This is a genomic window from Aeromonas sp. FDAARGOS 1419 (assembly GCF_019047045.1).
Classification (GTDB): domain Bacteria; phylum Pseudomonadota; class Gammaproteobacteria; order Enterobacterales; family Aeromonadaceae; genus Aeromonas; species Aeromonas veronii.
This window is the reverse complement of sequence record NZ_CP077209.1, coordinates 2,995,001-3,052,154: the sequence shown is the minus strand read 5'-3', so window position 1 is coordinate 3,052,154 and position 57,154 is coordinate 2,995,001. Positions and strand designations below refer to the sequence as shown.

Sequence of the window (57,154 nt, the reverse complement as noted above, 5' to 3'; positions counted from 1 at the left end):
AGCAGCGCGTCTTCGTCAAAAAATTCCTGAGTGTCGTTCATGGGATATCCGCAACAGTGAATGTGGCGGCCAGTATAGCCTGAATGGGGCTAACACCTTGAACAGCCTGCGAATAAACAATCCGATGGGGAGGCCATTTGTTACCCATAATTAGGAGGAGTTTGCCAAGGCAAACAGGTTGGAACACAGATAACATGGATGGACACGCCTATGCCCACGATAGATTCCCTGCTGGCCGAGCCCAAGCTACTGCCCCAGATCCCGGAAGTGATGCGCGATTTGATCCAGACCTTCAATGAAAAGGATCCGGATCTGCTCAAGATCAGCAAGTTGATCAACAAGGATCCTGTCATCTCCGCCAAGTTGCTGCGGCTGGCCAACTCGGCCAAGTTCGGCAGCAGTCGCCAGATCGGCACCGTCAATGAAGCCGCAGTGCGGCTGGGGTTGGCGATGGTGCGCAACATGGTGCTGGCCTGCGGGCTCACCGAATCGGTCACTGCGGTGCCCGGCATTGACCTCAAACATTTCTGGGGCTGCGTCTTCAACGTGGCGGAGCTGGCCCGTCGTCTGGCGGTGAAGAAGGGGATGAAGGGGGATGAGGTCTTTACCTGCGCCCTGCTCTACGATCTTGGCCGACTGGTGATGCATGTGGGCCTGCCGGAAAACACCGTCCATCACATCCACGATCTGGAGTTGCACAAGGGACGGGCCAAGGCGGAAGAGCTGGTGGTCGGCTTCAACTATGCCCAGGTCGGGGCGGCCATGGCACGCTACTGGAAGTTCCCCGAGACCATCAGCAATGCGGTGGAGTATCACTACAACCCCATGCTGGCCAAGGAGTTCTCCGCCGAGGCAGGGTTGATCCATCTGGCGATCGTGCTGGCTGCGCAATCTGATGTGGGGGAAGAGGCGCCGCCCGAGTGGCCCCACAAGGTGGCAGACGCGTTGGGGCTGAGCTGGGCCGATTGCGCCGCCCAGTTCACTGCACTGCGCGAGCAGGGTAATGGCTATGCCGGATTGCTGGCTGCCTGAGCCCGTTTATCCCATCTCATCAGGGGCCAACATGGCCCCTTTTTCATGGCTATGTCCCAATTACGTGTTGCATGGGGTGCCCCAGTGCCTCATGCAAACACGCTTTGATATTCACTCCCCTCCCGTAACGCTCCAGCATCCTGCGCCAACCCAGGTAGTTCTTCAGGTAGTGCGTCGCCACGCCATGGAAACGTACCATCCACTCTTTCAACCGATGGTGATACCCGTTCACGTGCTGAATGTGATACGCGCCGGCTACTCGCTCACCCTGACGATTGCGTACCACTTGATGCGTCACACCCTGTACTTTGCTGAAGCTGGCATACACACCCGCACCATCGCTACACAGCACGGCATCCGGCGAGACAAGGGGCTTCAACACCGCGATGACCGTCTCGGCATTCATCTCTTCCAACTGAAAATCTGCATGGTGACCTGCACGGTCCAGCACCACCATCACCGGTATATAATCCCGTCCGGTTCCCCGGGTTCGTCCCTTGCCACCACGATGCCGCGGCGGACGCGGCAATCCCCGCTGCCCCTTGAATGACTCGAGGAAGAAGGTCTCATCCACCTCAACGATGCCTTCTTCACGAGTGGCTTGATGAGTGGCCATCGCGCGCAAGAAACGGTGCCGCCAGAGGAACGCGGTGTTTTTGCTGACCCCGCAACGCATCGCTGCCTGGCGGACGGTCAGCCCTTCGATGAGGGCTTGCGCGTAGTCTTCCCAGCACTGGGCTTTACGCAACCGGGCCAGAGGCGTCCTGGTTAGCACCGAGCTGGTGCGCAGACACAGTTTGCAGCGGTAGCGACGTAGTCCACGACTCCAGCCCCAAGGTGCCAGCTGGGCGGCATCGGCGTGACAATGAGGACAACTGCGGCATGCCGGTAACTGGGTATTGAGCGAGGTAATGGCATGGGGTGCGGTGAGCTCCTGTTGAGCAACACGGCGCTGGCGCAGGGTTAACTGGGGAAAGAGGGATAACAGGTGTTGAAAGGCTGGGGTATCCATGATGGTAGCCCTCAAGGTGATGGCCTGTTTCAAGATTAGCCTTTCAACACGTAATTGGGACAGAGCCTTTTTCATGGCCGATGGTGCCACAGGCTTGCCAGCCCTGGAGTGACGGGGCACTCTTTGCCCTTCACTTTCCGTTTGAGAGCCCTTGCCATGATTGCCTCCTCCCGACTGATCCTGCGCGAAATGATCGCCACCGATGCCCCCTTCATCCTTGAGCTGCTCAATGACGGCGACTTTTATCGCTACATCGGCGATCGGGGCATTCGCACCCTGGAGCAGGCGCAGGAGTATATCCAGCAGGGGCCGGCGGTCAGCTATGCCCGCTATGGTCACGGACTCTATCTGGTGGAGCGCAAGGAGGACGGTGCCAGCCTCGGTATCTGCGGCCTGATCAAGCGCGACACACTGGAGCAGGTCGATATCGGTTATGCCTTCCTGCCGCAATATCGCGGTCAGGGCTACGCCATTGAAGCGGCGCAGGCCGCTCTTGCCGATGGCAAAAGCCGATTGGGGATCGGGCAGGTAGTTGCCATCGTCACCCCGGGCAACGAGCGATCCATCGGCCTGCTGGCCAAGCTGGGGCTGGTGCGCAGTCGACTGGTCAAATTGAGCGAAGATGCTGACGAATGCCTGCTGCTGGAGCAGTGATCAAGGTCAGAGAGCTGAAAAGCAAATGGCGAGGTAGCTGTCAGGCTGAGTGACAAGCAAGAGGCTGGATCTGGCTAAAGGCGTGAGAGAAGCAAAGAGGCCGCCGTGAGTTGCGGCCTGTCTGCATCGGGCGCTGCCGGAGGGCAGGCAGGATCAGTTGAGGTCTTCGATGGAGAACTCGCCAGCGATACCATCACAGGAGATGGCGAAACCGCCGCTGAAGCGGGTGCTGAACTGGATCAGAAACGCATCATTGTCGTGCTCTTGCACAGGCAGGTTGATGGGCTTGCTGCGACGCAGGGGCTTGTGTGTTTGTACTGCTTTCATCATGGTATTTCTCTATATAAATTAGGTGTTTGCTCCTTGTATTGGCAAATGTCAGGTCAATGGGCGCGGTCGATTGGGTGAACGACAAGCGCGCAGGAATACCCAGCCCGGTTAAGGGGCGTCTGCACTTTCAAGGAATATGCTGATGCATAAATCAAATTGGGTGGGCAGATCGGGTCTGCACCGTGAGAGCCGGGCAACGCAGGCAGACAGCCTGACGGTTCTCAAGGCGAGTAAATCAGAAGAAGGTTATGCGGGTACTGGCAGGATTCATCGTGAGGTGAAGCATTGCAGGGTAAACATAAACAGGGCTGATTAACTAGCCGACGCGCATTCTCTCCTCGAAATGAATAAAAAGCAAACAATAATTTGCCGATGTTGAAGTCAGTACGCTTTTCCTCTGTCTAATCAAGACGCTATCAGCAGCAAATATTCGCAACTATCCGCCATAACAAGAGGGCTCCCGACGGGAGCCCTCTCTCATTCTGCAATCAGCACAGTGGGCCGACTCAGTAGTCGCCACAGGCCTTTTTGGCTGCCGTGATCATCGGGGTGATGGTCATGCCTTGCACCACGATGGAGAACATCACCACCGAGTAGGTCATCACCAGGATGACCTGACGCAGATCGACGCCATGTTCCGGGATCATCATGACGCCGGAGGGGAGTGCCAGTGCCATCGCCATCGCCAGACCACCGCGCAGGCCACCCCAGGTGAGGATCCGCACCGAGAAGGTGTTGTAATTGCGGAATCGGCGGAAAGCCACATAGGGCAGCGACACGCTGATAAAACGGGCGCCCAGGCAGAGCGGCACCGCAATGACCAGCAGGATCCAGTCACGCCAGGCGAGATCCAGCAGTACCAGCGCCAGACCGATCAGCAGGAACAGCAGGGCGTTGAGGAACTGGTCCATCAACTCCCAGAAGTGATCCAGGTGATGGCTGCTCTGCTCGGAGAAGCCGGAGTGACGGGTCCAGTTGCCGATCATGATGCCGGTGACCACCATGGCCAGTGCGCCGGAGACGCCGATCATGTTGGCAAAAGCGAAGCCGGCGGTCGGGATGCAGAGGGTCAGCAGCAGCTCCAATGAACCATCGTCGGTGGCGCTGATCATCACGTGGGCAATGAGGCCCAGCACGGCACCGAACAGGATGCCGCCGAGGGCTTCGTGCAGGAACAGACCGGCCACGCTACCGAAGGTGGGCTCGACCCCGCCAAAGGCGACGGCAAACACGGTAGCGAAGATGACGAGGCCAACGCCGTCGTTGAACAGGGATTCCCCTTCGATCTGGATGGCGATCTGGGGTGGCGCTTTCATCTTCTTGACGATGGCCAGTACGGCAATCGGGTCAGTGGGGGAGATCAGCGCACCGAACAGCATGCAGTAGACCAGCGGCAACTCCCAGCCCAGCAGCTTGGCAATAAACCAGAAGCCGTAGCCGATGAGGAAGGTGGAGAGCAGGGTGGCAATGATGGCCAGAATGGTGATCTCCCACTTCTGGCTACGCAGCGCCTTGAGGTTGATGCCAAGGCCACCGGCGAACAGCAGGAAGCCCAGAATCCCCTTCAGCAGGAAGTTCTGGAAGTCGATGCTCTCCATGGTCTTGACGGCAAGAGGTTCCAGGTTGAACCAGCCCAGTTTGCCAAACAGCACCAGCAGTGCGGAGATCAGCATGGAGCCCGCAGTAATGGCGATGGTGGTCTGGATCTTCACAACATACTGGTTGGCAAAGGCGATAAAAATCGCCAACGCTGCCAGAAAACAGAGTGTGTAGTAGACGCTCATAGTTATTTTTTTCTCGTTGGTAGACAGCAAGCACGTATCCCTATGCAGGACGGGCATAGGTTACTCTCGGGCCCTATGTTACTCATTACCCATAAATGAGTATATGGTGGCGCATTTGGACTGATAGACGGCTAGATTTCCATTTTATTTGTTTGCTGTTAGGATGCTGTTTACGCAGTTGCATGGATGTAAGAGGAACACGCGGTGTCGAACGTAATGTCGAGCAGAGAGCCGAGCAAGCAGTCGGACGTAACAAAGAAGCTGGAAGCCTGCCTCAGGGAGCGGATCCTGATCATCGACGGGGCCATGGGCACCATGATCCAGGGCTACAAGCTGGGGGAAGCGGATTATCGGGGTGAGCGGTTTGCTGACTGGCATACCGACATCAAGGGCAACAACGACCTGCTGGTGCTGACTCGTCCGGCGGTGATCCGCGAGATCCACGAGCAGTATTGCGCTGCCGGGGCCGACATTCTCGAGACCAACACCTTCAACGCCACTCGCATCGCCATGGCCGATTACGAGATGGAAGAGTTCTCGGCCGAGATTAATCGTGAAGCTGCCCGTCTGGCCCGCGCCGTGGCCGACGAGTGGACGGCAAAAGATCCCGCCAAGCCGCGCTTCGTAGCAGGGGTGTTGGGCCCCACCAACCGTACCGCCTCCATCTCGCCTGACGTCAACGATCCCGGCAAGCGCAACGTCACCTATGACCAGCTGGTGGCCGCCTATACCGAATCGACCCACGCCCTGATCGAGGGCGGCGCTGACATCATCCTGATCGAGACCATCTTCGATACCCTCAACGCCAAGGCCGCCGCCTTCGCGGTGGAAGGGGTGTTCGAGGCGCTGGGCTACAGCCTGCCGGTGATGATCTCCGGCACCATTACCGATGCCTCCGGCCGTACCCTCTCCGGCCAGACCACCGAAGCCTTCTACCATTCGCTGCGCCACGTCAAACCGGTCTCGTTCGGTCTCAACTGTGCGCTCGGGCCAGACGAGCTGCGCCAGTATGTGGAGGAGCTGTCTCGCATCAGCGAATCCTGCGTCAGCGCCCACCCCAACGCCGGTCTGCCCAATGCGTTCGGCGAGTACGACCTCGATGCGGGTGAGATGGCAGAGCATATCCGCGAGTGGGCCCAAAGCGGCTTTCTCAACCTGGTCGGCGGTTGCTGCGGCACCACCCCGACCCATATTCGCGCCATGGCCGATGCCGTGGCGGGCATCAAGCCGCGTGTGCTGCCCGAGCTGCCGGTGGCCTGCCGCCTGTCGGGCCTCGAGCCCCTTATCATCACCCCTGAGTCCATGTTCGTGAACGTAGGGGAGCGCACCAACGTTACCGGTTCGGCCAAGTTCAAGCGGCTGATCAAGGAGGGGCTTTACGACGAGGCGCTCGATGTTGCCAAGCAGCAGGTAGAGAACGGCGCCCAGATCATCGACATCAACATGGATGAGGGGATGCTGGACGCCGAAGCGGCTATGGTGCGCTTCCTGAATCTTATCGCCGGTGAGCCTGATATCGCCCGGGTGCCGGTGATGATCGACTCCTCCAAGTGGGAGGTGCTGGAAGCGGGCCTCAAGTGCGTGCAGGGCAAGCCGGTGGTCAACTCCATCTCCATGAAAGAGGGGGAGGAGAAGTTCATTCAGCAGGCGAAACTGCTGCGCCGCTACGGCGCCGCCGTCATCGTGATGGCGTTCGATGAAGCGGGTCAGGCCGATACCCGCGCCCGTAAGTTCGAGATCTGCCAGCGTGCCTACCGGATCCTGGTGGATCAGGTCGGTTTCCCGCCGGAAGACATCATCTTCGACCCCAATATCTTCGCGGTGGCGACCGGCATCGATGAGCACAACAACTACGCGGTGGACTTCATCGAGGCGGTGAAGGACATCAAAACGCACCTGCCCCACGCCATGATCTCCGGCGGCGTCTCCAACGTCTCGTTTTCGTTTCGCGGCAACGAGCCGGTGCGGGAAGCGATTCACGCCGTCTTCCTCTACCACGCCATCAAGAACGGCATGGACATGGGGATCGTCAATGCCGGTCAGCTCGCCATCTATGAAGACATTCCGGCGGAGCTGAAAGAGAAGGTCGAGGCGGTGGTGCTCAACCTCAATGACAACGCCACCGAGGAGTTGCTGGCCATCGCCGAGAAGTATCGCGGTGCCGGTGCTCAGGCTGAGGATCCGCGGGATCAGGAGTGGCGCAGCTGGCCGGTGGGCAAGCGGCTGGAGCACGCGCTGGTCAAGGGGATCACCGACTTTATCGAAGAGGATACCGAAGAGGCACGCGCTGGCGCCGAGAAGCCGCTGCACGTCATCGAAGGGCCGTTGATGGATGGCATGAACGTGGTCGGCGACCTGTTCGGCGCGGGCAAGATGTTCCTGCCGCAGGTGGTGAAATCGGCGCGGGTGATGAAGCGGGCGGTGGCCTATCTGCAGCCCTATATCGAGGCGGAAAAGTCGGGTGGCTCCAGCAATGGCAAAATCGTGCTGGCCACCGTGAAAGGGGATGTGCACGACATCGGCAAGAACATCGTCGGGGTGGTGCTGCAGTGCAACAACTTCGAGATTGTCGACCTCGGGGTCATGGTCTCCTGCGAGACCATTCTCAAGACTGCGCGTGAGGTCGGCGCCGATATCATCGGGTTGTCGGGTCTCATCACTCCGTCGCTGGACGAGATGGTGCACGTGGCCAAGGAGATGGAGCGTCAGGGCTTCAAGCTGCCGCTCTTGATCGGCGGTGCCACCACCTCCAAGGCGCACACTGCGGTGAAGATCGAGCAGAACTACTCGGAGCCGGTGGTCTATGTCTCCAACGCGTCTCGTGCGGTGGGGGTGGCCCAGAGCCTGCTCAGCCCGGATCTCAAGGAGGCGTTTGTCGCCCGCATCGACAAGGAGTACGAGATCGCCCGGGATCAGCATGCCCGCAAGCAGCCGCGCTCCCGCCCGGTCAGTCTGGCTCATGCCCGCGCCAACCGGCACCAGCTGGACTGGGTTGGCTACCAGCCGCCGAAGCCCCGCGAGCTCGGGGTGCAGAAGTTCGAAGATGTACCCATTTCGGTGCTGCGCCCCTACATCGACTGGACGCCGTTCTTCCTCAGCTGGGAGCTGGCGGGCAAGTATCCGCGCATCCTTGAGGACGAGATCATCGGCGAGGAAGCGACCAAGCTGTTTGCCGACGCCAACGCCATGCTGGAGCAGCTGGAAAAGGATCAGAGCGTGCGCTGTGCCGGGGTGATCGGCCTGTTCCCGGCCAACGCGGTAGGGGATAGCATCGAGGTCTACAGCGACGAGTCGCGCACCGAGGTCATCAAGGTGCTGCATCACCTGCGCCAGCAGAGCGAGAAGCAGGGCTTCCCCAACTACTGTCTGGCGGACTATGTGGCGCCGAAAGAGAGCGGCAAGCCCGACTGGATCGGCGCCTTCGCGGTGACCGGCGGTATCGGTGAGGAGGCCATCGCCAAGGCCTACAAGGCGCAGCACGATGACTACAATGCCATCCTCATTCAGGCGGTGTGTGACCGTCTGGCCGAGGCGTTTGCCGAGTACCTGCACGAGCAGGTGCGCAAGGTGCATTGGGGTTATGCCCCGGACGAAGCCCTCAGCAACGAGGAGCTGATCCGCGAGAACTATCAGGGCATCCGCCCGGCCCCCGGTTATCCGGCCTGTCCGGAGCATACCGAGAAGGGAAGCATCTGGGAGCTGCTGGAGGTGGAGCAGGCTATCGGCATGCAGCTTACCGAATCCTACGCCATGTGGCCGGGGGCTGCGGTGTCGGGCTGGTACTTCTCTCATCCCGAGAGCAAATACTTCGCGGTGGCACAGATCCAGCAAGATCAGGCGGAGGATTACGCCGTTCGCAAGGGGATGACGCTGGCCGAGGCCGAGCGCTGGCTGGGGCCAAACCTGAACTGACTCCCGTGTGACATCGGTTGATCTTTAACGAGAAACGGCGGCATCCTTGCACGGGTTGAACAACCTGCGCAGAGCCGCCGTTTAACCTGTTGGTCACAGCGACAGGGTAGCGTGCGGTTTGGCGTGGTTTGTCTTGTTGTCAGGATAAACAATTGGCGTTGTCTTGGCGCTGTGGCACCTTATACTCTCCCGCCCCATCCTGCCCAGGCACAGCCTTCTAGCGGAATTGTCATGAAGATCGCCATTTTATCCCGTGAGCCGAAAAACTACTCCACCCGCCGTCTGGTCGAGGTGGCGCAGGCGCGCGGTCATCAGGTAGAGGTGCTCGACACCCTGCGCTGCTATATGAATATCGCTTCCCACAACCCCTCCATTCACTACGAGGGTGGGGAGCTGGGAAGCTATGACGCCGTGATCCCCCGGATCGGTGCCAGCATTACCGCCTACGGCACCGCCGTGCTGCGCCAGTTCGAGATGATGAACACCATGGCCCTCAACAGCTCGGTGGCCATCAGTCGTTCCCGCGACAAGCTGCGGGCGATGCAGCTGCTCTCCCGCCATGGCATCGGCCTGCCCATCACCGGCTATGCCCACAGCACCCACGACGTACCCGACCTCATCACCATGGTGGGCGGGGCGCCGCTGGTGGTGAAGCTGCTGGAGGGAACCCAGGGGATTGGCGTGGTGCTCTGCGAGACCCAGAAAGCCGCCGAGAGCGTGATCGAAGCCTTTATCCAGACCAACAACAACATTCTGGTGCAGGAGTATATCCGCGAGGCCAATGGTGCCGACATCCGCTGTCTGGTGGTCAACGGCAAGGTGGTTGCCGCCATGCGCCGTCAGGCCCAGCCGGGGGAGTTTCGCTCCAACCTGCACCGTGGCGGTACCGCCGAGACGATCAAGATCACCCCGGAAGAGCGTGCAACCGCCGTGCAGGCCGCCAAGATCATGGGGCTGGATGTAGCGGGGGTGGATATACTGCGCAGCGCCCGCGGCCCGCTGGTGCTGGAGGTCAACTCCTCCCCCGGCCTGCAAGGGGTGGAAGCCGCCTCCGGCAAGGATGTGGCCGGCAAGATCATCGAGTTCCTCGAACTCAAGGCAAGCCGCAAGAACAAACCGGCGGAGTGAGCCTCAGGCTTGCATCCGTCAGATAGAAACAGGGCGCCCTCGGGCGCCTTGTTGCTATCTGGCTGGTGGGTTGGCGGTGCCACTGCGCCCTCACCCTAACCCTCTCCCAAAGGGAGAGGGAACTGTTCGGCAGTGATCATCGCCAGCCGTGCGCTGAAAATTCCGTCCTTCAGCCGGGTATCGATCTTCCAACCGAGTTTCTCGCAGATGCGCTGAATGATGGTGAGGCCACAGCCGTAGCCGAGGATCTGATCCGGCGCCGCCGCCGTCGGGTTGCTGATGGTGAGCACCGGGCCATACAGCTCGATGTCGATATGTCCCTCGGCATAGCTCAGGGCATTTTTCAGCAGGTTGCCGAGGGCGATGGCGAGCAGGGAGAGGGGGGCATTTACTTCGCTGCTCTCGTCCAGATTAAGCCGGATATCGAGGGCCTCCCGCTGCAACAGTGGGGCGAGACGGGCCAGCTCCTGACGGATCAGCGGGGTGACCTGTTGCAGCGGTCGCTCCACAGCCTCCTTGCGGCCCAGCAGCAGGAAGGTCTCGGTGAGCAGCGCCATCTCGTCGGCGGCGGCGCGGATACGGGTGGTGGCGCGGGAGGCCGGTGCGGGCAGATCCGTCACCTTGCCAAGCAGCGCGGCCGAGCCCTGGATCACCATGTTGGGGGTGCGCAGCTCGTGGCTGGCGAAGCGACTGAACTCCTGCTCGCGGGCGAATACTGCGCTCACCTCCTGCTTGCCGGCCAGCAGCGCCAGCTCGATATCCCGCAGCTCCTGCCAGGGGGCATCGGGCTCGAAATCCGCCTGATCCGGGGTGAGGTGGGCGACCCTCTGTTGCAGCCGTTGCAGCGGCCCTGTGATATGGCGCACCAGCCAGATGCCGAAGCCGAGGCAGGCGAGTAGCAGGGTCACCCCGATCAGTCGGGTCGCCAGATGCAGCTTGTCTTCGTAGGGGTCTAGGTAGTCGTCGGCGTCGTCGTTGAACACCAGATAGAGCAGTCCCTCGCCGGAGGGGTGACGGGCCACCAGAAAGTGTTTGTCCTCCTTGCCCAGTTGGTGCTCGAAAAAGCCGGGAGTCTGGTAGGGCTTCAACCACTTGGGCAAGCGGCCCGCCTCGGTCCAGTAGCTGGAGAACTGTCTGGGACTCGGGGCAGCGGCGGCCGGGCCGAGTCGCAGCCAGTCATCGCTGTAGCGGGTCACTTCGGCTTCCAGCCAGTGGCGCAGGCTCAGCTCTTCCATCTTGTCCTCGGCCACCAGCATCAGGCCGGAGAGCAGGATCAGCAGCACCACCCCGGCGCCGCCGAGTGCCATGATCAGGCGGCGGCGCAGGCTCGGCAGGCTCATGCGCTCACCAGTCGGTAGCCCTGACCGTGCAGGGTCTCCAGCATGGGAGTGGGGAAGGGTTTGTCCAGCGCGTTGCGCAGGGCGTAGATGTGGCTGCGCAGGGCATCGGAGTCGGGCTCCTCATCGCCCCAGACGGTGTCGAGCACCTCCTGACGGCTGACGATGGCCGGGGCGCGGCGGGCCAGCAGGGCGAGGATCTGGAACGGGATCTTGCCGAGCTTGAGCTGTTCACCGGCGCGGGTGGCGCGGCCGCTGGTGACATCGACCGTCAGATCGCCAAAGCTGATTGCTCCCACATCGCCGCGCGGGCCGCGCAGGCTGAGGGCTTGCAGCCGCACCTCCAGCTCCTCCATGGCGAACGGCTTGACCAGATAGTCATCCCCTCCCGCCTTGAAGCCTGCCAGCTTGTCCTCCAGGCTGTCGCGGGCGGTGAGAAACAGCACAGGAGTGGCAATCCCCTGCTCGCGCAGGCGCGCCACCGTGCTGAGGCCATCGAGGCGCGGCATCATCACATCCATGATGATGACGTCGAAACGCTGATCCTCCAGCAGTTGCAGCGCCGCCTGACCGTGATAGGCGCAATCGAGGCGGTGACCGGCCAGCTCCAGATAATCCATGATGGTTTCCGCCACCTGAGGATTGTCTTCCACTACCAAAATCTTCATGCTTTGCTCTCCTGGTTGGCGAGCGTTTCACGCTCTTTTCACACCGGATTCGGCATCCTGTTTGCCAGTGTAACCCCGAGGATCCCTGATGAAGAAGTCTCTCTGCGCCCTTCTGTTGCTGATCTTGTTGCCACTTGGCACCGCACAGGCGACCGAATTCAAACTGACCGGCCGCACCACCTGGCAGCTTGGCCAGTTGATGGTCAACGGCATGCCGTTCGTGATCGACGACCAGACCCGCTTCAAGGATTGGCTCAACGAGGATGATCTCGGTGGTACCTGGGTCGAGATGAAAGGGGTGGTTGAGAACGGCGTGCGCTATGTACGCAAGGTCGAAGCCCTCGACGAAGATGACAAGGACGAGATGGATCTGGAGGGGCCGGTCGAAGGGGGGCGGATCTGGGGCTACACCACTTCGGATAACAGTCTGGCGCCGTTCGAAGGGCGCTGGCTGGAGCTGGAGTGCAAGTTTGACGGCATGCGCCTGAGCCGTTGCCGCGAGGATGACTGATCCGATCTCTGCGTTCCGATTAGAAATGCTCCCGAATGAAGCCCATGCTTGTCCAGCATGGGCTTTTTGTTCAGGGACGAACGAAGATGGAACAATCGAGAAAGTGGTGTGCATGGATGCTGGGTGTGCCGCTCTGGGCGGCGCAGGCGGGAGCCGACGAATTGTGGCTGGTGGAGCTGGAGCACAGCGACGGCATCCGCCTGCAATTTCAGGGGGCCGAGGTGGAGCAGGGCAGTGCCGCCGTCTGGCGGCAGGGGGAGATTTGGCCGCAGCCACTCAAACCCGGCGACCAGCTCGCCCTGCTGGTGGCAGATGGCGTTGCCACCCGGATTGAGCTGCTGGCCGCCAGAGCCCAGCTGGCCAATCAGCCCTGGCAGCGGGCGCAAGATCGCCTGCAATCCTTCGATGACCGGCAGCTCACGCTGGCAACCCTGGGCACAGTGCCACTCAATCCGCAGGTGCGCTGGGTCAACGGTTCCGCCGCCGATCTGCATGCCGGGAGCGAGCTGGTATTGATCCGTTCGGCGGATGGAATATTGCAGGGAATTGAAGTGATCAATCCGGAAGAGTAATTCAGCATCTTCTTATTTAATATAGCTTCACCATATTGTGGCAGCCATTAAATAATGGCTGCCACAATATTTATGATTTATCCCTCAATAAAGTCATCGCTCTAATTATTTTCTTATACCACCATTATTTTGTTTGTCATGGATGTTTTTTGGTGGTTTATTTTATTTGTGTCAGGTTTTGTCGGAGTCCATACCTGTCAAATGAAAAAGGATATTTCTACACAATAACAATTATCGTATGTCTGAAAGAGGGATAAATGATGAATAGAATAATTACCGCCAATCTGGCGTTTTTGGCGTCTTCATTGATGCTCGCTCAGGTGCAGGCGGCTGAACCTGTCTACCCTGATCAGGTCAAGTGGACGGGGCTTGGCACGGGCGTCTGTGCCAGTGGTTACCGTCCTCTGACCCGTGATGAAGCCATGAGTATCAAGGGTAATCTGGTCAGCCGCATGGGGCAGTGGCAGATCACCGGACTGGCGGATCGCTGGGTGATTATGGGGCCAGGATATAATGGCGAAATCAAACAGGGCACTGCCGGAGAAACCTGGTGCTATCCAAATTCACCGATTTCCGGAGAAATACCAACACTCTCTGACTGGAATATTCCGGCGGGTGATGAGGTCGATGTGCAATGGCGGCTTGTCCACGACAATGATTATTTTATCAAGCCGGTCAGTTATCTCGCCCATTATTTGGGATATGCCTGGGTGGGTGGAAATCATAGCCCCTATGTCGGGGAAGATATGGATGTTACCCGGGTTGGCGATGGCTGGCTGATAAAGGGAAATAATGACGGCGGCTGCTCCGGATATCGTTGCGGGGAGAAGAGCTCCATCAAGGTAAGCAACTTCTCATATACCCTGGAACCCGACTCCTTCAGCCATGGTCAGGTCACCGAGAGCGGCAAGCAGCTGGTCAAGACCATCACGGCCAATGCAACCAACTACACCGACCTGCCCCAGCAGGTGGTGGTGACCCTGAAGTACGACAAGGCCACCAACTGGTCGAAGACCGACACCTACAGCCTGAGCGAGAAGGTGACCACCAAGAACAAGTTTCAGTGGCCGTTGGTGGGGGAAACTGAACTAGCCATCGAGATCGCTGCGAGCCAGAGCTGGGCCTCCCAGAAAGGAGGCTCGACGACCGAGACCGTCTCGGTTGAAGCGCGCCCCACGGTGCCGCCTCACTCCAGCCTGCCGGTACGGGTTGCCCTCTACAAGTCCAACATCTCCTACCCCTACGAGTTCAAGGCCGAGGTCAATTATGACCTGACCATGAAGGGCTTCCTGCGTTGGGGCGGCAATGCCTGGTATACCCATCCGGAGAATCGTCCGACCTGGGAGCACACCTTTGCCGTCGGCCCGTTCCGCGACAAGGCAAGCAGCATCCGTTACCAGTGGGACAAGCGTTATATCCCGGGTGAAGTGAAGTGGTGGGACTGGAACTGGACCATCAGCGAGTATGGTTTGTCGACCATGCAGAATAACCTGGGTCGTGTGCTGCGCCCGATCCGTTCGGCAGTGACCGGTGATTTCTATGCCGAGAGCCAGTTTGCCGGCGATATCGAAATCGGTCAGCCCCAGACCCGTTCCGCGAAGGCTGCCCAGCTGCGCAGTGCCTCTGCCGAGGAGGTGGCGCTTACCGGTGTGGATCTGGACAGCGAGGCCCTTGCCAACGAAGGGTTTGGCAATGTATCCCTGACCATAGTTCCGGTTCAATAACCTCACTCGCAGGCCCCTTTCATAGGGGCCTGTTTCTGTTCTGCGCAAGACGATGCACTTGCCCTGCGCCCCTCGATTTTCCCTCTTTTTGTCCTCTTGTCCCTGAATGATCACAACAGAAAGCTATGGCGTGCCAAGTTGATGCCAACGCAGGTTTGACCTCTGTTTGGGGTGGCCCCGTGAGCGAGGCATTGTTCACTCATTTGTTGAAAGAGACGTGTTGGCCAGATTGTTAACGGCTTGTGCTTTAAATTTTCCCCCTTATACTGGCGCCATCTTGTCGGAGTGCTGACCGTTGAACGACGCGAAGCTGAGACCGTTAATTCGGGATCCGTGGAACCTGATCAGGTTAAAACCTGCGAAGGGAACAAGGGTAACTTGCGGGTTACCGCGCCGGGGGAGGAACAAGCCTCTTCCGCTCATCGAAGGGATCTCCCTTGATGGGTCAGGGCGCACAGGAGGGAGTCTGTCCCGTCCGGTTGTCCAGCACGTGGGGCGCCTTGCCCACAGCGTGTAGAGAGCGGGAAGTGGCAGAACAGCAGCGCGGAGATCCATCCCGCGCGCACTCCCTCCCGAGATAAACACCCCGCCGCAAGTTCATCTTCTCCTCGAACTCCAGACAAGCAAATACCCATAACTTCAACCAGTTAATGTGAGTTTTGCTATGTCTACTTCCGTATCTGATACCTCCAAATCCAGCCGCCGCGAGCAGCGCTCCAGCGCTCAGGCCTTTATCGACAGCCTCAAGGGGATGGCTCACCCCAACTCCCGCCGCATCTTTATCGAAGGCTCCCGCGCCGATATCCGGGTGCCCCTGCGGGAGATCCAGCTGGCCGACACCTTCGTTGGCGGCACCAAAGATAATCCCCAATTCGAGCCCAACGAGCCGGTGCCGGTCTACGACACCTCTGGCCGTTACGGGGAGGAGGGGGTCGCCATCGATGTGCGCCGCGGCCTGCCGCGCCAGCGGGAACACTGGGTGCTGGAGCGCAATGACACTGACGAACTGCCTGGGCTCAGCTCCACCTTCACTCAGGAGCGGCTGGCCGATGAGGGGCTGGATCACCTGCGCTTCGAGCACTTGCCAAAGCCGCGCCGCGCCAAGCCGGGTCGCCGGGTCACCCAGCTCCACTACGCCCGTGCCGGTATCGTCACTCCCGAGATGGAATTTATCGCCATTCGCGAGAACATGGGTCGCGAGCGGGTGCGCTCTGAACTGTTGCGCACCCAGCATCCGGGCCGCGATTTTGGTGCCCGCCTGCCCCAGAACATCACCCCCGAATTTGTGCGCGATGAGGTGGCCGCCGGTCGCGCCATCATCCCCAGCAATATCAACCACCCGGAAGCGGAGCCGATGATCATCGGCCGCAATTTTCTGGTGAAGATCAACGCCAACATTGGCAACTCGGCGGTCACCTCCAGCATCGAAGAGGAGGTGGAGAAGCTGGTCTGGTCCACCCGCTGGGGCGCCGACACCGTGATGGATCTCTCCACCGGCCGTTATATCCACGAGACCCGCGAGTGGATCCTGCGCAACAGCCCGGTGCCCATCGGTACCGTGCCCATCTATCAGGCGCTGGAGAAGACCAACGGCATCGCCGAAGACCTCACTTGGGAGCTGTTCCGCGACACCCTGCTGGAGCAGGCCGAGCAGGGGGTGGACTACTTCACCATCCACGCCGGCGTCTTGCTGCGCTTCGTGCCGATGACCGCCAAGCGCCTCACCGGCATCGTGTCGCGCGGCGGCAGCATCATGGCCAAGTGGTGCCTCTCCCACCACAAGGAGAACTTCCTCTACCAGCACTTTCGCGAGATCTGCGAGATCTGCGCCGCCTATGACGTGGCCCTGTCGCTGGGCGACGGTCTGCGTCCGGGCTCCGTCTATGACGCCAACGACGAGGCCCAGTTCGCCGAGCTGCGCACCCTGGGCGAGCTCACCAAAATTGCGTGGGAGTACGACGTGCAGGTGATGATCGAGGGGCCGGGCCACGTGCCGATGCACATGATCGAGCGCAACATGACCGAGCAGCTGGAGCACTGTCACGAGGCGCCGTTCTATACCCTGGGCCCGCTCACCACCGACATCGCGCCGGGTTACGATCACTTCACCTCCGGTATCGGTGCGGCCATGATCGGCTGGTATGGCTGCGCCATGCTCTGCTATGTGACCCCCAAGGAGCATCTGGGGCTGCCCAACAAGGAGGATGTGAAGCAGGGGCTGATTACCTACAAGATCGCCGCTCACGCCGCCGATCTGGCCAAGGGGCACCCGGGCGCCCAGATCCGCGACAACGCCATGTCCAAGGCGCGTTTCGAGTTCCGCTGGGAGGATCAGTTCAATCTGGCGCTGGATCCCGATACCGCCCGCGCCTATCACGACGAGACACTGCCGCAGGAGTCCGGCAAGGTGGCCCACTTCTGCTCCATGTGCGGGCCCAAGTTCTGCTCTATGAAGATCACTCAGGACGTGCGTGACTACGCGGCGAAGCTGGAAGCCGTGGAGATCAAGCTGGTCGGCATGGATGGCCAGCAGGAGCAGGTGGTGGCTCAGGTGGAGAGCGGCATGGCCCGCATGGCCGAGACCTTCAAGGAGACTGGCGGCGAGATCTACCATCAGGCGGCGGCACTGAAACAGGCCGCAGGGGAGGAGGCGTGAGCAGCGCAAGCGGGGCTGTCAGCCCCGCCGACCTGTCGCCAGTGACGGACTTGCTACCTGTAGTCTGGACCATCGCCGGTTCCGACTCCGGCGGCGGCGCCGGCATTCAGGCCGACTTGCACACATTGCACGATCTCGGTGTGCACGGCTGTTCGGTCATCTCCGCCATCACCGCCCAGAACTCGGTGGCGGTGAAGATGGTCGACCCCGTGTTGATGCAGACCTTCACCGCCCAGATCGACGCCCTCGGCGTCGATCTGCCGCCCGCCGCCATCAAGATTGGCCTGTTGCCGACCCGGCTGCATGTGGAGGTGCTGGCCCGCCGCCTGGCTGCCACCCCGGCCCCCTTTGTGGTCTACGACCCTGTGGCCATCGCCAGCACCGGCACCCCGATGGCGGAGCCCAATATGCTGGCGGCGGTGCGCGAACAGCTGCTGCCACGTCTGTCGCTCATCACCCCCAACGGCCCCGAGCTGGAGGCCCTGACCGGCATTCCCGCGACCAGCCCTGTATTGGTGCGCTTCGCCGCCCAGCGGCTGCGCGAACTCGGCGCCCGCGCCGTGCTGGTCAAGGGCGGCCATCTGGGCTGGAGCGGCGATCTCTGCCTCGACTACTACCAGGATGAGACCCGCGAATTCTGGTTGGCGGCGCCGCGCCTCGACACCCGCCATGGCCACGGCACCGGTTGCTGCTACGCCAGCGCCATCGCCGCCGTGGTGGCGCAGGATTATCCGGTGGAGGACGCCATCACCCTGGCGCGTGCCTACCTGCAACAGGGCTTGGCGGCGGCGCAAGGAGTGGGCGCAGGCCCGGGGCCTATCGCCCATCTTGGCTGGCCAGCCGATCTTGCTTACTTCCCCCGTGCCGTACTGGCAGGGTCTGCCCTCGACCGTCGTTTCGGACTTTATGAGACAAGCAGCGCCCGCCTGCCGGATGGCCCCTTCGCGCCGACCGAACCCAACCTCGGCCTCTATCCGGTGGTGGATTCGGTCAAGTGGCTGCGCCGCCTGCTGGGGTCAGGGGTCAAGACCATCCAGCTGCGGATCAAGAATCTGCCTGCCGCAGAGGTGGTACCGGCCATTCGCGATGCGGTAGCGCTCGGTCGCCGCCATGGGGCGCGGCTCTTTATCAACGACTACTGGCAGCAGGCCATCGAGGCGGGTGCCTGGGGCGTGCATCTGGGGCAGGAGGATATGGAGACCGCCGATCTCGCCGCCATTCAGGCCGCCGGGCTGCGCCTTGGCATCTCCACCCACGGCTACTTCGAGCTGATGCGGGCCCGCGAGCTGGCCCCCTCCTATATGGCGCTGGGTCATATCTTCCCGACCAATACCAAGGCGATGCCCTCACGCCCGCAGGGGCTGGTGCGGCTGCATCGCTACCGCGCCCTGATGTGCGACTGGCCGACGGTCGCCATCGGTGGCATCAGCGAGGAGCGGGTGGCGGTGGTCAAGGCAAGCGGGGTCGGCAGCATCGCGCTGGTTTCGGCCATCACCGCCAGCGACGACTGGCAGGGGGCGACCGAGCGGCTGCTCGCCGCCGTGGGAGCGGGGGATGAGCCGCGTTCAGCACAGCTCATTACCGACATGCAGGAGGCGGCCCATGCGCTCTGATGAGGCGTCTCTTAGTGACAAAGAGTATCTGAGATATGGCCGCCAGCTGATGCTGGCGGAAGTGGGGGAGGCGGGTCAGGCACGGCTGAAAGATAAGTCCGTGCTGATCGTGGGCTTGGGCGGGCTCGGCTCGCCGCTCGCCCTCTATCTGGCCGGGGCCGGGGTGGGCACCTTGTGGCTGGCCGATGGCGATACGGTGGATTCCAGCAATCTGCCGCGCCAGATCCTGTTCGATAGCGAGGCGGTCAACCACTCCAAGGCGGAGCTGGCCCGCGAGCGCTTGGCCGCCCACAACCCGCTGGTGGAGCTGATCGCCATCAACCAGCGACTCGATGCCGCCAGCCTGCCGGAGTTTGTGGCCGAGGTGGATCTGGTGATCGACTGCTGCGACAACCTCGCCACCCGCCATGCCATCAACGCCGCCTGCGTGGCTCAGGGCAAGCCCTGGATCTCCGCCGCCGCAGTGGGTTGGCAGGGGCAGCTGATGGCGCGCACCAGCAGCGATCACGCCTGCTACGCCTGCCTCTATCCGCTGGATACCAAGGTGAGCCAGAGCTGCGAGACCAGCGGCGTCACCGGCCCGCTGGTGGGGGTGATGGGCTCTTTGCAGGCGCTGGAGGCACTGAAACTGCTGCTCGGGATGCCGAGCCCGGTCGCCGGCACACTGCGCCGCTTCGATGCTTTGACCCATCAGTGGCAGACCCTCACTCTGGCTCCCGACCCCGATTGCCCGGTTTGCGGGCAGCGCCGATGCCCGACACACGATAAGGAGATCACCCCATGACCCTCACCATTCGACTCAACGATAAAGCCCAGCCTCTGACGGCAGGGCAGAGCGTGGCCGACCTGCTGGCGGCGCAAGGGGTCAATCCCCAAGGGGTGGCGGTGGCCCTTAATGGCGCCGTGCTGCCCCGTGGCCGCTGGGCCGAGACCCGTCTCAATGACGGGGATGAACTTCACCTCTTCACCGCCATTGCGGGAGGCTGACCCATGATGCTCGCAGTCCCATATTCGAGCGTTCTGCCTTGCGGCGGGGCCTCACCTCTTCTTACCGCAGTGGCCGGAGGCTGACATGCTGACAATTGCCGATCACACCTTCTCATCGCGCCTCTTTACCGGCACCGGCAAGTTTGCCCGCCCTGAACTGATGGCCGCCGCCATCGAGGCGAGCGGCTCCCGGCTGGTCACCATGGCCATCAAGCGGCTCGAACCGGGCAAGGCCCACGACGATATCCTGAGCCCCTTGTTGCAACTCGGAGTCAAGCTGCTGCCCAACACATCAGGTGCCAAGACCGCCGCCGAGGCGGTATTTGCCGCTCACCTCGCCCGCGAGGCGCTGGGGACGAACTGGCTGAAGCTGGAGATCCACCCCGATCCGCGCTATCTGCTGCCCGATCCCATCGAGACGCTGAAAGCCGCCGAGCAGCTGGTGAAAGAGGGCTTTGTGGTGCTGCCCTACTGTGGCGCCGACCCCGTGCTCTGCAAGCGGCTGGAAGAGGTGGGCTGCGCCGCCGTGATGCCGCTTGGCGCGCCCATCGGCTCCAATCAGGGGCTGGTGACCCGGGAGTTTCTCTCCATCATCGTCGAGCAGGCCAATGTGCCGGTAGTGGTGGATGCAGGCATCGGTGCGCCGAGCCACGCCGCCGCCGCCTTTGAGCTGGGCGCCGATGCCGTGCTGGTCAACACCGCCATTGCCGTCAGCGGCGACCCGGTCGCCATGGGCCGCGCCTTTGCACTGGCCTGCACTGCCGGTCGCAGCGCTTATGAAGCAGGCCTCGGCGCCCGCGCCCTGCAGGCCCAAGCCTCCAGCCCGCTCACCGATTTTCTGGGGGCGTTATGAGTCATGAAACAGGGGCGACTATGAACATCTCCCCCTTGCCCCAAGGGCAGCCAGAGGTTTGCCCCCCTCTCGGCTCTTCACAAAATAAGGGAGAGGGGCTGGGGGTGAGGGCCCAGGGGGAAATAGGATCAAAGATCGCCCCCTCCTTTCTCGACCGCTGGCAGGAGCTGGATTGGGACGATATCGGCATGCAGATCCGTGCCAAGACGGCCGCCGATGTGGCACGCGCCCTGAGCGCCCCCCGCCGCACCCTGGCCGATTTTATGGCGCTGATCTCCCCTGCCGCCGAGGCGTTTTTGCCGCAGATGGCGGCCGAGGCCGAGCGGCTCACTCGTCAGCGTTTTGGCAACACCATCGGCTTCTATGTGCCGCTCTATCTGTCGAACCTCTGCGCCAACGACTGCACCTACTGCGGCTTCTCCATGAGCAACCGTCTCAAGCGCAAGACCTTGAATGCAGAGGAGATAGAGCGCGAGTGTCTGGCTATCAAGGCGCGCGGTTTCGACAGCGTGCTGCTGGTGACCGGCGAGCACGAGCACAAGGTGGGGCTCGCCTATTTTCGCGAGGTGATGCCCATCATCCGCCGCCACTTCAGCACGGTGGGGATGGAGGTGCAGCCTCTCTCGCAGGCCGAATATGCCGAGCTGAAAACCCTCGGCCTCGATGCCGTTATGGTCTATCAGGAGACCTACCACGCACCCACCTACGCGCGCCATCACCTGCGCGGCAACAAGCGGGACATCGCATGGCGCCTCGCCACGCCGGATCGACTTGGCCGCGCCGGTATCGACAAAATCGGACTGGGGACACTCATCGGCCTCTCCTCGGACTGGCGTGCCGACAGCTACTTTGTCGCCGAGCATCTGAGCTGGCTTGAGCGCCACCACTGGCAGAGCCGCTACTCGCTCTCCTTCCCGCGCCTGCGCCCCTGCACCGGCGGGCTGGAACCTGCCGTGGTTATGTCGGATCGCCAGCTGGCCCAGCTGATCTGCGCCTGGCGCCTCTTCTCGCCCACGCTGGACTTGTCCCTCTCGACCCGCGAGTCGGCCACCTTTCGCAACGGCGCGGTGCGCCTTGGCATCACCCAGATGTCGGCCGAGTCGCGCACCCAGCCGGGTGGCTATGCCGAAGGGGATGCCGAGGAGCTGGAGCAGTTCGCCATCCACGACGATCGCCCGGTGGGGGAAGTGGCGGCTGCCGTGCGGCAGGCCGGGTTGCAGCCAGTGTTCAAGGATTGGGAACCCTTCTTGGGTCGATAGGGGCGGCCACGCCCCCCCTTTGCCGGTGGCATCCCGGCGTCCAGCCAGACTCCGTGCCAGTGGTGAACAGGCACGGCCGCGTCGTGCAATCGTAGGGTCGATTAGCCGATAGGCGTAATCGTCCGTTCCGAGGTATGGCGTTGGCGGCAGAGGCTGTTGTGTGGTGGCACGGCTTTGCCGTGCAGGATGCGAGGCCGCTGGCCTCGAAGGGGTTTCGCCCGCCCTTCGGGCTTGGGCGAGTAACTTTTCTTTGCGTGGCCAAAGAAAAGTCACCAAAAGAAAGGCCACCCCCGCTTATTCGCCCGACTTCGTCGGGTTCCTTCGGCTCACCCGCTTGTCCGACGGCACGCGCCGACGGGCCATCCATGGCCCGGCGCCGCTCGCTCGACATCCTGTCTCGCGGCCTGGACAAGCGGGCTCGCCTCAGCAAATAAGAGGGGGAACCAAAACCGTGCCCACCATAACCTCAGGGGTAGTCGTAGGGTGAAAAAGCGGAGCGCATTGCACCGCTAATGTTTTGTGGATGTGTGTGCGAGGTGCAATTCATTTCGTTCACGGCATTCTACGGATCTATTCATTTACGTAATTAATGAGCGTTGAAATTGGTATGAAACCATGAAGTTTTGTTGATTGATCATGTCGAGCAGAACCTATAGAAGCAATGCCTATTACTTCAAGCTTGTCATTTAATACTGGACCGCCGCTATTGCCATGGATTACGGGTATGTCAACTAGCCATACGTTGTTTTCAAACAATTTTTTTGACTGAACTATTTTTCCGCTATTAATATACGGCGTCTCTCCCGGTGAATATTGAGGGAAACCCATAACAGTTACTTTTGAACCAATTTTTAAAATTGAGTCATCCCCAACTTTTAATCTTTTTATCCCGTTAAATTCTGTTGTTGGTTTTAGAATGGCCAAGTCCCTTGCACGACATGCCTTCTCAAAATTTGATTTTCGCTTTTTGTCCTGTTCATAATAGCGATAAATTTCCAACAGTTCGCTGTTTTCTTTTTCAATGCCATCAACTACATGCTGATTTGTTATTAGCCCAACACCATCAAGTAAAAATCCAGTTCCTTGAGAGTCATCTAATAGATTGTCAATGATAAAAATGGATTCACCAATTTTGTCTAATGGTGTGTTAATTAATGCTCTATTGGGTTTTCCTATGCATTCAGTATATGAGTATAAAATTTCTCTAAAGAGGCGATCGCTTTTACCTCGAACCATGCCAATGAAATAAATTCTTCCTAAAACAATCTTGCTAAAGAAAACTCCCTTGTCTTTATTCTTTTTTATAAAGAACTCATGCTTTTCCAAAATAGATTTATCGTGATATTTTGAGAGGTACTCTAGTGCCGCATTAACGAGTCCAAACTTCTTCCATGCGTATATCATAGACCTTGTCTGGCGGATGAAATTTCTAGAAACATTGGCTCTTTCATTGACAACCAAACCAGTTACAACTTGTCTGAAATTTTGTGAAAAACACCTAGTTTTGTCAGTGTTAATTTTAAATCCATTCTTTTCAATGATAGAAGTAATTTTTTCGCCTAGTTTTAAGTTATTCCCTTTTAATACCGTAACGATATCTCTGGGGAGTCTACGTCTAGATTGGGTGAATGAAAAAGTAATATCATCTACATATCTTGTATATGTAGAGCGATTAGCTAACGCTAGCTGATGAAGATCCTTATCAAGCTTATAGGCAATCATGTTGGAAATTATAGGAGATGTTGGAGCGCCTTGAGGTAATTTCCCGTTCAAACAACATATATGGGCTAAAACTGTTGCCACAGATGGTGTAAGATTTAATGGGTAAGATTGAAATAAATTTCGCACTCGACCAAAATGCAAACAGTCAAAAAAACCAAGCAGATCAATATTTAAAACAAATTTTTTGTCCACATGCATGGATGCATTTGTTAATATGCTTTTTCCTTGGATGAATCCATGTGCTGATTTTCTTGGGGAATAAACATTGCTGAGCGACTGAGATATTATTCTCTGAATAGATTTTAACTTTTTCTTAGGTGCTGAAATCAGCCTTTTATCTCCATTTTTCTTGTCTATATAAAAAGCTCTATATAGATTTTTTACTGATGGATAAATTAGCTTCTGGAGTTCATTATAATTCTGAAACCCCAAGAATAAGGCTAAGGAATCGGTAGAATGGCAACCAGTAATACAGGTGGGTTTAGTGGGGTTAAGTTGAAGTTTCGCAGTTTTGAGTGAAAGTAAAATTGTATTTGGTAGCGTCATTGCAAGACCCAGAATGATGAAGGGGCGAATATGCTTTCTCTTTTACCATCGACCGGTGACAACTGTGACAAGCGCAACCGGGAAAAAGAAACATGAAAATGACCACCGCAGATTAACGGCAGAAAGTTAAACTCTCGCCCCTTCTCATAGGAAAGTAAACAAAAAAACCAAACTAATCAATAAGCCAGTGATGATTATGTTATTTTCATCACACTATGAAATCAGAAATGTAGAGGTCATATCAATAAAATAAGGTGATGGATCTTATCTAAAGAGAGTTATTTGTGGAAAAAAGATAGCATCATGACCCACCCATTGGTTGGAACAAGTGAGTAAATATGTGCATCGAGTGGCTGGCCATCAAGGAAGATATGATTTCTTGCCCGGCACTCAAAGGTAGCCCCGGCAGCGATGGCAACCAGCTTCGCTGGCGTTGTTGCCAACCCCCATCACGATCTCCAGCCGAAATAGTCCCAACTGCTGAAAGCCAAAGTCACGGGGCAGGGCGACCGCCTGACGGGCGATGCCGCAGCCTTGGCGAGATTGGCGTACCCAGTAACCGATATTGCCGTAGCGATGATGGGGCGACAGCAGGTTGATACCGGCGCCACCCAGCAGTTGGCCGGTGGTGGCGCAGAAGATACCCATGTCAAAGGCGCGTCCCGCCGCACAATCTGATCGCAGCTGGCAAACCACTCCAGTGCGCTTTCCCGGTTAAATGAAGGGGAGCTCCAGCTCATCCATTTGCCGACCGTCTCGATGGATTCGTGGGCTGCGCGGACAAACTCGTCGGCATCGCCCGGTTCGAACGGGCGGATCACGAGTCTGGTGTTGGCAAGGCGCGGGAGTGTCATCACTTGTCCTGCTTTTTCAGGAAGTAACTGATATGCCCCGGCGGCATATCGGGCAGCTGGCCAAAGACCTCGTAACCCTGCTTCTGATAGAAGGGGAGGGCCTGAAAACTGGTGGTTTCCAGATGGTAGTTGGTGATGCCTTTGCTTTGGGCGTACTGCTCCATGGCGCCAAGCAGGCGGCCGCCCCAGCCGTCGCGGCGGATGCTTTCGTCGATCCAGAGCCAGTCGACATGCAGCCAGCCCCACTTGATGTCGGCGATGATGCCGCCGTGTACCTTGCCCTCTTTATCCTTGATAAAGCTGGCGATCCGCTCGCGCCGAAGTTCGAACAGTTGAGGGCCTGCCTGGCTTACGTTGTAGCCCGTCAGGCCAATGCGCAGCGCTTCAACATCATCGTCCTGAGGCGGTTGGGGTGGGGTGAGTTGCATATGGGCTCCTGCGGTATGGGTTGTGGCGGCAAAGGGTTAAAGCAATACCCGTTTGGACTCTGTCTGGTCAAGTGCTCTGGTCGCTCGCCACCAAGCGTGCATGGTATGGCGGCCAGTCAATGGCCCTTGCAACTTCCATCCCCCTTGCATCACCCCAGAGTGAGGCGCAGACTGTTTGGCCTTGTTTTTATGCGATTCGATTCAAGGCAACCATCATGACTCCTGCCATCAACCTGCTGAAGAAGCTCAAAATCCCCCACAAGCTCTACCCCTATGAGTGCGAAGCCCACGATGATTTCGGCAAGCATGCCGCGACCCAGCTCGGGTTGCCGGAGGCGCAGGTGTTCAAGACTCTGGTTGTCCATCACGACAAGCAGGCGGTGGTGGCCATCGTTCCCTCATCCGGCATGTGCAGTCTGAAGCAGCTGGCCAAGGCGACTGGTCTCAAGAAGGTGGAGATGATGAAACCGGCGGAAGCGGAGAAGCTGACTGGCTACAAGGTGGGCGGCATCAGCCCGCTGGCCCAGAAGAAACTGCTGCCCACTGTGCTCGACGAGTCGGCGCTGCAGTTTGACGAGATCCTGGTGAGCGGCGGCAAGCGCGGTCTCTCGGTAGGGGTGGCGCCGCAGGATATGCTGACGTTGATGAAGTGGATCGCTGCTCCCATCGGCGAAGAGTAGTGCCGGGCACGGTGTGAACCTGCCTTCCGGGCCTGTGGTGGCCCGGAGGCGATGTGACTCGTGAGGATATCTGCCCGCGTCCCCCTGTTTGTCATGTTGCTTATCCTCGCACAGGCCGCGCCAAGGTGGGGCGGCCACGATCAGGGGCTACACTGAAAGAACCCCTTCAGCCAAGGCGCGGTTTATGTCACCCCTGCATCTGCTGGCCGTCGCTCTGCTCTGCATGTTGTCGCTGACCGGACAGGCGGCCACCCGGTTTACCTATATCAGCCCGGAGAGCGAGCGGGATCCGCGCACCACTTATGATCGGGAGCTGCTGCGGCTCGCCCTCGACAAGACCCGCGACCAGTTTGGCGACTATCTGCTGGAGCCTGCACCGCCCATGACCAAGGCGCGTGAGCGGCTCAGCATGCAGCTCGACAGCTATCCCAACCTCTTTGTAATGGACAGCTACAGCAGCACCCGCGAGGATCTGGGGCTCGCCTATGTCCGTTTTCCCATCCATCTGGGCATCGTCAGCTACCGCATCTGTTTTGTCAGCCCGCAGCAAAAGGCGGCGGTGAGCAAAGTGACCGACCTCAAGGGGCTGCGCCAGTTCACCTTCGGTCAGGGCAAGGGGTGGCTGGATGTGGATATCCTGCGTTACGCCGGGATGGAGGTGGTGGAAGTGGAGGGGTACGAAAAGCTGTTCAAAATGGTGGCGCGGGGCCGCTTCGATCTCTTCTGCCGCGGGGTGAGCGAGCTGCGCAGCGAGCAGCTGACCCACAAGGAGATGACGGACCTGCTGGTGGATGATGCATTGTTGATCTACTACCCGCTGCCCCGGGTTTTCTACACCAATCCCAACAATCGCGAGGCGCTGCAGCGGGTCGAGCGGGGGTTGCAGCTGGCGTGGCAGGATGGCTCGCTACAGGCGCTGTGGCGCAAGAGCTTTGGCCCGGCCATCGCCTTTGCCAAGCTCTCCCAGCGCCGACTGCTGCGACTGGATAACCCCTTCCTCGACGGGATCAGCTTCGATTTCCGCCCCTACTTCTACAATCCGCAGACCGATCGCTTCGGCGATTACTGAGGTGCCTGCCGCTGGCGGCAGAGGGCCAACCAGGCCTCGGCGGTGCGGGAGAGATAGCGCTCGCTCGGCCAGATCACCCCGAGTCGCCAGCTCAATTCGGGCTCCAGCGGCCGCAGCACCAGACCATCCGGGGTCAGCCGGTGGCAGACCGGCTCCGGTAAGAAGGCGACCCCCATGCCGCTGCGTACCATGGCGGTGAGAAAATCCCACTGGCTGCTGCGCGCTGCCACCTGCGGCACAAAGCCAGCTTCCTGACACGCCTGCTCCAGCCGCTCGCTCAGGGTAAACGCCTGAGTATAGAGCAGGAAGGGCTCCTCCTGCAGAGACTCCAGCCGCAGCGGCGCCTCGCCATGCCAGCGGGGTTGATCAGGCAGCACTACCCGGATCGGGTATTGATCCAGCTCCAGCGCGCTGAGGGCGCCCCCCTCTTTGGTCGGCAGCATGGTGATGGCGAGATCCAGCTCTCCTTCCAGCACCGCCTGTTCGATGCGGCGACCGCCGTACTCCACCAGGGTCAGTTCCACCTTGGGATAGCGGGTGCGGTAGGCGCGGATCAGATCCGCATAGACGTGACCTACCATGGGGGGAATACCAAGGGTGAGGCGACCGTGTTGCAGGCTCTGCAGATCCGCCAGTTCGGCCTCCAGCTGCTGCATCTCCGCCAAGATAGTTTGGGCACGGTTGAACAGCACCTGGCCGCTGTCGGTCAGGGTGAAGCGGCGTCCTTCCCGGCTGAGCAGGGGTTGGCCCAGCTCCTCTTCGATATTGCGGATCATCTTGCTGATGGTGGGCTGGGTGACGAACAGCTTTTCAGAGGCGCGGGTGAAGCTTTTTTCCCGCACCAGTTCGACAAAATAGCGCAGGGCGCGAATATCCATGGACTCTCTCGACTCGTGTTGGCGGGTGCGGGATGAAGTATGCCTATGCGGCATGAATTTGATAATTTTAATTCATTTCTGGCAGGTTTTGCTCAACTCTATACTGTGAGCCGGTTCACAGAAAGACGATGATCATGAAAGCCCTCTGCTTGCGCTGGTTACAGACTCCCTTCCAGATTGTGTTGCTGGCAGCCATCTGGCTGCTGGCCGATACCGCGGTGCGTACCCTCCATCTGCCGCTGCCCGCCAACCTCACCGGCATGCTGTTGCTGCTGGCATGCATCCTGCTCGGGGTGGTAAAGGCCGAGTGGTTCAGCGCGGGGGCTCGCTGGCTGCTGGCGGAGATGCTGCTCTTCTTCGTGCCCGCCGTAGTCGCGGTGGTCAACTATCAGGAACTGCTGCTGCAAGAGGGGTGGCGCATCATGGTGGTGCTGCTGGTGAGCACCACGCTGGTGCTCGGCAGCACGGCGCTGGTGGTGGATCGGGTTTACCGCCTCGAACTGAAACTGGCCCGCCGGAGTCGCCGTCATGTCTGATACCCTGCTCGGGCTGATCTGTTTCGCCCTCACCCTGCTCTTCTACTACGCCAGCAAATGGCTCTATGGCAAGAAACGCATTCTGCCGCTGATGCCGCTGCTGCTGGCGCCGACCCTGCTGGTGGCCGTGGTGCTGCTGTTCCACATCCCCTATCAGGATTACATGGCGGAATCCCACTGGCTGCTCTGGCTGCTGGGCCCGGCCACCGTCGCCTTCGCGGTGCCGGTCTACGAGAACCGCCAGCTCATTCGTCGCCACTGGCTGTCGTTGTCGGTAGGGGTGGTCGCCTCGGTCATCATGGCGGTGGGGAGTACAGTGCTGCTGGCCCGCTGGCTGGATCTCTCCGACATGTTGCAACGCAGTCTGGCGATGCGATCCATCACTACGCCGTTTGCGGTGGAGGCGACCCGCGCCATCGGCGGTCAGAGCGACCTCACCGCGCTGTTTGTGGTGCTCACCGGTGTCATCGGCATGGCGGTGGGGGAGAGCGTGCTCACCGTGCTGGCCATTCGCAGCCGTCTCGGCAAGGGGGCGGGGTTTGGCGCCTCGGCCCACGGCGCTGGAACTGCCAGGGCTTATCAGATGGGTAATGAGGAGGGAGTGGTCTCCAGCATGGTGATGATGATCGCAGGTATGGTGACCGTGCTGCTGGCACCCCTGCTGGGCCGGATGTTCTGGTAGGCCTGGCTTCCCTTTAGAAGACGGCTCGTCCCGGCGCTACACTCTAGTGAGCCTGTATTTCCGGGATGAGCAGTATGACCTTTCATCGCCTCGCTTCCTGCTTGCTGCTGTGCAGCCTCTCACTTCTTGCCACTCCCCTTCGGGCGAGCGATGTCATCACTCATATCAGCCCCGAGAGCGATCGGGACTTGCGTACCCTCTATTTTCGCGATCTGTTGCAGCTGGCGCTGGAGAAGACCCGCGACAGCTTCGGTGACTACGAGCTGCGAACCGCGCCGCCGATGAACCGTATCCGGATGCGACAGATTGTGCAGACTCAGCAATACCCCAATCTGTTTGTGGCCGACAGTCTGCGTCCGGCCGCAGAGAGCGGAGCGCTGGATTACGTCCGTTTTCCGGTGGAGCTGGGCATCCTCGGTTATCGCATCTGCTTTGTCAGTCCGCAGCAGGCCGATGCGGTGGCAAGGGTCAATACCCTGGCCGAGCTGCAGCAATTTCTGCACGGGCAGGGGCGTGGCTGGCAGGATGCGGAGATCCTGCGTCAGGCCGGTTTCAAGGTGCAGGAGATCGATGGTTACGAGCGGCTGTTCAAGCTGGTGGCTCGCGGTCGCATCGACCTCTTCTGCCGCGGTGCCAACGAGCTCTTTATCGAGCAGGAGCAGCACAGTGATCTGCCCGGTCTCACCGTGGATCGGCGAGTGGCGCTGCACTATCCCTTCCTCCACCTCTTCTACACCCACAAGGATAATCAGGCCGCCATCCGCCGCCTCTCGGTCGGCCTCAAGCTGGCGTGGCGGGATGGCTCGCTGCAACAGCTCTGGCTGCGCCACTTCAAACCTTCCCTCGAGCAGGCGCAGCTCCCCAGGCGCCTGTTGTTCGAGTTGGCCAATCCGCGCCTTGATCAGGTGGACTTTGATTATCGGGCCTACCACTACAACCCCGTCGACGGGACGTTCGGGCCCGGGCTGCCTTGATCCTGATGGTGTTGTTAGCGGATAAAGGGCCGTCTCTACCGATGCGCTTAATCATGCCAAAAAGGCATGTTTTTTATTATTTAAATTCATTTTTTGAAGGTTGGTGCGCTGCATATACTGGTGGTCGCTTCACGGTTCAGGTTTGCCCTTGCACTGCTTCTGGCTTGTGCGAGTGAGCTTGAATCGTCCTGCTGCGGCGTCTTGATGTTCTGCATGAAGGCGTCCATCACTGGGCCGGGATCGATCCCGGCAGGTATTACAGCTGACGGAGCCTTGTTATGTTTAATCCCCACTCTTGTGCCCTGATTGTCGAAGGGGGCGCGATGCGCGGCATCTTTGCCAGCGGCGTGCTCGATGCCTTCGTGGAAAGCCATCACTATCCGTTCGATTTCGTCATGGGCGTCTCGGCCGGTGCCACCAATCTGGTCTCTTATCTGAGCGAGCAGCCGCGCCGCAGCCACCACATCATCACCGAGCTGGCTTGCAGCTCCCGGTTTCTCGATCCCCTGCGTTTCGTCAAAGGGGGCGATCTGGTGGATATCGGCTGGCTGTGGCAGGCCAGTCGCCATCGCTTCCCGCTCGATCTCGACACCTTCTGCGCCCGCGACATTCCCTTCTACGCGGTGGCGACCGATGTGGCGAGCGGCAAGGCCATCTATCTGCCGGTGCGGCCCGACAACATGGATGAGGTGCTGACCGCCACCTGCGCCCTGCCGGTGGTGCAGCACGATACCCCCTGCGTCGATGGTCGCCCGATGGCCGATGGCGGCATCAGCGACTCCATTCCGGTGATCGAGGCCTATCGGCGCGGGGCGCGGCGGATGACGGTGGTGCTGTCGGAACCCTGGGGATATCGCAAGAAGCCGGCCCGTTTCTGCTGGATGGTCAAAGCCTTGCTGAAAACCCAGCCTGCACTGGCACAAGCCATGCTTGAGCGGGATCGCGCCTACAACCGGGCACTCGATTTCATCGCCAATCCCCCTGCCGATTGCGACATCGAGGTGATCGCGCCACCGGCCGATTTCATGGTTTCCCGTTTTACCCAGGATCCGGTCAAGCTGGAGTCCGGCTATCTGCAGGGTTACTGGCAGGGGCGCCAGAGCCTGCTGCGGGCCCGTGGAGAGGCGCGAGCGGTGGCCTGACTGCTTTGCCGGGTGCTGAATATAGAAAGGGGAACCTCGCGGTTCCCCTTTTGCGTGCTTGTGCGGCAGCCAGTGCTTACAGCATCTGCTTGAGGCGATAGAGCAGGTCGAGGGCCTGACGGGGGGTCAATTCGTCCGGGCGCACTGCTTCCAGCTCTTCCACCACCGGATGAGGCTGCGGGGCGAGAGTCGCCGGAGCCGGGCGACTTTCACCTGCGGCCACCGGAGTGGCGCTCTCCAGCTCATGCAGTTTGTGACGGGCCTGCTGGATCACCGATTTCGGCACCCCTGCCAACGCTGCCACTTGCAGACCGTAAGAGCGGCTGGCCGCCCCCTCCTGTACCGCGTGCATAAAGGCGATGGTGTCGCCGTGCTCCACCGCATCCAGGTGGACGTTGGCCAGCCCGCTCATCAGCTCGGGCAGGCGGGTCAGCTCGAAGTAGTGGGTAGCGAACAGGGTGTAGGCACCAATCTTGCTCGCCAGCTGTTCGGCACAGGCCCACGCCAGCGAGAGGCCGTCGTAGGTGCTGGTGCCGCGGCCAATTTCGTCCATCAGCACCAGACTGCGGGCGGTGGCGTTGTTGAGGATGTTGGCGGTCTCGGTCATCTCCACCATAAAGGTGGAGCGGCCGGAGGCGAGATCGTCCGATGCCCCGATGCGGGTGAAGATGCGGTCGATGGGGCCGATGCGGGCGCTGTCGGCCGGCACGAAGGCGCCGATATGGGCCAGTAGCACGATCAGCGCGGTCTGGCGCATGTAGGTCGATTTACCGCCCATGTTGGGACCCGTGATGATCAGCATCCGCCGCTCCCGCTCCAGCCGGATGGGGTTGGCGATAAAGGGATCTGTCATTACCTGCTCAACCACCGGATGGCGGCCCGACTCGATCAGGATCTGATCCTCATCGATGAGGGTCGGGCAGCGATAGTCGAGGGTCTCGGCCCGCTCGGCCAGGTTGGCCAGTACGTCCAGCTCCGCCAGTGCGGCGGCGGAATCCTGCAGATCGCCGAGGTGGGGCAGCAGGGCATCGAGCAGCTCTTCGTAGAGCCGTTTCTCCAGCGCCAGCGCCTGGGACTGGGCGGTGAGTACCTTGTCCTCGTACTTCTTCAGCTCATCGATGATGTAGCGTTCGTTGTTCTTGAGGGTTTGACGGCGGATGTAGTGGGCCGGCACCAGATGGCTGTTGGCGCGGCTCACCTCGATATAGAAGCCGTGCACCTTGTTGTAACCCACCTTGAGGGTGTTGATGCCGGTCAGCAGCTTCTCCCGCTCCTCGATGCGGGCGAGGCTGGCGGTGGCGCCGTTGGCGAGATCCCGCAGCTCGTCCAGCTCCTGATTGAAGCCGTCACGGATGACGCCACCATCGCGGATCAGTACCGGCGGCACCTCCATCACCGCACGTTCCAGCAGGTCGAGCAGCTCGGGGAAGGTGCTGGCACGCTCGGCCAGTTGTTGCACCGCTTCGTGCTCGTTGTCCGCCAGCAGGCGCTGCAACTCGGGCAGCTGGGCGAAGGCCTGACGCAGCCGGGTGAGGTCGCGCGGACGGGCCGAGCGCAGGGCGAGGCGCGCCAGTACCCGCTCCACATCCCCCACCTGACGCAGCAGGTTACCCAGCTCGTCGTAGAGGTTCTGCTCGATGATCTCCTTGATGGTGCTCTGGCGACCTTTGAGGATCACCCGATCGCGGATCGGCTGATGGATCCAGCGCTTGAGCAAACGGCTGCCCATGGGGGTGGCGGTGCGATCCAGCACCTCGGCCAGGGTATTTTCATAGCCACCGGCCAGATTCTGGGTCAGTTCCAGATTGCGGCGGGTGGCGGCATCCATGATGACGGCGTGATCCGGCTGCTCGAGGCGCACATTGCGGATGTGGGGCAGGGCGGTGCGCTGGGTGTCCTTGACGTACTGCATCAGACAACCGGCGGCGCAGAGGGCGGTCTCGCTCTTGTCGACGCCAAAGCCCACCAGATCCTGGGTGCCGAACTGCTGGCAGAGCAGCTTGCGGGCGGTGCCGAGCTCGAACTCCCACTCCGGGCGGCGACGCAGGCCGCGGCGACCCTCGATATGGTGCAGGAATTCGAACGATTCCGGGTAGAGCAGTTCGGCCGGATTGGTGCGCTGCAGCTCAGCCAGCAGGGTCTCTTCTTTCTCGAACTGGTTGATGAAGAAGCGGCCGGAGCCGATGTCCATGGTGCCGTAACCGAAGCGGCGGCCATCGTGATAGACGGCGGCGATCAGGTTGTCCTGTCGCTCGCTGAGCAAAGCCTCGTCGGAGACGGTACCCGGGGTGATGATGCGAATGACCTTGCGCTCCACAGGCCCCTTGCTGGTGGCGGGATCCCCCACCTGTTCGCAGATGGCGGCCGACTCGCCGAGCTGCACCAACTTGGCCAGATACCCTTCGATAGCGTGATAGGGCACCCCCGCCATCGGGATGGGGCTGCCCGCCGACTGGCCGCGCTTGGTCAGGGAGATGTCGAGCAGTTGGGAGGCCTTGCGGGCATCGTCATAGAACAGCTCGTAGAAGTCGCCCATCCGGTAGAACAGCAGGATCTCCGGGTTCTCGGCCTTGAGGCCAAGGTACTGCTGCATCATGGGCGTGTGGGCGCTCAGATTTGCGCCGGGAGCGGAGCTTGTGGCGCCGCTGGCTTGGTGTTGTGCGGTCATGTTCTGTTCCAGAAGGGGCCTCTGTGGGCCAGTGTCTGCGGTGATGAGCCTTGAGCTTGATGGTGCCATTCTACACATAAGCGCCGCGCCGGGGGAGCGGGTGTTCCTGGCGCGGTTGCTCTGCACTATTGAAGGCATGACACAGGTGCGGCACCTCACATTGCGGCAGGCAAGGGCGGTCTGCCGTGGTTGCGGGCGGCGCTAGCGGGATCGCATAATGTGCCTCTTGAGCGGATCAGAAGGAGTCGTGATGAAACTGGATGCAGAGATAGAGCACCTTGCCATCGAGCTGGGACGGGCCCTCGGTCAACGGGGCTGGCTGGCGGCGACCGCCGAATCCTGTACCGGCGGTGGGGTGGCTACGGCCATCACCGACATCGCGGGTAGCTCCGGCTGGTTCGATCGCGGCTTTGTCACCTACACCAACGAGGCCAAACAGCAGATGTTGGGGGTGAGCAGCGAGAGCCTTGAGCGGCACGGCGCGGTGAGCGAGGCGGTGGTGCTGGAGATGGCCCGCGGCGCGCTGGCGCACTCGTCTGCCTCCATCAGCGTTGCCATCAGCGGCATCGCCGGCCCCGGCGGCGCCACCGAAGGCAAGCCGGTCGGCACCGTCTGGTTCGCCTGGGCCGACCGCAATGGCCGTCACCACTCCCTGCTGGCCCGCTTCGACGGAGATCGCCGACAGGTACGCCAGCAGGCGGTGAGACAGGCCTTGTCGGGTCTGTTGGCCCTGCTCAGATAAATTGGGCTTGATACTGTATGAATAGACAGTATACTTAGCCCAACTTCACTTCTTACTCACGATTTCCAGCGGAGATTGGCATGGATCAGAACAAACAGAAGGCACTGGCGGCTGCGCTGGGTCAGATTGAAAAGCAGTTCGGCAAAGGTTCCATCATGCGTCTGGGCGACAGCAAGACCATGGATATCGAAGCCATCTCTACCGGTTCCCTCTCGCTGGACGTGGCTCTGGGGATCGGCGGTCTGCCGTGTGGCCGTATCGTCGAAATCTACGGCCCGGAATCTTCCGGTAAAACCACCCTTACCCTGCAGGTGATCGCGGAAGCCCAGAAGAAAGGCAAAACCTGTGCCTTCGTCGATGCGGAACACGCCCTCGACCCTATCTATGCTGCCAAGCTGGGCGTCAACGTCGACGACCTGCTGATCTCTCAGCCGGATACCGGTGAACAGGCGCTGGAGATCTGCGACATGCTGGTTCGCTCCAACGCGGTTGACGTCATCATCGTCGACTCCGTGGCAGCCCTGACGCCGAAAGCGGAAATCGAAGGGGAGATGGGTGATTCCCACGTTGGTCTGCAGGCCCGTCTGATGTCCCAGGCGCTGCGCAAGCTGACTGCCAACATCAAGAACGCTAACTGCCTGTGCATCTTCATCAACCAGATCCGGATGAAGATCGGCGTTATGTTCGGTAGCCCGGAGACCACTACCGGTGGTAACGCGCTCAAGTTCTACGCCTCCGTGCGTCTGGATATCCGCCGTATCGGTGCCATCAAGGAAGGCGACGAAGTGGTCGGTAACGAGACCCGCGTCAAAGTGGTCAAGAACAAGGTGGCCCCGCCCTTCAAGCAGGCTGAATTCCAGATCTTCTACGGTGCCGGTATCTCCAAAGAGGGCGAGCTGGTGGATCTCGGCGTCAAGCACAAGCTGATCGACAAGGCCGGTGCCTGGTACAGCTACAACGGCGAGAAGATCGGCCAGGGCAAGGCCAACGTGATGAAGCTGTTCGCCGAGAACAAAGTAATGGCTGGCGAAGTGGAAGCCCGCCTGCGCGAGCTGCTGCTCTCCGGCGCAGTGCCTGTCGATGACAAGGCTGCACCGGTTGAGGCAGACGAGTTCGATGCCGAAAGCGAACAAGAGTTCGAATAAGGAACAAAGGAAGGCCGGGTAGATACCCGGCCTTGTTATTTATGATGGTTGATGAATCCGTTACCGAACCGGTCGAGCCTGCCGAACCGACCTTTGCAGAGCAGCTTACCGCAGCCCGCGCCTTTGCCATGCGCAGTCTGGCCCGTCGCGAGAGTGCCGAGTCGGAGCTGGCCAACCGGCTGCGTCAGCAGGGCTTCAATGAAGAGGTGATCGAGGCGGTGGTCGACTACTGCCGCGGTTACAACTGGGTCAATGACGAACGTTACGGTGGTATGGCTGTACGGGCCAGTGCCGCCAAGGGCCATGGCCCCATCAAGATCCGCTTCGATCTGCGCCGCAAGGGGCTCGACGATATGCAGATTGATGCCGCATTCGATCAGCCGGAGCTGGACTGGTTCGAACTGGCGTTTGCCCTGCTCGAACGGCGCGCCCGGGTGGCCGATCTGGCGGATTTCAAGCTGCGGATGAAGTGGCTCAAGTATCTGCTGGGGCGCGGCTTTACCCAGGATCAGGCCCGTTACGCCATCTCTGCTCTGCAGGAGCAGGAAGAGTAACGCCACTGCGTGGCAAACGTCGTTTCACCTCTCCTTGTGGCAGGTTTTTCCTGTCCGTACAGTAGCTTGCGCGCACAATCCCGAAAAAGCGGCCTTTTGTTCATCTCATCTCTCTTTATGCGCTGCTTTTTTGCCTCTCGACAGTGGAAAAAGCCACTGTAGGCGGTGCCGCTCTTTTCTGGCCCGTTTATGTGCGCTTTTTCGCCCGTGGCGGCCCTGTCCGTTTTACTTTACCCCGCAGAAAACTTACATTAATGCGGTTAAAAGTCCGTATTCGAATCAAGCAGGATTTTCCATGTATATGTCCACGTCAGAGATTCGCGCTGCGTTTCTCGAGTATTTCCGTTCCCAGGGGCACCAGGTTGTCTCCTCCAGCTCGCTGGTACCGCATAACGACCCTACCCTGTTGTTTACCAACGCGGGTATGAACCAGTTCAAGGACGTGTTCCTTGGCGCAGACAAGCGTGCCTACAATCGCGCGACGACTTCCCAGCGTTGCGTGCGTGCCGGTGGTAAGCACAACGATCTGGAAAACGTCGGCTATACCGCTCGTCACCACACCTTCTTTGAAATGCTGGGCAACTTCAGCTTCGGTGACTACTTCAAACAGGATGCCATCAAGTTTGCATGGGGCTTCCTGACCGAGGTGCTGCAGCTGCCGAAAGATCGCCTGCTGGTGACCGTCTACGCGACTGACGATGAAGCTTTCGATATCTGGGAAAAAGAGGTTGGTGTCCCGGCCGATCGCATCGTGCGCATCGGTGACAACAAGGGTGCCCCTTACGCTTCCGACAACTTCTGGGCGATGGGCGATACCGGCCCGTGCGGTCCCTGCACCGAGATCTTCTATGACCACGGCGATCACATCTGGGGCGGCCGTCCCGGCTCACCGGAAGAGGATGGCGACCGTTTCATCGAGATCTGGAACGTGGTCTTCATGCAGTTCAACCGTCAGGTTGACGGCACCATGGAGCCGCTGCCACGTCCGTCCGTGGATACCGGCATGGGTCTGGAGCGTATCTCCGCCATCATGCAGGGTGTGCACTCCAACTACGAAATCGACATCTTCCAGGCGCTGATCAAGAAAGCGGCCGAGATTGTCGGTACTACCGATCTGAGCAACCAGTCCCTGCGCGTCATCGCTGACCACATCCGCTCCTGCGCCTTCCTGGTGGCAGATGGCGTGATGCCGTCCAACGAAGGCCGTGGCTATGTGCTGCGCCGCATCATCCGCCGCGCCGTGCGTCACGGTCGCAAGCTGGGCGCGACCGATGTCTTCTTCTACAAACTGGCTGCCGAGCTTGCAGTGCAGATGAAGGATGTCGCTGCCGAGCTGATCGCCCAGCTGCCGCTGGTCGAGCGCGTGCTGCGCATTGAAGAGGAGCAGTTCGTCCGCACTCTGGATCGCGGTCTGCTGCTGCTGGAAGACGCTCTGGCCAACCTGGGCGATGCCAAGGTTATTCCGGGCGAGGTGGTGTTCAAGCTCTATGACACTTACGGCTTCCCGGCCGACCTGACTGCCGACGTGGTGCGCGAGCGCGAGATCGGCATCGACGAAGAGGGCTTCAAGGCCGAGATGGAAAAGCAGCGTGCTCGTGCCAAAGAGGCCTCCAGCTTCGGCGTGAACTACAACGAGATGCTCAAGCTCGACTTCGAGACCCCCTTCACCGGTTACAAGACCCTGACCGAGCGCACTCGCGTTGTCGGTATCTACAAGGGTGTGGAAGAGGTGAGCGGTCTCATCGCTGGTGACGAAGCTGTCATCGTGCTGGAAGAGACCCCCTTCTACGCCGAATCTGGCGGCCAGATTGGCGACAGCGGTACCCTGAAAGTGGACGACGGCATCTTTGCCGTGACCGACACCCTGAAAGCGGGCAAGGCGATCATCCACAAGGGTTACATGGAGCTGGGCACCCTGGAGAAGGGCGCCGAAGTGGAAGCCGTGGTTGACGCTGACCGTCGTCAGGCCATCGCTCTGAACCACTCCGTGACTCACCTGCTGCACGCTGCCCTGCGTCAGGCTCTGGGCGAGCATGTCACCCAGAAAGGTTCTCTGGTTGGGGCCGAGCGCATGCGTTTCGACTTCTCCCACTTCGAGGGGCTGACCATGGCGACCATTCGCCGGGTCGAGGAGCTGGTCAACAACCAGATCCGCGCCAACCACGAAATCACCACCCAGCTGATGGATCTGGAAGCGGCCAAGTCCGCCGGTGCCATGGCGCTGTTTGGTGAAAAATATGAAGACGACGTGCGCGTGGTGCGCATGGGCGACTACTCCACCGAACTGTGCGGCGGTACTCACGCCAAGCGCACCGGTGATATCGGCTTCTTCAAGATCATCGCCGAGAGCGGTATCGCTGCTGGCGTGCGCCGTATCGAAGCGGTGACCGGCAAAGCCGCCATCGACTTCATGCATCAGGTTGGCGAGCAGATCGAAGAGGCTGCTGCACTGGTGAAAGGTGACCAGTTCTGCATCGCCGACAAGGTTCGCCAGATGCTGGACAAGGCCAAGATGATGGAGCGCGAGCTGGAGCAGCTCAAGGCCAAGCTGGCTGCTCAGGCCGGTAACGACCTGCTGGGTCAGGTGATCGAGATCAACGGTCAGAAGGTGCTGGTTGCAGCGCTGGAAGGGGCCGATCCGAAATCCTTGCGCGGCATGCTGGACGAACTGAAGAACCAGATGAAGTCCGGTGTCGTGCTGCTGGCCACCTGTTCCGACGGCAAGGTCAACCTGATCGCCGGTGTCACCAACGACCTGACCGGCAAGGTCAAGGCCGGTGAGCTGGTCAATCTGGTTGCCCAGCAGGTGGGTGGCAAGGGCGGTGGCCGTCCGGACATGGCACAGGCGGGTGGTACCCAGCCTGAGGCGGTGCCGGCAGCGCTGCAATCCGTTCACTCCTGGCTGGAAGAGCGCCTGTAATCGGGCGAGGTGATCTGTGGCACTCTATGTACAGAAGTACGGCGGCACCTCGGTCGGCACACTGGAGCGGATCGAGGCGGTAGCTGAGCGGGTCGAGCAGACCCGCGCCCAGGGACACGACGTGGTGGTGGTTGTCTCCGCCATGTCAGGCGAAACCAACCGGCTGCTGGGCATGGCCCAGCAGCTGGATCCTGATGCCAACCGGCGGGAGATGGATGTACTGGTCTCCACCGGTGAGCAGGTCACCATAGCGCTGCTGGCGATCGCGTTGAACAAACGCGGTTGTCCTGCGGTCTCAATGACCGGTGATCAGGTTCGGATTCATACCGATTCCGCCTATGGCAAGGCGCGCATCACCCACATCGACACCGAACTGGTTCATGCCGAACTGGCTGCGGGCAAGGTGGTGGTGATCGCCGGTTTCCAGGGCCGTGACGAGCATAACGCCATCACGACGCTGGGCCGCGGCGGTTCGGATACCACGGCGGTTGCCGTGGCGGCGGCCATCAAGGCCGATGAGTGCCAGATCTTTACCGATGTGGATGGGGTATACACCACGGATCCGCGCATCGAGCCCAAGGCGCGTCGTCTCGACACCATCACCTTCGAGGAGATGCTGGAGATGGCCAGTCTCGGCGCCAAGGTGTTGCAGATCCGCTCGGTGGAGTTTGCGGGCAAGTACCGCGTCCCGCTGCGGGTGCTGTCGAGCTTTATCGATGGAGAGGGAACCTTAATCACATATGGAGGTGATAGGATGGAAGCTCCCCTGGTATCCGGGATCGCTTTTAACCGCAACGAGGCCAGCCTGACCATTCTGGGCGTGCCGGACAGACCAACCGTTGCCGCGCAGATCCTGAATCCGATCAGCGACGCCAACATTGATGTCGACATGATTGTGCAGAACACCCTGGGAGATGGCACCGCCGACTTCACCTTCACGGTGAATCGTGATGACTATCGCCGCGCCCGGGCACTGCTGGAGGAGACCGCCACCGAACTTGGCGCCTCCTGCGTGCAGGGAAATGGCGAAATTGCCAAGGTTTCCATTGTCGGTGTCGGCATGTGGAACCATCCCGGTGTTGCGCGCACCATGTTCAAGGTATTGGGCGAGGAGGGGATCAACATGCAGTTGATCTCGACCTCTGAAATCAAAATCTCTGTGGTGATTGACGAGAAGTATCTGGAGCTGGCGGTGCGAGCCCTGCACGCGGCTTTCGGGTTGGATCAGGCACCGCAAGAGCAGCCCTTGGGCTAACAATCTCTGATTGATTTAGTTTCAACCATTTACCATATCGGTATCTTTGTTAGATAATGTCGCATATCGATATAAAAACAAAACAGGATACAGGAGCAAGCGAATGCTTATTTTGACTCGTCGTGTTGGGGAAACCCTGATGATTGGTGATGAAGTGACTGTCACCGTACTGGGCGTTAAAGGCAACCAGGTCCGTATCGGTGTTAACGCGCCGAAAGAGGTCTCCGTACACCGCGAAGAGATCTACCAGCGCATCCAGGCCGAGAAAGTTCCGGGCCAACCGGGCTTCTAAGCCACTTTCATGGCTGTGACAAGGCGACACCTCATGTGTCGCCTTTTGTTTTTCCGGCCCTCTGAAATCGCCCTGCAGGGCGCGAAACTGCGGGATAAGTGCCGATATTGTTTGAATATTCCACGCTTTGGCCAAATGCTGAGCGAACGCACTTTTTTCTCCAAAAAAGTGTTTGACTAAAAATCCCTGTGAAGTATTATCAGCCCCGCAAACGGAGAGGTGGCCGAGAGGCTGAAGGCGCTCCCCTGCTAAGGGAGTATGCGGCTTATACCCGCATCGGGGGTTCGAATCCCCCCTTCTCCGCCATTTGCGCCCGTAGCTCAGCTGGATAGAGTACCTGGCTACGAACCAGGTGGTCAGAGGTTCGAATCCTCTCGGGCGCACCATATTACGACTCAAGCAAGAGTCATGTGTTGACCATCAGCAAGTCGACACTTTGGAAAAGGCTTACTGATAAGTAAGCTTTTTTTATCGTTTTAAAGCAGGGCGCCCGTAGCTCAGCTGGATAGAGTACCTGGCTACGAACCAGGTGGTCAGAGGTTCGAATCCTCTCGGGCGCACCATTTAAAACGACACAACGATTTATGAGCGCCCGTAGCTCAGCTGGATAGAGTACCTGGCTACGAACCAGGTGGTCAGAGGTTCGAATCCTCTCGGGCGCACCATTTAAAACGACACAACGATTTATGAGCGCCCGTAGCTCAGCTGGATAGAGTACCTGGCTACGAACCAGGTGGTCAGAGGTTCGAATCCTCTCGGGCGCACCATATTTCAAGCAGTACCAAAAGTTTATGAGCGCCCGTAGCTCAGCTGGATAGAGTACCTGGCTACGAACCAGGTGGTCAGAGGTTCGAATCCTCTCGGGCGCACCATACAGACAGCCTCGACTTCGGTCGGGGCTGTTTTTTTATGGGCGACATTTAACTCTTTGGTGCGGATCCCCGTGCGCTGTTGCGGGTGGATCGCCCGTTTACCTGGCTGTTCTTGTCCTTATTTCTTCCCCTGTCTGTGATTGCTCACAGTTCTTCTGAACGGTGCAACCCCTCACCACCCTTTGCCTCATCTATAGGCGCCTTGTATACCTGCTGTTGCAACGGCAGATGCCGGGCCACTCATCACTAAAGGTTCGCTCATCAACATCCTGCAAGGCCTGCTGAAGCGTTCTGCATGCAATAAAAAAGGATGCCGCAGCATCCTTTTGTGTTGAGATATTTACTCAGCTTTTCAGCCATTTGCGAATGCGGTTGGCATCGCCGATGGGGGTGCGTTTGCCCACCGAGTTGAGCAGCACGATGGCGAGCTCGCGGCTGTCCGGTTTGGCGCGCATCACCAGACAGCGACCCGCTTCGTCAGTGAAGCCGGTCTTGGAGAGGCGCACGTCCCAATCCGGGTTTTTCACCAGCGGGTTGGTGTTGTTGAACATCAGGCTGTAGGCGGGGGCGCTGAAGCGCATCTCCCGGTTCTCATCCTGAGTGAACTGACGGATCAGCGGCTGACGATAGGCGGCGGCGGCCAGCTTGCCGAGATCCAGGGCGGTAGAGACGTTGCGGGTGGAGAGGCCGGTGGAGTCGTAGAAGTGGGTATTACGCATACCCAGCTGTCTGGCCTTGTTGTTCATGGCCCGCACGAAGGCGCTGCGACCGCCCGGATAGTGACGCGCCAGTGCCGAGGCCATCCGGTTTTCGGAGGACATCAGCGCCAGATGCAGGGCGTCGCGGCGGGTCACCTTGGTGCCCATGCGGATGCGGGAGTGGGTGTGTTTGACCCGATCCAGATCGTTCTTGTCGACCGTAATGGTCTGGTTGAGATTCTGCTTGGCATCCAGCACCACCAGCGCTGTCATCAGCTTGGTGAGGGAGGCGATGGGACGCACCTTGGTGGCATTCTTCTGGTAGAGCGTCTTGCCCGTTTTTACATCCACGACCAGGGCGCTGCTCGAGCGTACTTCCAGTTTGGCAGGGTTGGGTGCCGCGCTGACCGCAGGCAATACCAACATTCCCATCAACCCGACAACCAGCGCTGCTGCGCGAATCCGACACCACATACAACCGACTCCATTCCCATCCAAAAAAAGGCGCTAGATTCACTCATTTTTACCCCGGCTTTACAAGGGCCGAGCGGGACTATTTCTGCTATTTGCGCAAAATTGGCGATCAAAAAAGCCCTCTGGCGAGGGCTTTCGGGTCGGGCGTTGGGCGAGGGGTCAATCCCGCGGCTGCGCGGCCCTGCGTTTGCTGATCCAGCGCCAGACCAGTGCCACCATGCCACCCACCAGCAGGGCCACCGGCAGATAGATGATGATGTTGAAGAACTGGGTCTGGTATTCGGCGGCTAGCTTGGTGTGGCTCAGGTAGTAGCCAAACCCGACCAGCGGGCAGATCCACATGATGGAGCTGATCAGATTGACGATGAGAAAGCGCCCCTGGGGCAGCTCGGTGGCACCGACGATGTAGGGGTAGGCGGTGCGTACGAAGGCGATATAGCGCGCGGTGATCAGGGTGATGATCCCGTACTTGTCCAGCAGGTGGTAGACCTTCTGTTGGTGCCGCTCTTCCACGTGGGACATCAGCCGATGGTAGAGCTGGGTGTGGCCGAGAAAGCGCCCCTGCATGTAACCGAGCCAGGTGCCGACAAAGGTAGCCATGATCAACAGCGGGATCACCCCGAGAGACAACACATCCTGATAGATGAGTACGCCGGTGAGGATCAGCAGGCTGTCACCGGGCAGAAAGGCGGTAGGGATGAATCCGTTTTCCAGTACCAGAAACGTCAGAATAACACCACAGATCATGAAGGCCATCTTGGGATCGGAAAGTGTGTTCAGATCGTGATTCATAAAGGCGTGAGCCAGTTGGTAAAACTGCTCCATACTTGCAAACTCCGCAGGTTAGCTGGGTTGATCGGTCAAGGGCATGGCGAGCACCTTGTCGATGCGCAGGCCATCCATGTCAACAATTTCCAGTTGCCACTGTTCCAGTGTCACCAGGTCTCCGGTTTGTGGAACACGACCAAGGAGCAGCATGATAAGCCCTCCGAGGGTGTGATAGTGATGTTTTTCTTCTTCTGGCAGACGAACCAGCTCCAGACAATCCTTCAACTCCGGCAACGGGATCAGGCCATCGAGCAGCCAGCTGCCGTCGGCGCGCCGGAAGGCCCAGTTGTCCTCGCCATCCTCCTGCTGGAAATCCCCCGCCAGCGCCTCCAGCAGATCCTGCTGGGTGACCAGCCCCTGTAGCTCGCCATATTCATCCACCACCAGCGCCATCTGTTCGCTGTGGGTGCGGAAGTGGTTGAGCAGCTCGACGCCGTTGAGGGTCTCGGGCAGCAGGCTGCCCTCCTGGGTCAGGGCAACCAGATCGATGGGCTCCCCCTTGATATAGGCGTGCAGCACCTTGCTGACATTGATGATACCCACCAATTCTGACAGGTTGCCGTCGCAGACCGGAAAATAGCTGTGGCGATACTCCACCAGCCGCTGCAGGTTGGTCTCCAGCGGCAGCGCCAGATCCAGATAGCGGATATCGCTGCGCGGCACCATCAGGGAGGAGAGGCTGCGCTCGTCGAGACGGAAGACGTTGCGCAGCATGGTGTGCTCATGATCCTCGATCACCCCGGCTTCCGATCCTTCCACCAGCATGGCGTGGATCTCCTCCTCGGTGACGTTGGCGCTGCCGTTCTGGTTGACCCGCAGCAGCCGCAGGCTGGCATTGGTGGAGGCCGACAGCAGCCAGACGAAGGGGCGGGTCAGGGTGGCGAGCCAGTGCATGGGGCGGGCCACCAGACAGGCGATGCGCTCGGCATTGAGCTGACCGAGCCGCTTGGGCACCAGCTCCCCCACCACAATGGAGAGATAAGTAACCACCACCACCACTATGACGGTGGCGATCAGGCCACTGCTCTTGGCGGGGAGCCCCCATTCTTGCAACCAGAGGGAGAAGGGCTGGGCCAGCAGGGATTCCCCGTAGATACCGTTGAGCAGACCTATGCTGGTAATGCCGATTTGGACGGCAGAGAGAAAATGGGTCGGGTCTTCGCCCAGTTTGAGGGCAATGGCGGCGGAGCGGTTGCCTTCAGAGGCAAGCTTGCCGAGGCGAGCCTTGCGTGCGGTGACGATGGCGATTTCTGACATGGCGAAGACGCCATTAAGCAAAATCAATCCCAGCAGGATCAATATTTCCATACAGCAACAGCACTCCTTGAGTGGATAAGATCGCTGGCAGTGTAATGAATTTGGCGGCGATGCGCTTGTGAAAGCGGGTGATCCGGCTCGCTAATTTGATGACAGCGCTCTGGGATGGCTGAAAAAGATGGCCGGAAAAGGGAAGGTCGACCCCGTCAAACGGCGTAATGGGCGAGGCAGCATTGCAGGAGTGAAAAGGGCGGGAAGTCCCGCCCTTGCTTGTCACTTGTCAGGCAACCGTTGTCAGAACTGCTGGAACCAGCGCTGGATCTGGGCCGGGTCTTTGCTCTGGGTCAGGGAGAGCATCAGCAGCACCCGCGCCTTCTGCGGGTTTAGAGTGCCGGAGGCCACGAAGCCGTACTTGGCATCATCGATCTCGGCATCCAGGGTGGTGGCGCCGGTCGGCACGCGGGCTGAGCGTACGACGCGGATGCCATCCTTGCTCGCCTTGGCCAGGGTATCGAACAGGGTGTGGTAGAGATTGCCGTTACCCACCCCGGCGCTGACGATGCCGTCGAACTTGGCATCCACCATCGCCTTGGCCGGCAAGTCGGTGGCGTTGGCGTAGCTGTAGACGATGCCCACTTGCGGCAGCTTGTCGAGCTTGCTCACGTCAAACGGCGTCTTGCTGGTGTGCAGACGGGCCGGGCTGCGCTGATAGTCGATCTTGCCGTTGTGGATGTAACCCAGCGGGCCGAAGTTGGGGGAGGCGAAGGTCTGCACGCCTGTGGTGTTGGTCTTGGTGACGTCGCGGGCATCCAGCACGGTGTCGTTCATCGCCACCATCACGCCACGGCCCTTGGAGGCGGGGTCGGAGGCGGTCACCACGGCGTTGTAGAGGTTGAGCGGGCCATCGGCACTCATGGCTGTGGAGGGGCGCATGGCGCCGACCAGTACCACCGGCTTGTCGCTCTTGACGGTCAGATTGAGGAAGTAGGCGGTCTCTTCCATGGTGTCGGTGCCGTGGGTGATGACGATGCCATCCACGTCATCCTTGGCCAGCAGCTCGTTGACCCGTTTGGCCAGCTTGAGCCAAACCTCGTCGTTCATGTCCTGGGAGCCGATCTTCACCACCTGCTCTCCCTGCACATCGGCCACGTTCTTCATCTCGGGCACGGCGGCGATCAGCGTCTCGATGGCCACCTTGCCAGCCTTGTAGTTGGACTGGGTAGCCGACTGGCCTGCCCCGGCAATGGTGCCGCCGGTTGCCAGAATATGGACGTTGGGCAGCGCCATCGCCATGGGGGAGAGGGTCAGGCCAACGACGGCGGCGAGCAGGGTCTTGCGGATCGGTAGGGTCATGCTGCAAATCCTTATGGTTGGAATAATCGCAGCAAGTTTGCCCGTTTAATAACCCGGGTCTGTGATAAAACTCACCAAAAGACAGGTGAGTACAGATTTTTAACCTGTTTTATACCTATATGGAGATAATTTAACTCGCAGAGAAACCCTTGGCTTCGATCAGGGCGATCAGTTCTGCCTTGCTCAGCTCGCTCTCGATAACGGCCTTGCTGCTGGCGAAATCGACGGTTGCGGTGATGACCGCAGGCTGGGCCAGCAGCGCTTTTTGCAGACTGGCGGCGCAGCCACCGCAGGACATGCCGGACACGGTGAGTTCGATGGTCATGGGATATCTCCTTTGTTGATGAGCGCCAGCCTAAAGCTGCCGCCTCCGGCAAGGTCAAGCCGTCAGTACATAAGACCCAGATAGTTCATCAGGATGGCTCCCTGCCGGTGTATGGGAGCCAAGGTTCGTGGTGGCGATGAGGTTGGCAGTTTCCTCGGGCAGGGTCAGTACATAAGACCGAGATAATTCATCAGAGTTGCCCCGAGGCTGGTAGTGACCAGAGAACCGAGGGTGGTGGTGGCGATGATGTTTGCGGCCAGCACGCTGTCGCCCCCCATGGCACGGGTCATCACATAGCTGGCGGCGGCAGTCGGGGTAGCGCTGATGAGAAAAAGAATGCCCAGCTCCAGATGGCTGAAGCCGAGCAGGGCCGCCCCCAGAGTGAACGCAGCCGGAATGAGACAGAGCCGCATGATGCTGGCCCAGCCCGCAATGGCTGCACCACCACGCAGGGCATCGAGGCTGAGAGAGGCGCCGGTGCAGAGCAGCGCCAGCGGCAACGTCATGTTGGCGAAGTAGCTGCCGGTGGTGAGCAGCAGTTGCGGCATCTTGATACCGAGCAGGGTAAAGGGCAGCGCCGCCACAATGGCGATGATCAATGGATTCTTGATGATGCCGAGCAGAATGGGGCGGATGCCGGTGGCGCCGCCGAGGCTGCGGGTGAGGGTGATAACCGCGAGGATGTTGTAGAGCACGGTGACCGCGCCGACGTAGAGCGCTGCCGCCCCCAGCCCCTCGTGGCCATAGGCGTTTTGCACGTAGGCGAGCCCTATGATGGCGCTGTTGCCGCGAAAACTCCCCTGCACGAAGATGCCGCGCAGTCGCTGCTCGCCGATAAAGCGGCCCGCCAGCAGCTCCAGCACCAGATAGCTGGCGACGGTGGCGAGCAGGCCGTAACCGATAAACCAGGGGCTCGGCATGGTGGCGAAGTTGGTGCCAAGAATGCTGAGAAAGAGCAGGGCGGGCAGGGTGACCTGAAACACCAGCCGGGAGGCGGATTCGGTGAAGGGCTCCGGCAGCAGCCCCAGCCGTTTGAGCCAGATGCCGAGCAGCAGGATCACGCAGATGGGGCCTGTGATGGAGAGGGAGAAGAGCAGACTGGCCAGCAGATCCATGGTGGGCGTCCTCCTGATGCGCCGTCCGAAGCGGGGCAAAAAGGGCATTCTAACGCCATGGGCTTGTATTCACAGGGGTTAATCACAACAATGTGGGCAATTTCCACCGCCTGCGCCAAGCCCCAGTGAGTCAATCCATGGACAAGAAACTGACCATCCTCGATATCGCCCGCCTCTCGGGGGTCGGCAAGTCGACTGTCTCCCGGGTGCTCAATCAGGATCCCAAGGTGAAGCAGGAGACCCGCGAGCGGGTGGAGCAGATCATCGCCGAGCACGGCTTCGTGCCGAGCAAGTCGGCGCGGGCCATGCGCAGCCAGAGCCAGCAGGTGGTGGGGATCATCGTCTCGCGGCTCGACTCCAGCTCGGAGAATCAGGCAGTGCGCGGCATGCTGGAGACCCTCTACCAGCGCGGCTACGACGCCGTGCTGATGGAGAGCAAGTTCTCTCCCGCCAAGGTGCTGGAGCATCTGGCGGTGCTGGAGCGGCGCGGAGTGGATGGCATCATCCTGTTTGCCTTCAACGATCTCGACTATGCCGCCATGGCGCCGCTCAGGGATAAGCTGGTGCTGGTTGCCCGCGAATATCCCGGTTTCTCCTCGGTCTGTTTTGACGATGCCGGGGCGGTGCGCACCATGCTGGGCCAGCTCGCTGCCCGCGGTATCCGCGACATCGCCTATCTGGGGGTGGATACTGCCGACCTCACTACCGGCCAGCGCCGGCTCGACGCCTACCTCGGCTACTGCGCCGAGCAGGGGCTGGCGGCGCGCAGCGCCCTCGGCGATCTCAGCCTGCAGAGCGGCTACCGGTTGGCTGCGGAGCTGCTCACTCCGACTACCGGCGCGCTGGTCTGCGCCAGCGACACCCTCGCCATCGGCGCGGCAAAATATCTGCAAGAACAAGGGCGTAGCGAGGTGCTGGTGACCGGCCTTGGCAACAACCCCATGTTCACCTTCCTCTTTCCCAACGCCCTCACTCTGGATCTCGGTTACAAGGGAGCGGGGGAGCAGGCGGCGCGGCAGCTGCTCGGCCAGATCGAGCAGGAGCAGCCGCCGCTGGCGACCATAGCCCCCTGCCGTACCCTGTGACCCCCATCACTCCGGACTGAACAAAAAACGCGCTTTTTGTGACGCTGGCCACGAATTGGGAACGTTCCCATTTTGAACTGGCAAGATTGTCGGCATGCTAAATGGGAACGATACCAAAAACGCTCGAGCCCAAAGAGTGGCTCGCAAGGGCGATGCAGACCACTATTCAATGGCGTCACAGAGGGAAGACCCATGTCCAAGATCAACGCACAGCAGCTTGCCACCCTGATCGACAAGATCGGTGGCAAGGAGAACATCGCCACCGTCAGCCACTGCCTGACCCGATTGCGCTTCGTCCTGAACGATCCGGCCAAGGCCGACAGCAAGGCCATCGAAACCATCCCGGCCGTGAAGGGAAGCTTCACTCAGGGCGGTCAGTTCCAGGTGGTGATCGGTAACGAGGTAGAGCAGTGGTACAAGGCGCTGACCGAGCAGCTCGGCGTCAGCGGTGGCAGCAAGGAGGCCGCCAAGCAGGCGGCGCGCCAGAACATGAATCCGCTGGAGCGGGGCATCTCCCATCTGGCGGAGATCTTCGTGCCGCTGCTGCCTGCCATCATCACAGGTGGTTTGATCCTGGGCTTTCGCAACGTCATCGGCGACATCAAGATGTTCGACGATGGCACTCACACCCTCACCGAGATCAGCCAGTTCTGGGCTCAGGTGCACGCCTTCCTCTGGCTGCTGGGCGAAGCGATTTTCCACTTCCTGCCGGTGGGCGTCTGCTGGTCTGCAGTGAAGAAGATGGGCGGCTCCGAGATCCTCGGTATCGTGCTCGGTATCACGCTGGTGTCGCCACAGTTGATGAACGCCTACGGCATCGGCCAGCAGACTCCCGAGGTGTGGGACTTCGGCCTGTTCGTGATCCAGAAGGTGGGTTATCAGGCGCAGGTCATTCCGGCGCTGCTGGCGGGCGTGTTCCTCGCCTGGGTAGAGACCAACCTCAAGCGGATCATTCCGGCCTATCTCTACCTAGTGATTGTGCCGTTCGTTTCTCTGCTGCTGGCGGTGATCGTGGCTCACGCCTTTATCGGCCCGTTCGGTCGCTGGATTGGTGAGGGCGTCGGCTTCGCTGCCAAGGCCGCCATGACCGGCTCCTTCGCCCCTATCGGTGCCGCCCTGTTCGGATTCCTCTACGCGCCGCTGGTCATCACCGGCATCCACCACACCACCAACGCGGTGGATCTGCAACTGATGCAGAGCATGGGTGGCACCCCGATTTGGCCGCTGATCGCCCTCTCCAATATCGCTCAGGCTTCTGCGGTCGTCGGCATCATTCTGATTAGCCGCAAGGAGAACGAACGGGAGATCTCGGTGCCTGCCGCCATCTCCGCCTATCTCGGGGTGACCGAACCGGCGATGTACGGTATCAACCTCAAGTACAAGTTTCCCATGCTGTGCGCCATGGTGGGCTCCAGCCTTGCGGCCCTCATCTGCGGTTTCGCCGGGGTGATGGCCAACGGCATCGGAGTAGGCGGCCTGCCGGGCATCCTCTCCATCCAGCCGCAATACTGGGCCGTTTACTCCCTCGCCATGCTGGTCGCCATCGTGGTGCCGGTGGTGCTGACTCTGCTGGTCTACAAGCGCCAGCAAGCGGCCGGCAAGCTGGCCGAAGCCAGCGCCTGAATCTGATTGTCAGGGCGACCAGACGGGTCGCCCTCTCCCATTTCAATTTGTGACAAGAGAAAGAGCCATGAGCCAAACACCCTGGTGGCAGAGCGCCGTGATTTACCAGATCTATCCCAAGAGCTTTCAGGATTCGGGCGCCCGTGGCACCGGCGATCTCAAGGGGATCATGGCCCGCCTCGATTACCTCAAGACGCTGGGGGTCGATGCCCTCTGGCTGACCCCGGTTTACGTCTCGCCGCAGGTGGACAACGGCTACGACATCGCCGACTACTACGCCATCGACCCCGCCTACGGCACCATGGCCGACTTCGAGGCGCTGCTGGCTGCCGCCCACGCGCGCGACATCCGCATCGTGATGGATATCGTGGTCAACCACACCTCCACCGAGCACACCTGGTTCAAGTCGGCGCTGGGGGATAAAAACAGCCCCTACCGCGACTACTACATCTGGCGCGATCCGGTGGATGGCGGCGTGCCCAACAACTGGCAATCCAAGTTTGGTGGCAGCGCCTGGGAGTTGGACTCAGCCACCGGTCAGTACTACCTGCACTTGTTTGCCCGCGAGCAGGCGGATCTCAACTGGGAAAATCCGGCGGTGCGCGCCGAGGTCAAAAACATCATCCACTTCTGGGCCAAGAAGGGGGTGGATGGGTTCCGCCTCGACGTCATCAACCTTATCTCCAAGGATCAGGCGTTCCCGAACGACGAGATTGGCGATGGCCGCCGCTTCTATACCGACGGGCCGCGCATCCACGAATTCCTGCAGGACGTGAGCCGCGACGTGTTTGCCCCGGTGGGAGCCATGACGGTGGGGGAGATGTCCTCTACTTCGCTGGAGCACTGCCAGCGCTATGGCGCGCTCGATGGCTCCGAGCTCTCCATGGTGTTCAATTTCCACCATCTGAAGGTGGATTACCCCAACGGCGACAAGTGGACCAAGGCACCGTTCGATTTCCTCGGACTCAAGCGCATCTTCAACCACTGGCAGAGTGGCATGCACGGCAAGGGGTGGTCGGCGCTGTTCTGGTGCAACCACGATCAGCCGCGCATCGTCTCCCGCTTCGGTGACGAGGGCGAGCATCGGGTTGTGGCCGCCAAGATGCTGGCCAGCACTCTGCACGGTTTGCAGGGCACCCCCTACATCTATCAGGGGGAGGAGATCGGCATGACCAACCCCGGCTATCAGCGCATCGATGACTATCAGGATGTGGAGAGCCGCAACATCTTTGCCATCAAGCAGGCCGAAGGGATGAGCGAGGCCGAGATCCTCGCCATTCTCGGTGCCAAGTCCCGCGACAACTCGCGCACCCCGATGCAGTGGAGCGCTGCGGCCAACGCCGGTTTTACCAACGGGACACCCTGGCTCAAGCCAGCCGCCAACTATTCCGAGATCAATGCCGAGGCGGCGCTGGCCGACCAGCACTCGGTGTTCTGGCACTACCGGGATCTCATCGCCCTGCGCAAGGCGCACCCCATCTTCACGCAGGGGGATTATCAGGAGCTGCTGACCGGGCACCCGCAGATCTGGGCCTATGCCCGCCGCGCCAACGGTCAGATCCTGCTGGTTGTGAGCAACTTCTACGGCGAGCCGGTTGAGTTTACTTTGCCTGCCGAGCTGCAAAGCGGGAAGGGTCGGCTGCTGCTCGGCAACTACCCGGATAGCCCGGCCCAACCGCAATCGGGTATGCTGCGCCCTTATGAATCCCTGATCTGGCTGATGGAGTAGGTAATGGAGAAGGTGGTGCGTGGTGCCGAGTGGCAGAAGATGGTGGCGGGGGAGCCTTATGATGCGGCTGACCCTGAGCTGAAAGCGGCGCGCGAGCGCTGCCGCAAGCTCTATCACACCTTCAATACCAGCTGGCAGGAGAAACCGGCGCGGGATGCTTTGTTGCACGAGCTGCTCGGTGGACGTGGCAACGAGTGCGCCATCAATCCGCCGTTCTTCTGCGACTATGGCGCCAACATCTTCGTCGGCGAGAACTTCTACGCCAACGTGGGTTGCACCATCCTCGACGTCTGTGAGGTGCACATCGGCGACAACGTGCTGCTGGCGCCCGGGGTGCAGATCTACACCGCCGCTCACCCGGTGGCGGTGGCGCCGCGCATCAGGGGTGTCGAGTTCGGCAAGCCGGTACGGATCGGCCACAACGTCTGGATTGGTGGCAGCACAGTCATCTGTCCCGGTGTCACCATCGGTGACAACAGCGTCATCGGTGCCGGTTCGGTGGTGACCAAAGATGTGCCCGCCAACGTGGTGGCGGCTGGCAACCCTTGCAAGGTGCTTCGGCCGATGACGGCACAGGAGCTTGAAGGCGTCATCCAGCGGTGAACAGGGACCATGAATGCTATTGCTATCTGATTGATAGAAAAGCAACTTTCAGATTGTTTTGCATTCAGTGCTTATGTTCGGGGCCGCTTGGTCGATACTGTTGAGTGCAGGAGGAACCCTATGGATATATCAAGTTCTGCAAATGCGTCGTTTGGTTCTGCTCTGATGACGGCCAGTCTGGCCAAGAAACAGCAGACCCAAGAGGGCGAAGCTGCGCTGAAGCTGCTGCAAAACGCAGCGCAATCAGCGCCGGTTGCACCGACATCGGCCAGCGCTTCTCTGGGAAGCAAGATCGATATTCGCGTCTGACCCTAATGAAAAAGCCCCCATCTCGCGATGGGGGCTTTTTTATCTCTGCGATTTGCGGGATCAGACCGGGAAAGGAGCCGGCGCCTCGAAGGTCATCCGCTCGCCACTACGGGGGTGGCTGATGGTCAGACTGGCCGCATGCAGGTAGAGATGGGGTGCCGCCGCCAGCGCATCCGGATGAGCATAGAGGTTGTCACCCAGGATCGGATGCCCCAGCTCCAGCATATGGACGCGCAACTGGTGCGAGCGACCTGTGATGGGGGTCAGCTTGATCAGGCTGTTGCCGTTCTCCACTTTCAGCTTTTCCCACAGGGTCAGAGCGTGACGCCCCTCCTCGTGGTCCACCTTCTGTTTCGGGCGGTTTGGCCAGTCGACGCAGAGCGGCAGGTCAACCTGTCCCGACTCTGCTTCCGGCTCACCCCACACCCAGGCGAGGTAGTGCTTCTCGGTCTCCCGCTCGCGAAATTGTCGGCTCAGCTCCCGATGAGAGTTGGGATTGAGGGGAATGACAATGACGCCAGTGGTGGACATGTCGAGGCGATGAGCCGCCGCCGCCTTGGGGTGCTGCTGCTTCACCCGATGCAGGACGCTGTCTTCATTCTCGGGGCCGCGCCCGGGGACGCTTAGCAGGCCAGTGGGCTTGTTGACCACCATGATGTCCTTGTCCTTGAACAGGATATCGAGCCAGGGTTCCAGAGGCGGTGAGTATTCAAACATAAATGTCTCGCATCAGAGGGTGGGGGCAAGCCCCCATCAGTTATGGGTAACCACGACAAAGCGACCTTGGGTATCCAGTTTGAGCTGGGTCTGGCCGCTGTCGGTCGGTACCTTGTCAGTTATGGGTGACCACGATAAAGCGGATGGCATCCAGCTTGAGTTGGGTCTGATCGATCAGGTGGTGCAATTCTGCCTGCAGATTGCGCAGATAATCCAGTTCGCTGTCGCGCACGTTCGGGTTGACTGCCTTGAGCGCTTCCAGACGATCCAGATCCTGCTGCAGGGTCTGCGCCATCTGGGCGCGGGCCTTGTCGACAATCCCGGCTTTCAGCTCTTCGGCAATGGCCTGGCCCTTGCCAATCAGACCGTGGATCACCGGTTGGGACGCAGTCACCAGCTTGCTGCCGAGGTGGCGATTGACCGGAGTCAGCTGGCGGTTGAAGGCATCGAACGCCACTTTCTCACCCAGATTCTGGCCGTTTTTGTCCATCAGCAGACGGATCGGCGTCGGCGGCATGAAGCGGTAGAGCTGGGGATGGGCCGCAGACTCGGCAACGAAGATCAGCTCAAGCAGGATGGAGCCGATGGGCAGCGCCTTGTTCTTGAGCAGTGCGACCGAGGTGGCACCGATCTCGGAGCCCAGGATCAGGTCGATACCGCCGCGCATCATGGGGTGATCCCAGGAGAGCAGCGCCATGTCATCGCGCGACAGGGCAGTGTTGCGATCGAAGGTGATGGTCATGCCGTCTTGCGGCAGGCCCGGGAAGCTGGAGACCAGCATGTGATCCCCTGGGGTCAGCACCAGCGCGTTCTCGCCACGGTCATCCTGATTGACGCCGATCTCGTCGAACATCTTGAGAGCGAAGGAGATCATGCCAGTGTCGTCATCTTCGGCGGCCAGCTTGTCGACCAGCTGCTGGGCAGTGGCGCCACCGCTGGAGTGGATCTCCAGCAGGCGATCGCGGCCCTGCTCCAGCCGAGCCTTGAGCGGCTCGTGCAGTTCGCGGGTCTTGACCAGCAGGGCGTCGAGGGCTGCCTGATCGCCGGTGTTGGCGGCCAGCAGCTCGAACAGCTCTTCACGTACCGCTTCGAATACCGGGCGGGCCGTCGGGCAGGTCTGCTCGAACGCGTCCAGACCATCGTGATACCAGAGCTGCAGGGCGCGCTGGGCAGTCCCTTCCAGATAGGGAACGTGGATCTCGACGGTATTCTGCTGACCGATACGATCCAGTCGGCCGATCCGCTGTTCCAGCAGATCTGGGTTGAGGGGCAGATCGAACAGCACCAGATGGCTGGCAAACTGGAAGTTGCGACCCTCTGAGCCGATCTCGGAGCAGAGCAGCACCTGGGCGCCACCCTCTTGCTGGGCGAAATAGGCGGAGGCCTTGTCCCGCTCGAGGATCGACATCCCTTCGTGGAACACTGCTCCACGGATCCCTTCACGGGTACGCAGCGCCTCTTCCAGCGCGATGGCGGTGGCCGCTTCGGAGCAGATCACCAGCACCTTCTGCTGACGGGCTGAGAGCAGCAGCTCCAGCAACCATTCTACGCGCGGGTCGAACTGGGTCCAGGTGGCGTTGTCGCCTTCGAACTGCTGGAAGATCTTCTCGGGATAGAGGTAGCGCAGGGCACGGGTCTGCAGATCGCCACCGTTACCACCCATCATGCCCATCACCTTGATGGCAGTCTTGTACTGCTCCGGCAGCGGCATGGGGTAGACGTTGAGGTGACGCTCGGGGAAGCCCTGAATATTGGCGCGGCTGTTACGGAACAGCACCCGGCCGGTGCCATGCTGATCCAGCAGCTTGGCGACCGCCTGCTGGCGGGCGGTTGCATCGCTCAAGTCCAGCCCTTCCAGCTGGCTGGCAAGGATTCTTTTAGCTTCATCGCTCAGGGTCTCGCCATCCAGCAGCTCTTGCGCTGCGCTGGCGACCTGACCGTAGGCTTGCTCCTCGGCGAGGAAGGCATCGTAGTCGTAGAAACGTTCCGGGTCGAGCAGACGCAGACGGGCAAAGTGGCTCTGGTGGCCCAGCTGATCCGGGGTGGCGGTCAGCAGCAGTACGCCCGGCACCTGTTCGGCCAACGCTTCCACCATTTCGTAGGCGCGGCTTGGCGCTTCCTCACTCCACTCCAGATGATGGGCTTCGTCGACAACCAGCAGATCCCACTCGGCTTCCAGCACTTGTTCGAAGCGACGACGCTTCTTGCGAAGGAAGTCGAGGCTGCAGATCACCAGCTGTTCGGTCTCGAAGGGGTTCTCCGCATCGGCGAATGCCTCGATGCAGCGCTCCTCGTCAAACAGGGAGAAGTGCAGGTTGAAGCGGCGCAGCATTTCGACCAGCCACTGATGCTGGAGCGTTTCGGGCAGCAGAATGAGCACACGATGGGCGCGGCCGGAGAGCAGCTGCTGATGAATGATCATGCCCGCTTCGATGGTCTTGCCCAGACCCACTTCATCGGCCAGCAGTACGCGCGGGGCGTAGCGGTGACCCACTTCATGGGCAATATAGAGCTGGTGCGGGATCAGGCTGACCCGGCCACCGGCCAGACCGCGAGTCGGGTTGCGACGACGCTGGTGCTGGTTGACCAGCGCCTCGTAGCGCAGGGTGAAGCGGGACATCCGATCGATCTGACCGGCGAACAGGCGATCCTGCGGCTTGTTGAACTTGATAAAGTTGTTGAGAAACACTTCCTTGAGGGCAACGGGCTCATCATTGTCGGTGCGCACACCTACATATATAAGCAGGCCGTCTTTCTCCTGCACTTCTTCGACCGTCATGGTCCAGTCTTCGTGACTGGTGATCTGATCGCCCACATTGAAGCTGACCCGGGTCACCGGCGCCTCTTCTTTGGCATACATGCGGTTTTCACCGGTAGCCGGAAACAACAGGGTAACCATGCGTCCTTCAACAGCAACGACAGTCCCCAACCCCAGATCCGTCTCTGTATCACTAATCCAACGCTGGCCAAGTGCAAAAGGCATTAAACTCTCCAAAGCCCAAGAGTGTGTGAATCGCAAAGGGGCGCTATGTTACCCGAAGGCGTGA

General features: G+C 60.1%; 49 protein-coding genes, 6 tRNA genes, 1 pseudogene and 1 riboswitch (1 of these 57 only partly in view). Of the genes and pseudogenes, 36 read left to right on the top strand and 20 right to left on the bottom strand.

Annotated features, from left to right (window positions below):
- Positions 1–41, bottom strand: the start of a protein-coding gene (locus I6L49_RS13795; RefSeq protein WP_005348674.1) for a hypothetical protein. Its footprint begins 226 nt before the window's first position; 41 of the gene's 267 nt are visible here — the first part of the coding sequence; the start codon lies at positions 39–41; its stop codon lies beyond the left edge, outside the window.
- A gap of 169 nt (positions 42–210) precedes the next feature.
- Here I6L49_RS13795 and I6L49_RS13790 point away from each other — a divergent pair, with 169 nt between their 5' ends.
- Positions 211–1,032, top strand: coding sequence for an HDOD domain-containing protein (locus tag I6L49_RS13790; RefSeq protein WP_005357745.1), 822 nt, complete (start codon positions 211–213; stop codon positions 1,030–1,032).
- Between the two features lie 49 nt (positions 1,033–1,081).
- Here I6L49_RS13790 and I6L49_RS13785 read toward each other — a convergent pair whose 3' ends face one another.
- Positions 1,082–2,044 (bottom strand): IS1595 family transposase, encoded by a 963-nt coding sequence (locus I6L49_RS13785; protein ID WP_216951665.1) that lies wholly within the window; start codon positions 2,042–2,044, stop codon positions 1,082–1,084.
- A gap of 156 nt (positions 2,045–2,200) precedes the next feature.
- Between I6L49_RS13785 and I6L49_RS13780 the strand changes: the two genes are divergently transcribed.
- Positions 2,201–2,698, top strand: a complete 498-nt coding sequence (locus I6L49_RS13780; protein WP_069529746.1) for a GNAT family N-acetyltransferase — start codon at positions 2,201–2,203, stop codon at positions 2,696–2,698.
- 153 nt (positions 2,699–2,851) lie between these two features.
- Here I6L49_RS13780 and I6L49_RS13775 read toward each other — a convergent pair whose 3' ends face one another.
- Positions 2,852–3,028, bottom strand: a complete 177-nt coding sequence (locus tag I6L49_RS13775; protein ID WP_005340085.1) for a hypothetical protein — start codon at positions 3,026–3,028, stop codon at positions 2,852–2,854.
- 506 nt (positions 3,029–3,534) lie between these two features.
- Positions 3,535–4,812 (bottom strand): sodium:proton antiporter, encoded by a 1,278-nt coding sequence (locus tag I6L49_RS13770; RefSeq protein WP_021231596.1) that lies wholly within the window; start codon positions 4,810–4,812, stop codon positions 3,535–3,537.
- 216 nt (positions 4,813–5,028) lie between these two features.
- On the opposite strand from I6L49_RS13770, the gene metH reads away from it, so the two are divergent.
- On the top strand, positions 5,029–8,724 hold the full coding sequence (gene metH, locus I6L49_RS13765) for a methionine synthase (protein ID WP_216951663.1): 3,696 nt from the start codon (positions 5,029–5,031) through the stop codon (positions 8,722–8,724).
- 231 nt (positions 8,725–8,955) lie between these two features.
- Positions 8,956–9,852 (top strand): 30S ribosomal protein S6--L-glutamate ligase, encoded by an 897-nt coding sequence (gene rimK / locus I6L49_RS13760; RefSeq protein WP_216949752.1) that lies wholly within the window; start codon positions 8,956–8,958, stop codon positions 9,850–9,852.
- Positions 9,853–9,947: 95 nt separating this feature from the next.
- Here rimK and I6L49_RS13755 read toward each other — a convergent pair whose 3' ends face one another.
- Both I6L49_RS13755 and I6L49_RS13750 read right to left on the bottom strand, forming a co-directional pair.
- Positions 9,948–11,192 (bottom strand): HAMP domain-containing sensor histidine kinase, encoded by a 1,245-nt coding sequence (locus tag I6L49_RS13755; protein ID WP_216949751.1) that lies wholly within the window; start codon positions 11,190–11,192, stop codon positions 9,948–9,950.
- The gene (locus I6L49_RS13750; RefSeq protein ID WP_216949750.1) at positions 11,189–11,857 is read right to left on the bottom strand and encodes a response regulator transcription factor; all 669 of its coding nucleotides are present in this window, start codon (positions 11,855–11,857) and stop codon (positions 11,189–11,191) included. Before I6L49_RS13750 ends, I6L49_RS13755 begins: the two co-directional genes overlap by 4 nt.
- A gap of 88 nt (positions 11,858–11,945) precedes the next feature.
- Here I6L49_RS13750 and I6L49_RS13745 point away from each other — a divergent pair, with 88 nt between their 5' ends.
- From I6L49_RS13745 to thiH, 9 genes are all read left to right on the top strand, one after another.
- A complete protein-coding gene (locus tag I6L49_RS13745) occupies positions 11,946–12,368 on the top strand; it encodes a hypothetical protein (RefSeq protein WP_005340092.1) in 423 nt (140 codons plus the stop codon).
- An 86-nt stretch (positions 12,369–12,454) separates the two neighbouring features.
- The gene (locus I6L49_RS13740; RefSeq protein WP_216949749.1) at positions 12,455–12,940 is read left to right on the top strand and encodes a hypothetical protein; all 486 of its coding nucleotides are present in this window, start codon (positions 12,455–12,457) and stop codon (positions 12,938–12,940) included.
- A 260-nt stretch (positions 12,941–13,200) separates the two neighbouring features.
- Positions 13,201–14,664, top strand: coding sequence for an aerolysin AerA (gene aerA, locus I6L49_RS13735; RefSeq protein WP_216951661.1), 1,464 nt, complete (start codon positions 13,201–13,203; stop codon positions 14,662–14,664).
- 271 nt (positions 14,665–14,935) lie between these two features.
- A riboswitch (TPP riboswitch) is annotated at positions 14,936–15,048 on the top strand.
- Positions 15,049–15,328: 280 nt separating this feature from the next.
- The gene (gene thiC, locus I6L49_RS13730; protein ID WP_302054405.1) at positions 15,329–17,320 is read left to right on the top strand and encodes a phosphomethylpyrimidine synthase ThiC; all 1,992 of its coding nucleotides are present in this window, start codon (positions 15,329–15,331) and stop codon (positions 17,318–17,320) included.
- The gene (gene thiE, locus I6L49_RS13725) at positions 17,317–18,933 is read left to right on the top strand and encodes a thiamine phosphate synthase (RefSeq protein ID WP_216949748.1); all 1,617 of its coding nucleotides are present in this window, start codon (positions 17,317–17,319) and stop codon (positions 18,931–18,933) included. Before thiC ends, thiE begins: the two co-directional genes overlap by 4 nt.
- Positions 18,923–19,717 (top strand): HesA/MoeB/ThiF family protein, encoded by a 795-nt coding sequence (locus I6L49_RS13720; protein ID WP_075116131.1) that lies wholly within the window; start codon positions 18,923–18,925, stop codon positions 19,715–19,717. The genes thiE and I6L49_RS13720 overlap by 11 nt, the downstream gene beginning before the upstream one ends.
- The gene (thiS, locus tag I6L49_RS13715) at positions 19,714–19,920 is read left to right on the top strand and encodes a sulfur carrier protein ThiS (protein ID WP_044798987.1); all 207 of its coding nucleotides are present in this window, start codon (positions 19,714–19,716) and stop codon (positions 19,918–19,920) included. Before I6L49_RS13720 ends, thiS begins: the two co-directional genes overlap by 4 nt.
- An 85-nt stretch (positions 19,921–20,005) precedes the next feature.
- Positions 20,006–20,773, top strand: a complete 768-nt coding sequence (locus I6L49_RS13710) for a thiazole synthase (RefSeq protein ID WP_075116130.1) — start codon at positions 20,006–20,008, stop codon at positions 20,771–20,773.
- Positions 20,774–20,895: 122 nt separating this feature from the next.
- Entirely contained in the window at positions 20,896–22,032 is a 1,137-nt protein-coding gene (gene thiH, locus I6L49_RS13705; protein ID WP_216951657.1) for a 2-iminoacetate synthase ThiH, read from the top strand.
- Between the two features lie 570 nt (positions 22,033–22,602).
- Here the strand turns inward: thiH and I6L49_RS13700 are convergent.
- The 3 genes and pseudogenes from I6L49_RS13700 to I6L49_RS13690 all read right to left on the bottom strand — a co-directional run bounded on the left by I6L49_RS13700 (position 22,603) and on the right by I6L49_RS13690 (position 25,582).
- The gene (locus I6L49_RS13700) at positions 22,603–24,300 is read right to left on the bottom strand and encodes a reverse transcriptase domain-containing protein (RefSeq protein WP_216949747.1); all 1,698 of its coding nucleotides are present in this window, start codon (positions 24,298–24,300) and stop codon (positions 22,603–22,605) included.
- Positions 24,301–24,578: 278 nt separating this feature from the next.
- Positions 24,579–25,154, bottom strand: a pseudogene (locus tag I6L49_RS13695) (GNAT family N-acetyltransferase).
- Positions 25,154–25,582 (bottom strand): GNAT family N-acetyltransferase, encoded by a 429-nt coding sequence (locus tag I6L49_RS13690; RefSeq protein ID WP_216949746.1) that lies wholly within the window; start codon positions 25,580–25,582, stop codon positions 25,154–25,156. Before I6L49_RS13690 ends, I6L49_RS13695 begins: the two are co-directional and overlap by 1 nt.
- Before the next feature lie 215 nt (positions 25,583–25,797).
- Between I6L49_RS13690 and ybaK the strand changes: the two genes are divergently transcribed.
- The gene (gene ybaK / locus I6L49_RS13685) at positions 25,798–26,262 is read left to right on the top strand and encodes a Cys-tRNA(Pro) deacylase (RefSeq protein WP_216949745.1); all 465 of its coding nucleotides are present in this window, start codon (positions 25,798–25,800) and stop codon (positions 26,260–26,262) included.
- A 184-nt stretch (positions 26,263–26,446) separates the two neighbouring features.
- The gene (locus tag I6L49_RS13680; RefSeq protein ID WP_216949744.1) at positions 26,447–27,331 is read left to right on the top strand and encodes a transporter substrate-binding domain-containing protein; all 885 of its coding nucleotides are present in this window, start codon (positions 26,447–26,449) and stop codon (positions 27,329–27,331) included.
- Here I6L49_RS13680 and I6L49_RS13675 read toward each other — a convergent pair.
- Positions 27,325–28,209, bottom strand: a complete 885-nt coding sequence (locus tag I6L49_RS13675) for a LysR family transcriptional regulator (protein ID WP_216949743.1) — start codon at positions 28,207–28,209, stop codon at positions 27,325–27,327. The genes I6L49_RS13680 and I6L49_RS13675 overlap by 7 nt on opposite strands.
- Before the next feature lie 134 nt (positions 28,210–28,343).
- Between I6L49_RS13675 and I6L49_RS13670 the strand changes: the two genes are divergently transcribed.
- The 3 genes from I6L49_RS13670 to I6L49_RS13660 all read left to right on the top strand — a co-directional run bounded on the left by I6L49_RS13670 (position 28,344) and on the right by I6L49_RS13660 (position 30,401).
- Complete coding sequence (locus tag I6L49_RS13670; protein ID WP_216949742.1) at positions 28,344–28,745, top strand: CidA/LrgA family protein; 402 nt, start codon at positions 28,344–28,346, stop codon at positions 28,743–28,745.
- On the top strand, positions 28,738–29,427 hold the full coding sequence (locus tag I6L49_RS13665) for an LrgB family protein (RefSeq protein WP_005341581.1): 690 nt from the start codon (positions 28,738–28,740) through the stop codon (positions 29,425–29,427). Before I6L49_RS13670 ends, I6L49_RS13665 begins: the two co-directional genes overlap by 8 nt.
- Before the next feature lie 74 nt (positions 29,428–29,501).
- Positions 29,502–30,401 (top strand): hypothetical protein, encoded by a 900-nt coding sequence (locus I6L49_RS13660; RefSeq protein ID WP_216949741.1) that lies wholly within the window; start codon positions 29,502–29,504, stop codon positions 30,399–30,401.
- Between the two features lie 86 nt (positions 30,402–30,487).
- On the opposite strand, the gene I6L49_RS21110 is transcribed toward I6L49_RS13660, so the two are convergent.
- Positions 30,488–30,616, bottom strand: a complete 129-nt coding sequence (locus tag I6L49_RS21110) for a hypothetical protein (RefSeq protein WP_270905472.1) — start codon at positions 30,614–30,616, stop codon at positions 30,488–30,490.
- A gap of 63 nt (positions 30,617–30,679) precedes the next feature.
- Here I6L49_RS21110 and I6L49_RS13655 point away from each other — a divergent pair, with 63 nt between their 5' ends.
- The gene (locus tag I6L49_RS13655) at positions 30,680–31,543 is read left to right on the top strand and encodes a patatin family protein (protein ID WP_139434991.1); all 864 of its coding nucleotides are present in this window, start codon (positions 30,680–30,682) and stop codon (positions 31,541–31,543) included.
- Positions 31,544–31,619: 76 nt separating this feature from the next.
- On the opposite strand, the gene mutS is transcribed toward I6L49_RS13655, so the two are convergent.
- A complete protein-coding gene (gene mutS, locus I6L49_RS13650; RefSeq protein ID WP_216951655.1) occupies positions 31,620–34,139 on the bottom strand; it encodes a DNA mismatch repair protein MutS in 2,520 nt (839 codons plus the stop codon).
- Between the two features lie 322 nt (positions 34,140–34,461).
- Between mutS and pncC the strand changes: the two genes are divergently transcribed.
- The 12 genes from pncC (at position 34,462) to I6L49_RS13590 (ending at position 41,991) form a co-directional block, all read left to right on the top strand.
- Positions 34,462–34,953 (top strand): nicotinamide-nucleotide amidase, encoded by a 492-nt coding sequence (pncC, locus tag I6L49_RS13645; RefSeq protein ID WP_216949740.1) that lies wholly within the window; start codon positions 34,462–34,464, stop codon positions 34,951–34,953.
- Positions 34,954–35,033: 80 nt separating this feature from the next.
- The gene (gene recA / locus I6L49_RS13640; protein ID WP_005348744.1) at positions 35,034–36,098 is read left to right on the top strand and encodes a recombinase RecA; all 1,065 of its coding nucleotides are present in this window, start codon (positions 35,034–35,036) and stop codon (positions 36,096–36,098) included.
- Positions 36,099–36,142: 44 nt separating this feature from the next.
- Positions 36,143–36,652 carry a regulatory protein RecX gene (locus I6L49_RS13635; protein ID WP_216951653.1) on the top strand — a complete coding sequence of 170 codons (510 nt, stop codon included), beginning with the start codon at positions 36,143–36,145 and terminating at the stop codon, positions 36,650–36,652.
- Positions 36,653–36,947: 295 nt separating this feature from the next.
- Positions 36,948–39,572 carry an alanine--tRNA ligase gene (gene alaS / locus I6L49_RS13630; RefSeq protein ID WP_216949739.1) on the top strand — a complete coding sequence of 875 codons (2,625 nt, stop codon included), beginning with the start codon at positions 36,948–36,950 and terminating at the stop codon, positions 39,570–39,572.
- Between the two features lie 16 nt (positions 39,573–39,588).
- Entirely contained in the window at positions 39,589–40,827 is a 1,239-nt protein-coding gene (locus I6L49_RS13625; RefSeq protein WP_005336054.1) for an aspartate kinase, read from the top strand.
- A gap of 103 nt (positions 40,828–40,930) precedes the next feature.
- Complete coding sequence (csrA, locus tag I6L49_RS13620) at positions 40,931–41,119, top strand: carbon storage regulator CsrA (protein ID WP_005336053.1); 189 nt, start codon at positions 40,931–40,933, stop codon at positions 41,117–41,119.
- A 213-nt stretch (positions 41,120–41,332) separates the two neighbouring features.
- Positions 41,333–41,425 (top strand) — tRNA-Ser (locus I6L49_RS13615).
- A 3-nt stretch (positions 41,426–41,428) separates the two neighbouring features.
- Positions 41,429–41,505: transfer RNA gene (locus I6L49_RS13610), tRNA-Arg, on the top strand.
- 100 nt (positions 41,506–41,605) lie between these two features.
- Positions 41,606–41,682 (top strand) — tRNA-Arg (locus I6L49_RS13605).
- 25 nt (positions 41,683–41,707) lie between these two features.
- Positions 41,708–41,784 (top strand) — tRNA-Arg (locus I6L49_RS13600).
- A gap of 25 nt (positions 41,785–41,809) precedes the next feature.
- A tRNA-Arg gene (locus I6L49_RS13595) sits at positions 41,810–41,886 on the top strand.
- 28 nt (positions 41,887–41,914) lie between these two features.
- A tRNA-Arg gene (locus I6L49_RS13590) sits at positions 41,915–41,991 on the top strand.
- A 344-nt stretch (positions 41,992–42,335) separates the two neighbouring features.
- Here the strand turns inward: I6L49_RS13590 and pbpG are convergent.
- The 6 genes from pbpG to I6L49_RS13560 form a co-directional block, all read right to left on the bottom strand.
- Complete coding sequence (pbpG, locus tag I6L49_RS13585; RefSeq protein WP_216949738.1) at positions 42,336–43,163, bottom strand: D-alanyl-D-alanine endopeptidase; 828 nt, start codon at positions 43,161–43,163, stop codon at positions 42,336–42,338.
- A 159-nt stretch (positions 43,164–43,322) separates the two neighbouring features.
- On the bottom strand, positions 43,323–43,988 hold the full coding sequence (locus tag I6L49_RS13580; protein WP_005343012.1) for a DedA family protein: 666 nt from the start codon (positions 43,986–43,988) through the stop codon (positions 43,323–43,325).
- A gap of 18 nt (positions 43,989–44,006) precedes the next feature.
- Entirely contained in the window at positions 44,007–45,299 is a 1,293-nt protein-coding gene (locus I6L49_RS13575) for a hemolysin family protein (protein WP_216949737.1), read from the bottom strand.
- A 243-nt stretch (positions 45,300–45,542) separates the two neighbouring features.
- Positions 45,543–46,601 (bottom strand): L-asparaginase 2, encoded by a 1,059-nt coding sequence (ansB, locus tag I6L49_RS13570; protein WP_216949736.1) that lies wholly within the window; start codon positions 46,599–46,601, stop codon positions 45,543–45,545.
- A 130-nt stretch (positions 46,602–46,731) separates the two neighbouring features.
- A complete protein-coding gene (locus I6L49_RS13565) occupies positions 46,732–46,926 on the bottom strand; it encodes a heavy-metal-associated domain-containing protein (protein WP_005336048.1) in 195 nt (64 codons plus the stop codon).
- A gap of 164 nt (positions 46,927–47,090) precedes the next feature.
- Positions 47,091–48,041, bottom strand: a complete 951-nt coding sequence (locus I6L49_RS13560) for an AEC family transporter (RefSeq protein ID WP_216949735.1) — start codon at positions 48,039–48,041, stop codon at positions 47,091–47,093.
- A gap of 137 nt (positions 48,042–48,178) precedes the next feature.
- Here I6L49_RS13560 and treR point away from each other — a divergent pair, with 137 nt between their 5' ends.
- From treR to I6L49_RS13535, 5 genes are all read left to right on the top strand, one after another.
- The gene (gene treR, locus I6L49_RS13555) at positions 48,179–49,126 is read left to right on the top strand and encodes a trehalose operon repressor TreR (protein ID WP_216949734.1); all 948 of its coding nucleotides are present in this window, start codon (positions 48,179–48,181) and stop codon (positions 49,124–49,126) included.
- Between the two features lie 192 nt (positions 49,127–49,318).
- Positions 49,319–50,749: a PTS trehalose transporter subunit IIBC gene (treB, locus tag I6L49_RS13550; RefSeq protein ID WP_042033278.1), complete on the top strand. Its 1,431-nt coding sequence runs from the start codon at positions 49,319–49,321 to the stop codon at positions 50,747–50,749.
- A 67-nt stretch (positions 50,750–50,816) separates the two neighbouring features.
- Positions 50,817–52,478 (top strand): alpha,alpha-phosphotrehalase, encoded by a 1,662-nt coding sequence (gene treC / locus I6L49_RS13545; protein ID WP_216949733.1) that lies wholly within the window; start codon positions 50,817–50,819, stop codon positions 52,476–52,478.
- Between the two features lie 3 nt (positions 52,479–52,481).
- Entirely contained in the window at positions 52,482–53,081 is a 600-nt protein-coding gene (locus tag I6L49_RS13540; protein WP_216949732.1) for a sugar O-acetyltransferase, read from the top strand.
- Between the two features lie 120 nt (positions 53,082–53,201).
- A complete protein-coding gene (locus I6L49_RS13535; protein ID WP_005336040.1) occupies positions 53,202–53,390 on the top strand; it encodes a hypothetical protein in 189 nt (62 codons plus the stop codon).
- Positions 53,391–53,450: 60 nt separating this feature from the next.
- Here I6L49_RS13535 and rluA read toward each other — a convergent pair whose 3' ends face one another.
- The gene (gene rluA, locus I6L49_RS13530; RefSeq protein WP_076495860.1) at positions 53,451–54,107 is read right to left on the bottom strand and encodes a bifunctional tRNA pseudouridine(32) synthase/23S rRNA pseudouridine(746) synthase RluA; all 657 of its coding nucleotides are present in this window, start codon (positions 54,105–54,107) and stop codon (positions 53,451–53,453) included.
- 115 nt (positions 54,108–54,222) lie between these two features.
- Positions 54,223–57,090 (bottom strand): RNA polymerase-associated protein RapA, encoded by a 2,868-nt coding sequence (gene rapA, locus I6L49_RS13525; RefSeq protein ID WP_216949731.1) that lies wholly within the window; start codon positions 57,088–57,090, stop codon positions 54,223–54,225.
- Positions 57,091–57,154: the final 64 nt, after the last annotated feature.

Bases quoted from the DNA above. Each gene is read 5' to 3' on its own strand.
- I6L49_RS13790 (WP_005357745.1), top strand. From the start codon at position 211: ATGCCCACGATAGATTCCCTGCTGGCCGAGCCCAAGCTACTGCCCCAG.
- I6L49_RS13785 (WP_216951665.1), bottom strand. From the start codon at position 2,044: ATGGATACCCCAGCCTTTCAACACCTGTTATCCCTCTTTCCCCAGTTA.
- I6L49_RS13780 (WP_069529746.1), top strand. From the start codon at position 2,201: ATGATTGCCTCCTCCCGACTGATCCTGCGCGAAATGATCGCCACCGAT.
- I6L49_RS13775 (WP_005340085.1), bottom strand. From the start codon at position 3,028: ATGATGAAAGCAGTACAAACACACAAGCCCCTGCGTCGCAGCAAGCCC.
- I6L49_RS13770 (WP_021231596.1), bottom strand. From the start codon at position 4,812: ATGAGCGTCTACTACACACTCTGTTTTCTGGCAGCGTTGGCGATTTTT.
- metH (WP_216951663.1), top strand. From the start codon at position 5,029: ATGTCGAGCAGAGAGCCGAGCAAGCAGTCGGACGTAACAAAGAAGCTG.
- rimK (WP_216949752.1), top strand. From the start codon at position 8,956: ATGAAGATCGCCATTTTATCCCGTGAGCCGAAAAACTACTCCACCCGC.
- I6L49_RS13755 (WP_216949751.1), bottom strand. From the start codon at position 11,192: ATGAGCCTGCCGAGCCTGCGCCGCCGCCTGATCATGGCACTCGGCGGC.
- I6L49_RS13750 (WP_216949750.1), bottom strand. From the start codon at position 11,857: ATGAAGATTTTGGTAGTGGAAGACAATCCTCAGGTGGCGGAAACCATC.
- I6L49_RS13745 (WP_005340092.1), top strand. From the start codon at position 11,946: ATGAAGAAGTCTCTCTGCGCCCTTCTGTTGCTGATCTTGTTGCCACTT.
- I6L49_RS13740 (WP_216949749.1), top strand. From the start codon at position 12,455: ATGGAACAATCGAGAAAGTGGTGTGCATGGATGCTGGGTGTGCCGCTC.
- aerA (WP_216951661.1), top strand. From the start codon at position 13,201: ATGAATAGAATAATTACCGCCAATCTGGCGTTTTTGGCGTCTTCATTG.
- thiC (WP_302054405.1), top strand. From the start codon at position 15,329: ATGTCTACTTCCGTATCTGATACCTCCAAATCCAGCCGCCGCGAGCAG.
- I6L49_RS13720 (WP_075116131.1), top strand. From the start codon at position 18,923: ATGCGCTCTGATGAGGCGTCTCTTAGTGACAAAGAGTATCTGAGATAT.
- thiS (WP_044798987.1), top strand. From the start codon at position 19,714: ATGACCCTCACCATTCGACTCAACGATAAAGCCCAGCCTCTGACGGCA.
- I6L49_RS13710 (WP_075116130.1), top strand. From the start codon at position 20,006: ATGCTGACAATTGCCGATCACACCTTCTCATCGCGCCTCTTTACCGGC.
- I6L49_RS13700 (WP_216949747.1), bottom strand. From the start codon at position 24,300: ATGACGCTACCAAATACAATTTTACTTTCACTCAAAACTGCGAAACTT.
- I6L49_RS13690 (WP_216949746.1), bottom strand. From the start codon at position 25,582: ATGCAACTCACCCCACCCCAACCGCCTCAGGACGATGATGTTGAAGCG.
- ybaK (WP_216949745.1), top strand. From the start codon at position 25,798: ATGACTCCTGCCATCAACCTGCTGAAGAAGCTCAAAATCCCCCACAAG.
- I6L49_RS13680 (WP_216949744.1), top strand. From the start codon at position 26,447: ATGTCACCCCTGCATCTGCTGGCCGTCGCTCTGCTCTGCATGTTGTCG.
- I6L49_RS13675 (WP_216949743.1), bottom strand. From the start codon at position 28,209: ATGGATATTCGCGCCCTGCGCTATTTTGTCGAACTGGTGCGGGAAAAA.
- I6L49_RS13670 (WP_216949742.1), top strand. From the start codon at position 28,344: ATGAAAGCCCTCTGCTTGCGCTGGTTACAGACTCCCTTCCAGATTGTG.
- I6L49_RS13665 (WP_005341581.1), top strand. From the start codon at position 28,738: ATGTCTGATACCCTGCTCGGGCTGATCTGTTTCGCCCTCACCCTGCTC.
- I6L49_RS13660 (WP_216949741.1), top strand. From the start codon at position 29,502: ATGACCTTTCATCGCCTCGCTTCCTGCTTGCTGCTGTGCAGCCTCTCA.
- I6L49_RS21110 (WP_270905472.1), bottom strand. From the start codon at position 30,616: ATGCAGAACATCAAGACGCCGCAGCAGGACGATTCAAGCTCACTCGCA.
- I6L49_RS13655 (WP_139434991.1), top strand. From the start codon at position 30,680: ATGTTTAATCCCCACTCTTGTGCCCTGATTGTCGAAGGGGGCGCGATG.
- mutS (WP_216951655.1), bottom strand. From the start codon at position 34,139: ATGATGCAGCAGTACCTTGGCCTCAAGGCCGAGAACCCGGAGATCCTG.
- pncC (WP_216949740.1), top strand. From the start codon at position 34,462: ATGAAACTGGATGCAGAGATAGAGCACCTTGCCATCGAGCTGGGACGG.
- recA (WP_005348744.1), top strand. From the start codon at position 35,034: ATGGATCAGAACAAACAGAAGGCACTGGCGGCTGCGCTGGGTCAGATT.
- I6L49_RS13635 (WP_216951653.1), top strand. From the start codon at position 36,143: ATGGTTGATGAATCCGTTACCGAACCGGTCGAGCCTGCCGAACCGACC.
- alaS (WP_216949739.1), top strand. From the start codon at position 36,948: ATGTATATGTCCACGTCAGAGATTCGCGCTGCGTTTCTCGAGTATTTC.
- csrA (WP_005336053.1), top strand. From the start codon at position 40,931: ATGCTTATTTTGACTCGTCGTGTTGGGGAAACCCTGATGATTGGTGAT.
- pbpG (WP_216949738.1), bottom strand. From the start codon at position 43,163: ATGTGGTGTCGGATTCGCGCAGCAGCGCTGGTTGTCGGGTTGATGGGA.
- I6L49_RS13580 (WP_005343012.1), bottom strand. From the start codon at position 43,988: ATGGAGCAGTTTTACCAACTGGCTCACGCCTTTATGAATCACGATCTG.
- I6L49_RS13575 (WP_216949737.1), bottom strand. From the start codon at position 45,299: ATGGAAATATTGATCCTGCTGGGATTGATTTTGCTTAATGGCGTCTTC.
- ansB (WP_216949736.1), bottom strand. From the start codon at position 46,601: ATGACCCTACCGATCCGCAAGACCCTGCTCGCCGCCGTCGTTGGCCTG.
- I6L49_RS13565 (WP_005336048.1), bottom strand. From the start codon at position 46,926: ATGACCATCGAACTCACCGTGTCCGGCATGTCCTGCGGTGGCTGCGCC.
- I6L49_RS13560 (WP_216949735.1), bottom strand. From the start codon at position 48,041: ATGGATCTGCTGGCCAGTCTGCTCTTCTCCCTCTCCATCACAGGCCCC.
- treR (WP_216949734.1), top strand. From the start codon at position 48,179: ATGGACAAGAAACTGACCATCCTCGATATCGCCCGCCTCTCGGGGGTC.
- treB (WP_042033278.1), top strand. From the start codon at position 49,319: ATGTCCAAGATCAACGCACAGCAGCTTGCCACCCTGATCGACAAGATC.
- treC (WP_216949733.1), top strand. From the start codon at position 50,817: ATGAGCCAAACACCCTGGTGGCAGAGCGCCGTGATTTACCAGATCTAT.
- I6L49_RS13540 (WP_216949732.1), top strand. From the start codon at position 52,482: ATGGAGAAGGTGGTGCGTGGTGCCGAGTGGCAGAAGATGGTGGCGGGG.
- I6L49_RS13535 (WP_005336040.1), top strand. From the start codon at position 53,202: ATGGATATATCAAGTTCTGCAAATGCGTCGTTTGGTTCTGCTCTGATG.
- rluA (WP_076495860.1), bottom strand. From the start codon at position 54,107: ATGTTTGAATACTCACCGCCTCTGGAACCCTGGCTCGATATCCTGTTC.
- rapA (WP_216949731.1), bottom strand. From the start codon at position 57,090: ATGCCTTTTGCACTTGGCCAGCGTTGGATTAGTGATACAGAGACGGAT.